36 protein-coding genes and 1 pseudogene are annotated in these 44,142 nt (G+C 50.0%); 17 read left to right on the top strand and 20 right to left on the bottom strand.

Features of this window, described 5'->3' with window-relative positions; genetic code table 11:
- From B5F34_RS14490 to B5F34_RS14475, 4 genes are all read right to left on the bottom strand, one after another.
- The coding region (locus B5F34_RS14490; RefSeq protein ID WP_087340415.1) for a DNA topoisomerase at positions 1-1,673 on the bottom strand (1,673 nt) is incomplete at its 3' end.
- A gap of 152 nt (positions 1,674-1,825) precedes the next feature.
- The gene (locus B5F34_RS14485; RefSeq protein WP_087247929.1) at positions 1,826-3,406 is read right to left on the bottom strand and encodes a DUF4099 domain-containing protein; all 1,581 of its coding nucleotides are present in this window, start codon (positions 3,404-3,406) and stop codon (positions 1,826-1,828) included.
- Positions 3,407-3,412: 6 nt separating this feature from the next.
- Positions 3,413-3,793 carry a helix-turn-helix domain-containing protein gene (locus B5F34_RS14480; protein WP_087248047.1) on the bottom strand — a complete coding sequence of 127 codons (381 nt, stop codon included), beginning with the start codon at positions 3,791-3,793 and terminating at the stop codon, positions 3,413-3,415.
- Positions 3,794-3,807: 14 nt separating this feature from the next.
- Positions 3,808-4,158 carry a helix-turn-helix domain-containing protein gene (locus B5F34_RS14475; RefSeq protein ID WP_087247927.1) on the bottom strand — a complete coding sequence of 117 codons (351 nt, stop codon included), beginning with the start codon at positions 4,156-4,158 and terminating at the stop codon, positions 3,808-3,810.
- A 304-nt stretch (positions 4,159-4,462) separates the two neighbouring features.
- On the opposite strand from B5F34_RS14475, the gene B5F34_RS14470 reads away from it, so the two are divergent.
- Positions 4,463-4,753: a helix-turn-helix domain-containing protein gene (locus B5F34_RS14470; RefSeq protein WP_087247925.1), complete on the top strand. Its 291-nt coding sequence runs from the start codon at positions 4,463-4,465 to the stop codon at positions 4,751-4,753.
- Positions 4,754-4,785: 32 nt separating this feature from the next.
- A complete protein-coding gene (locus tag B5F34_RS14465; protein WP_087340413.1) occupies positions 4,786-5,079 on the top strand; it encodes a helix-turn-helix domain-containing protein in 294 nt (97 codons plus the stop codon).
- An 89-nt stretch (positions 5,080-5,168) separates the two neighbouring features.
- Here the strand turns inward: B5F34_RS14465 and B5F34_RS14460 are convergent, their stop codons facing one another.
- Both B5F34_RS14460 and B5F34_RS14455 read right to left on the bottom strand, forming a co-directional pair.
- Positions 5,169-5,531, bottom strand: coding sequence for a hypothetical protein (locus B5F34_RS14460; protein ID WP_087247920.1), 363 nt, complete (start codon positions 5,529-5,531; stop codon positions 5,169-5,171).
- Positions 5,532-5,558: 27 nt separating this feature from the next.
- Entirely contained in the window at positions 5,559-6,794 is a 1,236-nt protein-coding gene (locus B5F34_RS14455) for a site-specific integrase (RefSeq protein ID WP_087247918.1), read from the bottom strand.
- Between the two features lie 694 nt (positions 6,795-7,488).
- On the opposite strand from B5F34_RS14455, the gene B5F34_RS14450 reads away from it, so the two are divergent.
- Genes B5F34_RS14450 through B5F34_RS14440 form a run of 3 tightly spaced genes read left to right on the top strand, consistent with a single transcriptional unit; the run spans position 7,489 to position 8,478 of the window.
- Complete coding sequence (locus B5F34_RS14450; protein WP_087340422.1) at positions 7,489-7,761, top strand: DUF3791 domain-containing protein; 273 nt, start codon at positions 7,489-7,491, stop codon at positions 7,759-7,761.
- Positions 7,758-8,279, top strand: coding sequence for a DUF3990 domain-containing protein (locus B5F34_RS14445; protein ID WP_087340412.1), 522 nt, complete (start codon positions 7,758-7,760; stop codon positions 8,277-8,279). Before B5F34_RS14450 ends, B5F34_RS14445 begins: the two co-directional genes overlap by 4 nt.
- Positions 8,269-8,478, top strand: a complete 210-nt coding sequence (locus B5F34_RS14440) for a DUF3791 domain-containing protein (protein ID WP_087340411.1) — start codon at positions 8,269-8,271, stop codon at positions 8,476-8,478. The genes B5F34_RS14445 and B5F34_RS14440 overlap by 11 nt, the downstream gene beginning before the upstream one ends.
- A gap of 159 nt (positions 8,479-8,637) precedes the next feature.
- On the opposite strand, the pseudogene B5F34_RS14435 reads toward B5F34_RS14440, so the two are convergent.
- A pseudogene (locus B5F34_RS14435) lies at positions 8,638-8,936 on the bottom strand (helix-turn-helix domain-containing protein); the annotation flags it as partial.
- A gap of 18 nt (positions 8,937-8,954) precedes the next feature.
- Between B5F34_RS14435 and B5F34_RS14430 the strand changes: the two are divergent.
- On the top strand, positions 8,955-9,956 hold the full coding sequence (locus tag B5F34_RS14430; protein WP_162609345.1) for an ATP-binding protein: 1,002 nt from the start codon (positions 8,955-8,957) through the stop codon (positions 9,954-9,956).
- Positions 9,957-10,081: 125 nt separating this feature from the next.
- On the opposite strand, the gene B5F34_RS14425 is transcribed toward B5F34_RS14430, so the two are convergent.
- Positions 10,082-10,708: a TraI domain-containing protein gene (locus B5F34_RS14425; protein ID WP_239448987.1), complete on the bottom strand. Its 627-nt coding sequence runs from the start codon at positions 10,706-10,708 to the stop codon at positions 10,082-10,084.
- 305 nt (positions 10,709-11,013) lie between these two features.
- Here B5F34_RS14425 and B5F34_RS14420 point away from each other — a divergent pair, with 305 nt between their 5' ends.
- The 5 genes from B5F34_RS14420 to B5F34_RS14400 all read left to right on the top strand — a co-directional run bounded on the left by B5F34_RS14420 (position 11,014) and on the right by B5F34_RS14400 (position 16,897).
- Positions 11,014-12,504, top strand: a complete 1,491-nt coding sequence (locus tag B5F34_RS14420) for a TolC family protein (RefSeq protein ID WP_087340406.1) — start codon at positions 11,014-11,016, stop codon at positions 12,502-12,504.
- Positions 12,505-12,911: 407 nt separating this feature from the next.
- A complete protein-coding gene (locus B5F34_RS14415; RefSeq protein WP_087340404.1) occupies positions 12,912-14,279 on the top strand; it encodes a sigma-54 dependent transcriptional regulator in 1,368 nt (455 codons plus the stop codon).
- A gap of 50 nt (positions 14,280-14,329) precedes the next feature.
- Entirely contained in the window at positions 14,330-15,673 is a 1,344-nt protein-coding gene (locus tag B5F34_RS14410) for an ATP-binding protein (protein ID WP_087340402.1), read from the top strand.
- A gap of 74 nt (positions 15,674-15,747) precedes the next feature.
- Positions 15,748-16,455 (top strand): CDP-alcohol phosphatidyltransferase family protein, encoded by a 708-nt coding sequence (locus B5F34_RS14405; RefSeq protein WP_087340400.1) that lies wholly within the window; start codon positions 15,748-15,750, stop codon positions 16,453-16,455.
- A gap of 7 nt (positions 16,456-16,462) precedes the next feature.
- A complete protein-coding gene (locus B5F34_RS14400; RefSeq protein WP_204245614.1) occupies positions 16,463-16,897 on the top strand; it encodes a GtrA family protein in 435 nt (144 codons plus the stop codon).
- Positions 16,898-16,989: 92 nt separating this feature from the next.
- Here B5F34_RS14400 and B5F34_RS14395 read toward each other — a convergent pair whose 3' ends face one another.
- The 8 genes from B5F34_RS14395 to B5F34_RS14355 form a co-directional block, all read right to left on the bottom strand.
- A complete protein-coding gene (locus tag B5F34_RS14395) occupies positions 16,990-18,564 on the bottom strand; it encodes an Rne/Rng family ribonuclease (protein ID WP_087340398.1) in 1,575 nt (524 codons plus the stop codon).
- A gap of 268 nt (positions 18,565-18,832) precedes the next feature.
- Entirely contained in the window at positions 18,833-19,126 is a 294-nt protein-coding gene (locus tag B5F34_RS14390; protein WP_255376975.1) for an HU family DNA-binding protein, read from the bottom strand.
- A 219-nt stretch (positions 19,127-19,345) separates the two neighbouring features.
- A complete protein-coding gene (locus B5F34_RS14385) occupies positions 19,346-19,789 on the bottom strand; it encodes a hypothetical protein (RefSeq protein ID WP_087340394.1) in 444 nt (147 codons plus the stop codon).
- Positions 19,790-19,858: 69 nt separating this feature from the next.
- Positions 19,859-20,962 (bottom strand): DUF6340 family protein, encoded by a 1,104-nt coding sequence (locus B5F34_RS14380; protein ID WP_087340419.1) that lies wholly within the window; start codon positions 20,960-20,962, stop codon positions 19,859-19,861.
- A 168-nt stretch (positions 20,963-21,130) separates the two neighbouring features.
- Positions 21,131-24,427, bottom strand: a complete 3,297-nt coding sequence (secA, locus tag B5F34_RS14375) for a preprotein translocase subunit SecA (protein WP_087340391.1) — start codon at positions 24,425-24,427, stop codon at positions 21,131-21,133.
- A gap of 176 nt (positions 24,428-24,603) precedes the next feature.
- On the bottom strand, positions 24,604-26,172 hold the full coding sequence (locus tag B5F34_RS14370; RefSeq protein ID WP_087340389.1) for an alkaline phosphatase family protein: 1,569 nt from the start codon (positions 26,170-26,172) through the stop codon (positions 24,604-24,606).
- The gene (locus B5F34_RS14365; RefSeq protein ID WP_239448986.1) at positions 26,169-27,395 is read right to left on the bottom strand and encodes a DUF4105 domain-containing protein; all 1,227 of its coding nucleotides are present in this window, start codon (positions 27,393-27,395) and stop codon (positions 26,169-26,171) included. Before B5F34_RS14365 ends, B5F34_RS14370 begins: the two co-directional genes overlap by 4 nt.
- Positions 27,396-27,900: 505 nt before the next feature.
- A complete protein-coding gene (locus tag B5F34_RS14355) occupies positions 27,901-28,386 on the bottom strand; it encodes an outer membrane beta-barrel protein (RefSeq protein WP_087340386.1) in 486 nt (161 codons plus the stop codon).
- Between the two features lie 105 nt (positions 28,387-28,491).
- Here B5F34_RS14355 and B5F34_RS14350 point away from each other — a divergent pair, with 105 nt between their 5' ends.
- Positions 28,492-29,997 (top strand): family 10 glycosylhydrolase, encoded by a 1,506-nt coding sequence (locus B5F34_RS14350; protein WP_087340384.1) that lies wholly within the window; start codon positions 28,492-28,494, stop codon positions 29,995-29,997.
- Here B5F34_RS14350 and B5F34_RS14345 read toward each other — a convergent pair.
- Positions 29,915-31,123 (bottom strand): hypothetical protein, encoded by a 1,209-nt coding sequence (locus B5F34_RS14345; protein WP_087340382.1) that lies wholly within the window; start codon positions 31,121-31,123, stop codon positions 29,915-29,917. The genes B5F34_RS14350 and B5F34_RS14345 overlap by 83 nt on opposite strands.
- An 89-nt stretch (positions 31,124-31,212) precedes the next feature.
- Between B5F34_RS14345 and B5F34_RS14340 the strand changes: the two genes are divergently transcribed.
- The 4 genes from B5F34_RS14340 to B5F34_RS14325 all read left to right on the top strand — a co-directional run bounded on the left by B5F34_RS14340 (position 31,213) and on the right by B5F34_RS14325 (position 38,321).
- A complete protein-coding gene (locus tag B5F34_RS14340) occupies positions 31,213-32,394 on the top strand; it encodes an AAA family ATPase (protein WP_087340380.1) in 1,182 nt (393 codons plus the stop codon).
- Between the two features lie 69 nt (positions 32,395-32,463).
- A complete protein-coding gene (gene nifJ, locus B5F34_RS14335; RefSeq protein WP_087340378.1) occupies positions 32,464-36,036 on the top strand; it encodes a pyruvate:ferredoxin (flavodoxin) oxidoreductase in 3,573 nt (1,190 codons plus the stop codon).
- Positions 36,037-36,211: 175 nt separating this feature from the next.
- On the top strand, positions 36,212-36,685 hold the full coding sequence (rlmH, locus tag B5F34_RS14330) for a 23S rRNA (pseudouridine(1915)-N(3))-methyltransferase RlmH (protein ID WP_087340376.1): 474 nt from the start codon (positions 36,212-36,214) through the stop codon (positions 36,683-36,685).
- 355 nt (positions 36,686-37,040) lie between these two features.
- Complete coding sequence (locus B5F34_RS14325) at positions 37,041-38,321, top strand: L-serine ammonia-lyase, iron-sulfur-dependent, subunit alpha (RefSeq protein ID WP_087340374.1); 1,281 nt, start codon at positions 37,041-37,043, stop codon at positions 38,319-38,321.
- 73 nt (positions 38,322-38,394) lie between these two features.
- Here B5F34_RS14325 and rfbB read toward each other — a convergent pair whose 3' ends face one another.
- From rfbB to B5F34_RS14310, 3 genes are all read right to left on the bottom strand, one after another.
- Positions 38,395-39,534: a dTDP-glucose 4,6-dehydratase gene (gene rfbB / locus B5F34_RS14320; protein ID WP_087340372.1), complete on the bottom strand. Its 1,140-nt coding sequence runs from the start codon at positions 39,532-39,534 to the stop codon at positions 38,395-38,397.
- Positions 39,535-39,579: 45 nt separating this feature from the next.
- On the bottom strand, positions 39,580-40,452 hold the full coding sequence (gene rfbA / locus B5F34_RS14315; protein WP_087340370.1) for a glucose-1-phosphate thymidylyltransferase RfbA: 873 nt from the start codon (positions 40,450-40,452) through the stop codon (positions 39,580-39,582).
- A 247-nt stretch (positions 40,453-40,699) separates the two neighbouring features.
- The gene (locus B5F34_RS14310) at positions 40,700-41,194 is read right to left on the bottom strand and encodes a metallophosphoesterase family protein (RefSeq protein WP_087340369.1); all 495 of its coding nucleotides are present in this window, start codon (positions 41,192-41,194) and stop codon (positions 40,700-40,702) included.
- A gap of 479 nt (positions 41,195-41,673) precedes the next feature.
- Here B5F34_RS14310 and B5F34_RS14305 point away from each other — a divergent pair, with 479 nt between their 5' ends.
- Positions 41,674-43,935 (top strand): inorganic phosphate transporter, encoded by a 2,262-nt coding sequence (locus B5F34_RS14305; protein ID WP_239448985.1) that lies wholly within the window; start codon positions 41,674-41,676, stop codon positions 43,933-43,935.
- Positions 43,936-44,142 lie beyond the last annotated feature (207 nt).

The following is a 44,142-nucleotide window of genomic DNA, read 5'->3' as shown; positions in this document are numbered from 1 at the left end:
GACTCCCAACGCCCGGTCATTTCCACATCGGCGATGTCCATCTCCTTCACGATGGAATACAGGGCAAGCCCTTTCTCCGTCGGCACGAGCGACTTCTTCACGCGCACCATGTATTCGCGTCGGAGCAGGGTCTCGATGATGGCGGCACGGGTGGCGGGCGTGCCGATGCCGCAGTCCTTCAACGCCTGCCGCGCTTCCTCGTCCTCCACGCCCTCGCGTCCGGCGGTCTCCATTGCCGCCAGCAGGGTGCTTTCCGTGTGCAGCGGCTTCGGACGGGTCATGCCCGAACTCATCGTGCAGCCGTTCATCGCCAGCGTGTCGCCCTCCTTCCAGTCGGGCAGTACGGTGTCCTCCCTGTCCTCGCCATAGACCGAACGCCAGCCCGCCTTGCGGACGATGCACCCTTTGGTTTCAAACGCCACGCCTTCGCACTCCGCACGGACGGTGGTCGTGTCCTTGACGCACTCCGGGGAAAATGCCTCAATCATGCGCCCCACAATCATGTCGTAGATGAACTGTTCGTTCTTGTAAAGAGCCAGCGGACGGTTCGGGGTCACCAACAGCGCGTGGTGGTCGGTCACTTTCGAGGCATCCACGCTGCGGCGGTTCAGTTCGCCCATATCTGCAATCTTCTCCGCAAAGGACGAATGACCTGCCAGACGGTCGAACAGCGCAGGCACTTCGTCAAACACGTCCTCCGGGATGTAGCGGCTCGACGTTCTCGGATAGGTGACGAGCTTCGCCTCATAGAGCTTCTGCACGAGGTCGAGCGTCTGTTCCGCCGTGAAGCCGTGCTTCGTGTTCGCTTCCTTCTGGAGCGTGGTCAGATCGTACAGCAGCGGAGGGTTCTCCACCTTTTCCTTCTTTTCGGTTTTTACGACGGTGGCGCACATTTGTGCCTTTACCTTATTATATAATGCGGCGGCTTCCTCCTTGTCTTTCCATTTCTCCACCGAGGCGAACTTTACCACTTCACTTGCGCTTACCGACGGTACGGTAAAATGAAGCTGGTGTACCGGTTCGGGCGTGAAACGCTTGTTCTCCCAGAAACGCTTGCAGACCATCGCCAGCGTGGGTGTCTGCACACGCCCTACGGAATACGTGCCCCGTCCGGCGGCGACGGTCAATGCCTGCGTGCCGTTGATGCCCACCAGCCAGTCGGCTTCGCTCCGGGCTTTGGCGGCTTGGTAGAGGTTGTCGTACTCGTGACCGTCCTTCAGTTCCTTCAGTCCCTTGCGGATGGCGGCATCGGTCAGCGAGCTTATCCACAGTCTTTGAAAGGGCAAGGTACAGCCGGTATAGGCATAGAGGTAACGGAATATCAATTCTCCTTCACGGGCGCAGTCGGTTGCCACGATAATACTGTCGCTCTCGTTCCACAGTTTGGTAATCACCTTAATCTGCTTCACCGCTGCCGCGTCCGCCTTGTAGCCTTTGTCCGTCTTCACCTGACGGGGGACAAGCCCGAACCTTTCGGGGATAACGGGCAGGCTGTCGCGCCGGAAGCCCTTGATACCGTACCCGTCGGGCATGGCAAGCTGTACCAGATGCCCCAATGCCCATGTCACGTGGTAGCCGTTTCCGGTGAAATACCCTTCTTCTTTCTTCATCGCGCCGACAATCCGTGCTATTTCACGGGCGACGCTCGGTTTTTCTGCCAATATGGTAATCATATCTTTTTCTGTCTAATTTGTTGATACTTTTGTTTCTTTTCGGGTGGAAATGAAACGGGGCACGGCCTTGTCCGTGGGATATGCGGTACAGGGCGGTGTATGCTCCCCGTTTCAATCCGTTGATTATTGTCGGATGGATTTAGTGGCGGCAATCAGGACACCTTCACACCTTTGGATTTTCTTGTCTGCCGTTTCTGCTGGGTTTCGTCCTTTGGTGCGGTCTGCCCCTGCTGCAACGGCTCTTTCACGTGCTTGGTCGCCTCGTTGGTCTTGCCCTCGTTGTTCACGGCAAGCTGCGTCCTGCTCTCGTTCGACGGGGCGACGGTCTGTGCGAGGTCGGGGTTCTGCGAGTAGGTCAGCGGACGGCCTTTCTCGAAGCTGAACTTCAGGTACTTCGTGCAGGGCTGCCCTTGGTCGTCCTTTGCGTTGGCGAGTACCACCGTCCTGCCCGCCACGTAGTCGGCGATTTGCTGTTCGTTGAACAGGTCGTCTTTCCATTTGCTTATCGGGCGGATGCTGCCGTCCTCGTTCGTCCACGAACGGTTGCGGGGTTGCCTTTCGCCGTTTTCCTGCGTCTGCCCCTGTGCATCGGGATTGTCCTGCTTCTTGCTTTGACGCTGCGACTGTTGCTGACGTCGTTGCCCCGGCACGAACTCCACATCGCGTTTTTCGGCGCTTACCTGAAGTAATGCCTGAAATTTGCGCCCGTTGGATAATGTCACTTCTTTGGGAAGGGCAAGCCCGGCACGCAGGATGTCCATTTCTTCCTTTGTCAAGCCGGTCTGTCCGATTTGATAGGGGATGCGCACCTTGTCGGCGGGCACGTCCACGATTTCATTCGTCAGGCGGTCGATGCTGATATACGACTGGCGCATTTCCCCGGTTCTCGTATCCGCCACATCCACCACCTTGCCTAAATTGCCCGTGCGCTTCAGGTTCTTCTTGTCCTCGTCCGTAAAGGTGTAGCCGTTGTGGGGGATGTCAAGACGCGGTTCGTGGCGCACGAAGTGGGGAGTGAGTTTCAGTTTGCCGTCCTCCGCTTTCTGGAACGAAAGGCGGGCTTGCAACTCGTAGCTCTCGTAGCCGAAGGTCGGCTTCACCGTCACCAGCCCCGTCTTGCCGTAATTCATCAGGGCTTTCAAATCCTTTTCTGAAAGGCTTTCCCTGTCGATGCCGCACTTGCGCAATTCCGCCCAGTCCACTTGGTCATCCGCTATCAGGTTCGGCTTCTCCTGTTTCTGCGGTTGCTGCTCATCTTGCGCTTCAGCCGTTTGAGGCTGTTGCACTTCCTGTTTCTGTTCTTCTTTTTTCTGTTCCATTTCTTCTGTCTTTTTAAGGGGTTCATTGTCGCTTTCTTGTTTTACATTCTCCGTTTCCGCCTGCTTCCGGTATTCCGAAGTGTCCACCTTGTGCGCCGCGAGCATTTCTGCGTTTGCCGCAGGGTCTTTCAGCAAATCCTTGATGACCGGCAGCACCGCATCCGCCATGTCTGCCGCCACCCGGTAGAAGCCGAAGCGTGTCGGCTCCTTGCACTGGCGGTAGAAGTTCCTGAAGAAGTTGTCCACCATGTCACCGTGGCGGTCGAAGCGCAGGAAGTCCTGCGAGTGTTCCGCCTTTGCCGGAGCCGTCTTCGGATAGCCCTTGCTGTCCAGCCCGGCTACTACGCTGATTTCGCCCGTCTTCTCGTCGCGGACGACCAGCACGTCTTTCTCGTTTTTCTTTTTCTGTTCCATTTCAGTTTAATTTTTACGGTTCGTTTTTTTGTCGTTTGATTTTCTTTTGGTATTGTCCGCCTTATCCTGAGCCCTGTCACGGAGTATTTCCCGCATGTGGGTGCTGATGAACAGTTCCACGTCCGCCCTGCGGTAATAGGTCTTGTGGCGGTGCATCCGGTAGGGCAGCAGCCCGTCGCTGCGGTAGCGTTGCAGGGTACGTTTGCTCACGTGGAGCAGCATGCACACGTCTTGGTTGTCCATCGTGTCCTCTTCCAACAAGGCGGTGCCCTGCGGCTTTTCATTCACGTCACCGCGCATGGCGGAGAGCATCTCCTCCTGACGGTCGAGGCGGCTGAACACCTGCCTCATGCAGTCCTCGAAAGTGCGTCTGTCTAAAAACTCCATAGCCGTTCCTCCTTTCATTTCCAGCCCGCCTTTCCGCCCGTGCGGAGCCGGTAGTTGTGTTTCAGTTCCTCCGGTTTCTCCGGTGAAGTCTTGACCGCATTCTCCCGGATGATGCGTTCCACTTCTTCCGGAGGGTAACGGCAGTCGCCCCGGATGATGACATACCCGATGCGCTTCTCGTCGCGCAGCCGTTGCAGCGTGCGGCGGCTGACACAGAGCAGGCGCATCACTTCGCGGCTGTCCAGAAGGCAGGCGGTATCGTTCCGCTGTCCCTCCATGCCTTGCCTCCTCACATGGGAGGCGATTTCCTCGATGCGCCCTACGATGTCCTTGTAGGCGGCGCTTTCCATCGTGATGATTTCCATTTCTCAATCGCTTTAATCGTTAATGAATCAATTTGTCGGGAGCAAAATTCGGCTATTCCAAAGGGGCGGGCACGGTACTTACCCGTAACTTACGTGAGATTTTTATGGATTTTCCACCTTGCAGGGGCTTCAACGGGCATTTTTATCATGGAAAACCGCCAAACGGACATTCCAAGCCGTCTGTTTCCCTCATGTCCTGATGTGGCACAATAAAAAGAGCCACAAGCTGCCACTGTTTCCTTGCCCGGTCGGTTCCGGCCCACGGCTGTGTAACTTTGCGGCAAACCGATAAAATTTTGAAAGAATGGAAATAGTAATCATTGAGAAGACCGCCTTCGATATGCTCCTTGCCGGAGTGAAGGCATTGGAGGACAGGGTGAGGACGCTTGCCGAAAAGGGCGGCGACCGCCGCCTTGCCGAATGGATGGACACGGAGGACGTGTGCCGTATGCTGAGCATAACCCCGAAGACCTTGCAGGCCATGCGCGACAGGCACGGCATTGCATATTCCCAAATCGGACGCAAGTTCTATTACAGGCCGGAGGATGTGGAACGGCTGTTGCCCGTTCCCGAAACGGGACAACCGTCCGTCTGACACTTGAAGTGTGCCACTAAATCCTATGTAAGATGAATGACAATGTATTGACAAAGGACTGCGGCGTACTTGCCGACGCCATGCAGTCCGTCCGGAGAAGCCTGAAAATGGCGGACAGGCTCGCCGACGGATACATCCCACCGATGGGCGGCGAGCGTTACCTCACCGACAGGGACTTGGCGCAAAGGCTGCACGTGAGCCGGCGCACCTTGCAGCAGTACCGCCACGAGGGGATATTGCCCTATTTCCTGTTCGGCGGCAAGACGCTCTACCGCGAGAGCGACATCCAGAAGGTACTGGAACGTAACTACCGCAAGGCATACTGACGCTTGCGGCAAGTAAAAAACATCGGGAGACGGATACCCTCATGCGGGTTGCCGCTCCCGATGTTCATTTCAGACCGTGCCTGTGCCGTTCAGCAGTATGCCCCATGCGGATGATGCAGGAACAAGACCGTAGGCTCTTTCTTGGAACACGCCACCGTCCGGGCGAGCCATTTGCGGAACAGTGCCGCCTGCCCCGTGTCGAACCGGAACGACAGGGCTATGACCGTTTCCATGCCGTAAATCTCCGTATAACCTTTTGCTTCCTGTAGCCGTATGCGCCGGCATGAACCGCCGTCCGCGATGCCGTCCTTTTTCAGTTTCCTTATGGCGGCTTCCACCGACACGCCGCGCACATAGAACAGGCCTGCGATTTCTCCGGTCGTCATCCACACTTCGGCATCGGGCAGGACTACCGTCTTTTCTTCTATTGTTATGATGCCTCTCGTTTCCATGCTTCTTTTCGTTTTCGGGTTCAACTTCTAAATGGCTTGGCAGATGAACTGTTCCATCGGGGCGAGTTTTTGGGAGAGCAGTTCCATGTCCCGGCTCATCTTCTCAGCCGTGATTTTCGCGTATATCTGGGTCGAACGGATGCTTGTATGCCCCATCAGTTTCGACAGCGTTTCAATGGGTACGCCGTTGGAAAGACATATCGTCGTGGCATACGAATGCCTACTTTGGTGCCAGGTCACGTTTTTGTTTATCCCGCATTGTCTGGCTACCTGTTTGATGCCGTATTTACAGATGTTATAGCATGGGACAGGCAGCAGCTTGCCGTCTTTGGAAACGCCTTTGTATTTGTCGATGATGTGCTTCGCCACGTCCAGCAGGCGGATGTTCGTTTCCACTCCCGTTTTCTGGCGGCTCGTCTTTATCCACAGATGCCCGTCGAAGGAAATTTGCAGGTTCTCTTCCGTGAGGTTCGCCATGTCACGCCAGCTCAAACCGGTGAAGCAGCAGAAGATGAAGAGGTCGCGTATCAGTTCATAGTTCTTCCTCTTGAACGTGCAGTTTATCATCTGCGTGATTTCCTCTTTCGTCAGGTAGCCGCGTTTCGTTTCCTCCTTCGTGATGTGGTAGGCATAGAACGGGTCGCGCTGCAACCAGCCGTTGTTGATGGCGGTGAAGATGATGCTCCGGAAAGGCATCATGTACGACCACACGGTGTTGGTGCAATGCCCTTTCTCCACGCGCAGGAACAGCTCGAAGTCCGTGATGAAGGCGGGCGCAAGCTCTTTCAGGGCGATGTCCTCCACCTTGTACCGGGTTTTGATGAACTCCGACAGGTGCTTGTAAACCACGCAGTATTTCCAATAGCTGCGTTGGCTCTTCATCTTGCCCACTAATTTGGCATAGTCCTCGTTGTGCTGCTGGAACACGGCAAGCAGCGTCTTGTGGTTCATGCCCATGCCGAGGTATTCGTTGCGTACCTTCTCCGCCGTGACATAAGTGTCACGGTCGAACACGTCCTGATAGGCCTTGTTCACACCCACGCGGATTTTGTCCAGCATACGGTTGCCTTCCAGAGCCACGTTGCTCCTTCCGGTCAGCCGTCCGGTTTCCACGCTCCACATCTTTTCCTCCACGTCCAGCTTGCAACTGAACTGTGCGATTTTCCCGTTCACCGTGATACGGCACATGACCGGTATCAGCCCGTTCTTCTTCGGCGCGTTGCGCTTGAGGTAAAATAAAATCTTGAATGTCGCTCTACTCATAGTTCATACTTTTTTATGGTTGCAAAATTACCTTGTGTAGAGCTGTTTGCCTGTATGTAAACCGCAGCAGACCAACGCAATCGAATCTGCCGCAAGACTTTTTCATCCCGAACCTTGCCAACTGCCTGTATAATTGCAGTTCTTGCCATGTTTTGCCGGGCTTTTCCATCCTGTTACCCGTTCCGATTTTAAGTAACGAGATGGTAACGTAATTTCGGTTCAAGTTGGCATTTTCACGGTTTCAGTTGGCACCCGTCCAAATCGCCAAAACCCCATAAATCATTAACTTTCAATCATATTTCCGTGATTTGCTCAGTATCTCACTTTTTTGTATTATCTTTTACTAAAAAAGGTAACTTTTGAATTATCAAATATCTGTTTATAAGTAAGATGCTGTGAAACATATCACAAAAACATTTATATTTCCATTTATATTTTGCGTTGAATGTTTGTCTGTGTGTTAGATTATAAGTATGTGTTTAGTTAGAGTGGTTTGCCGCTTAACAGTAGAATGCGTTCAGGACTTTTTTAAATGTTGAAGGCATTGGAATAGTATGGTTTGGTAGCGATAAAAAAAGATAACTAATAGGCAGGTATGGGAAGAATAGAATGTCGGTTAGCCGTGAGAAAAATCAAGTAAAACGAATCTGTGATATGGAGAATTTTACTATCTTTGTCGACGGAGGATCAAATGATGGAACAGTTACGCCAAATGACAGATGAGCAATCGCGCATGATATTTGTCGCTTCATGCATCGAGGCTGTTGCACGCCGGGAGAATATTCCAGCTACGGAGATGTATAGGCGTATGTCTCGGGTGGGAATGATACACCATTATATTCTCCCTTATTATGATGTGTTGCATACGCAAAGTCGGCAATATGTGACAGATACGTTGCTGGAAACTTTGCATAACTGGGAGGCGGCGGGGATGTCTATGGTGGATGAGGAAGGAGGTGAGAGATGATGCAAGTGTATCATGGTGCAGCTTGTGAGGTTCAAAAGCCCATTGTTGGATATGAACGGTCGGATTTGGATTTTGGACAAGGGTTTTATGTAACTGTTTTGCGTGAACAGGCTGAGCAATGGGCTAGGACTGTTGCCATGCGTGTGCCACGGGCAGATGCTATACTTAACATCTATGAATTAGATATAGATTATGTATATAATCATTTCCATTGTCTGATTTTCAAGGCTTACGACCGGGCATGGTTAGATTTTATTGTGCAGAGTCGTTCGGGAGAGAGGCCGTGGGTGGAATATGATTTCATAGAAGGAGGAGTGGCTAATGACCGAGTCATTGATACGGTTGAGGGTTATATGGCGGGTATGATGTCTGCCGATTTTGCTATAGCCCAATTGGCACAGCATCAGCCTAATCATCAGATGTGTTTGCTCAATCAACGATTGGTGGATAGATGTCTTCATTTTAAAGAGAGTTTTATCGTACAGTTGAAGAAGAAAGGAGGTCGTTATGTTGAATGACCTTCTCTTGTGGAACAAGATAGGACGTATTATTGTGTTATTGGCAGAACGAATCGGTGTTTCTTCAGAGCGAGCTTTGGATATATTTTATTCGTCGCGGACTTGTGAACGACTGCATGATCCTAGTACAGCTCTTTATTTGATGGGAGACCGCTACATCGTGGAGGATGTGATACGGGAGTTGCAGGAAAGAACTTAAAAATAATTACCTTAAGTAAATGTGTAAAATGAAATGATACTAAACACAGAGACACAGAGTTATTCCCCTCTTTCGTGTGCGGCGAAGCCGCGAACTCCGTGTCCTCCTCTCATCATTTTCCGACAGACAGTTACGGAACTTGTGTCTCTGTGTTTGGAATCACTTCTTGACGATCCATTTTCCGTTTCTTTTCCCGTTTTCCCGTTCCAGCAAACCATGTTCTATCAAAGAGGGGGTCATTCGCTTAACGGTTCGGAGAGATTTGCCGATATGTGCTGCAATCTCAGTTTGAGTAGCTTCGGGATTGTCTTTGAGTGTTCTTGAAATACGCTGTCGTCGAATGTGAATCCAAATGTATGAAGGTATTTCATGGTGAACACGGCAGTGGTACGTGTGTTCCCTTCTCCAAAAGGATGGATTTGCCCAATGTCTGAAACAAACTTACATATATGCTTCAATGTAAGCCTTCGTCCAACTTGGATATAGGTTTGTTTCAAAGTGATTATCTGCCGAAAGCCATTTCTCCGGAGATTTTGAAAAATGACAAAAGGGATGTTGTTCAACAACTGGCCTCGCTAAGGTTGTTTGACAGGAATTACAACTGTCCTACCAATGCCGGGATGCTGTTATTGGGACATAATCCACAATCGTATATTTTCGGGGCCTATATCCAATATGTGCGTTTTGACGGCTTGAACAGGGCTGCCAAGGTCGTAAAAGAGAACCGCTTTTCCGACAACTTGATACAAATGCTGAAGGAACTGGATTCTTTCGTGAAATATACCATCGAGAACAAACGTCCGGTCCTTGTGTCGGCCTTACGTGAAGAAGAGAAGATAAACTATCCGTATGTGGCTATACGTGAGCTACTTATGAACTCAGTTATGCACCGTTCATACGAGGGTAGTAATGCCCCGACAAAGTTTTATGAGTATTCAGACCGCATCGAAATAGACAACCCTGGAAACCTGTACGGCAAAGCCCGCATAGAAAATTTCCCCAATGAGAACGATTACCGTAATCCTGTAGTGGCCGAAGCCATGAAAACATTGGGATATGTCAACAAGTTCGGGCGTGGCATCAATATGGTGCAAGATGTACTGATCGAAAACGGCAACACTTCCGCGCAATTTGTCTTGGACGATATAACTACGTTCAAGGTCGTTGTACGCAATGCTGAGTATGTGGCTAAAAAAGAAGATTCTAAAGGTGATGTCAGTGGTGATGTCAGTGGTGATGTCAGTGGCGGAATTAAAGCCCAAATAGCAGTTGCTAATGCTCGTAGGGATGCTATTATCAATTTGGTTAAACAGAATAAAGACTATTCTGTTTCAAAAATAGCAGAATTATTGAAAGTCTCTCCTCGTACCATTTCGCGTGACATAGATAAACTGAAGGCAGAGAAGAGACTCCAACGCATAGGAGATGAAAATACAGGATATTGGAAAGTTTCGGATGATACAAATAGTAAAAAATGAAGTGTAGGTTCAGAAATCCATTTTATTCTATATCTCGCTTGACTTTATAAAATTGTTTATTCGATTTATAAAGCGATCAAAAGCGTTTCGTATAGCGGATTGAGGTTCCGGATAGTCCTTCAACATTAAAGCTCGTCCATTTCCTCCCCACTGCGTTCCATGATAGAGGCGGCCAGCTTGTCGCCCACCTGCACAATGGAAACCAGCGGATAGAGTTTCTGGGCAGTGTCGAAACTGCGTTGGTCCTCAAAACTATTCATGTTGATGCCCCAGGCACCCATGTGCCAGCGGATGGCCAGCATTTCGTCATCGGTCATTTCCAGTCCGTTGCATAGCAGCAGGATGACGGATTTCTCGCCGTGGCCCATGGGAAAGTTCTTGTAGGACACTTTATATCCTTCGCAGTCTTCCCACTGTCCCAGCACGTTCTTGCGCTTTTTCACCGAGCGGATGTAGATGTCGCTCTTGCAGACATCGTGCAGCAAGCTGGCGATGATAACACTGTCGCGCTGCACCTCCTTTTCCAGTCCCGGCTCCAGGGCTTTCATGCCTTCCCATACCATGAGGGCGGCTTTACACGTGTTGACGGAGTGGATGAGCAGGCCGCCTTCGATGTTCAGGTGATGGTTGGCCGAAGCGGGGGCGGTGAAGAACCCCATCTCTTCCAGACCTTCCAACACATCTTCTACGCCGTCGCGCCCGGTGGAGCGCAACAATTCCGTAAATTCTTTTTTGACTTGGTTGATGTCCATATTGATTTCTTAATTGTCTATTTCTGCTTTTCAATGCGCCAAGGTACGAATAAATTCTTAAACCGCCAAAAGGATAGAGCGGAGTGAGTCCGTACATTGTCCGTTTGCGGACACTTGGATTGTCCGTTTTCGAACACCAAACCTCTTCAGAGGCCTTGTGGAGCACTTGGCACGGTCTTTGCCTTGCAATGAGTACGGGACCGAGGAAGTGCAGAGCGGTTCGGTTCCGGTGCGGCAGAAAAAACTCCGCGTCTTTGCGTCTCTGTGTTTGGCATACGTTTAAGAAATAAAATATGGATAGAAATATGAGGAAAATCTTATTATTGGTTGTGTGTCTGTTGATGCCGGCGGCATTGGTCGCTCAGGAAGACAACGATTCGACGGGCTATGAGCGTGACATTACCCTTTCTGAAGCCATAGCCTTGGCCAGGGTACAGTCTGTGGATGCTGCCGTGGCACTGAACGAGTTGAAGACGGCCTATTGGGAATACCGCACTTTCCGTGCCAACCTTTTGCCGGAGGTCAATTTCACGGGGCAGTTGCCTAACTACAACAAGTCGTACAGTTCGTATCAGAATTCAGACGGTTCCTATACCTTTGTGCGCAACAATACGCTGGGGCTTTCCGGGGAACTTTCCATTGACCAGAACATCTGGCTGACCGGCGGGAAACTTTCACTTACCTCGTCGCTCGATTATGTCAGTCAGTTGGGCAGAGGAAGTTACCACCAGTTTATGTCGGTACCCGTTAGCCTCGAACTGACGCAGCCCATCTTCGGAGTGAACACGCTGAAGTGGGACCGCCGCATAGAACCTGTGCGTTATGCGGAGGCCAAGGCGAAGTTTATCAGCGCTACCGAAGAGGTGACGATGACCACCATCACTTATTTCTTCAACTTGTTGCTTGCCAAGGAGAACCTGGCTACGGCACGGCAGAACAAGGAGAATGCCGACCGTCTTTACCAGGTGGCTCTGGCCAAGCGGGAGCGGGGACAAATCTCCAAAAACGACCTGCTGCAACTGAAACTGAATGCTTTGCAGGGACAGGCCGATGTGACGGCAGCCGAGAGTAACCTCAACGCGCAGATGTTCCAGCTACGTTCTTTCCTGGGGGTATCGGAACAGGAAAACCTGAATCCGGTGCTGCCGGAGAAAGTCCCTGAGGTGGATATACATTATGATGATGTGTTGGGTAAGGCTTTGGAGCGGAATTCGTTTGCGCAGAACATCCGACGGAGACAGTTGGAGGCTGACTATCAGGTGGCGACCGCTAAGGGGAATATGCGAAGCATCAATCTGTTTGCCAGTGTCGGATTTACTGGGCAGAATAAGGATTTACGGCCGTCATACCAGAACTTGCTGGACAATCAGATTGTGCAGGTGGGATTCACCATTCCTCTGCTGGACTGGGGCAAGAGGCGCGGACAGGTGCAGGTGGCCAAGAGTAACCGCGAACTGGAGATGTCGCGCATCAAACAAGAACAGATGAACTTCAACCAGAATATTTTCCTGCTGGTAGCCAATTTCAACAACCAGGCCCAACAGTTGGGCATCGCCGAAGAAGCGGATAAGATTGCCGAACAGCGCTACAATACCAGCGTGCAGACTTTCATGATTGGCCGTATCAGTACCCTTGACTTGAATGATGCGCAGAATTCAAAGGATGAGGCGCGGCAGAAGCATATTTCCGAACTGTATTATTATTGGTATTATTTCTATCAGATCAGAAGCCTGACGCTTTGGGACTTCGAGCAGAACAGGGAGTTGGAAGCTGATTTTGAGGCTGTGGTGAGATGAACGGAGAGGATGCAATGGAGCGATCATATTCTTGCCGGATGAGTAAATGTGCAAAATTAAGTGATACTAAACACAGAGAAACAGAGGCGCAGAGTTTTTATTTTTTTGTTAAACATATCTCCATGGAGGCGCAGGGTTATTCCCCTCTTTCGTGTGCGGCGAAGCCGTGAACTCCGTGTCCTCCTCTCATCATTTTTTCCCGACAGAAAGTTACGGTACTTTGTGTCTCTGTGTCTCTGCGTTTGATGTAAATTAAATCTAATGGATTACTTAAGTGGTGATGTGGATAACTTTATGTATTTTTGTAGTCAGATTGGTCCTGCCTTGTGCTTTGCAGGCAGAATCCTTGTCGATTGATAAAAAGTTGAGTCTGTGTAAAACTTGGATAGCTTATTGATTAATGGCTTATGATATTGATTGTAGATGATGATAATGCTGTGCGTTCCTCGCTTCTGTTTATGTTGAAACGGGCGGGCTATCAGGCCAAGGCAGTGCCCGGTCCGCGCGATGCCATGCAGGAAGTGAGGACCGAAGCTCCCGACCTTATCTTGATGGATATGAATTTTTCTCTTTCCACCAGTGGTGAAGAAGGGCTTACCTTGCTCAAGCAAGTGAAGATTTTTTGCCCGAAGGTGCCTGTCATCCTGATGACTGCCTGGGGAAGCATTCAGCTTGCCGTGCAGGGAATGCAGGCGGGAGCCTTTGACTTTGTGACCAAGCCTTGGAACAATGCTGCTTTGCTGCAACGCATAGAAACAGCCTTGCAACTCAATGTTCCTGTCGGGCAGACTGTCGGAGACCGCTCTTTTGACCGCAGCCGCATCATCGGTAAGTCCAGGGGGCTGATGGAGGTGCTCGATACAGTGGCACGCATTGCTCCCACCAATGCTTCTGTGCTGGTGACCGGCGAGAGCGGTACGGGTAAGGAACTCATAGCGGAGGCCGTTCATCGGAATAGTCGCCGGGCAACCCAGCCTTTTGTAAAGGTGAATCTCGGAGGTATCTCGCAGAGCCTGTTTGAAAGCGAGATGTTCGGTCACCGGAAGGGGGCTTTTACGGATGCTGTGGCCGATCGTGTCGGTCGTTTTGAATTAGCAGACAAGGGTACCATCTTTCTGGATGAGATCGGAGACCTGGATTTGTCGTGTCAGGTGAAACTCCTGCGTGTGTTGCAGGACCAGACCTTCGAGGTCTTGGGCGACAGCCGTCCGCGGAAGGTGGATGTGCGTGTCGTTTCGGCAACGAATGCCGATTTGCGCAAGATGGTGCAGGAACATACTTTCCGGGAAGACCTGTTTTACCGCATCAACCTGATTACCATTCATTTGCCTGCCTTGCGCGAGCGGAAGGAGGACATTGCCCTGCTGGCCAGACACTTTGCCGACCGCCAGGCAGAAGCCAACGGACTGCCCCGGACTGAGTTTGCTGCCGATGCCCTGCAATTTCTGGAGCGGCTGCCTTACCCGGGAAATATCCGTGAATTGAAAAACCTGGTGGAACGCACCATCCTGGTCTGTGGGAAAAAAGTCTTGGAAGCAGCAGACTTCGAGGCACAATGCCAGTATCTGGGCGAGCAAAAGAAGAAGACGGATGCGCTGCCTTGGGCTGGCCTGACCTTGGACGAGATTGAACGCCGTACCATTCTGCAGACGCTCGACTTGCACAAAGGCAATCTCAGCCAGGTGGCACAAGCTTTGGGCATCAGCAGGGCGGCGCTTTATCGGAGGCTGGAAAAATATGGGATAGCATTGGGAAACATCAATGGGGCATCATAGAATGGACCGGTGGCGAATGACTGCCGGCGGAATTTAAATCTGTCTGAACCGTGCGCATTAAGTTTTTGTTTTTTATTCTGGTCATTGTATTGGTGGGCTTGGGAGTCTATATCGGTTACTTCTTTCACCAGATGCCCCCTATTTACGGATTTGTGGCCGAAGGAGCCATCTTTTTCCTTCTGGTTTATCTTTCTGTTTTCTATCAGCGGATAGTGAAGCCGCTGAACACCATCGGCAATGGCATGGAACTGTTGCGCGAACAGGATTTCAGTAGCCGTCTGGCTCCCGTGGGGCAGTATGAAGCAGACCGTTTGGTGAACATCTTTAACCGGATGATGGACCAGTTGAAAAACGAGCGTCTCCGCATGCGTGAGCAGAACTATTTCCTGGACCTGCTTATCCAGGCCTCTCCGATGGGAGTCATTATCCTGACGTTGAACGAGGAAATCAATCAGATGAATCCGATGGCGGTAAAGATGCTGGATATAGGTCCTGTGCCTGTGGCAGGGAAAAAAATAGAGCAACTGGATTCTCCGCTGGCTGCCGAACTGGCGCAATTGCCCAATGAAGAAACGCGCGTGGTTCGTCTGAACGATGCCAATGTGTATAAGTGTACACGCTCTTATTTTATCGACTGTGGTTTCAAGCATCCCTTTTTCTTGATTGAGCGGATGACGGACGAGGTGAGGCGGGTAGAGAAAAAAGCCTACGAGAAAGTTATCCGGATGATTGCCCACGAGGTGAACAACACAACGGCGGGCATCACTTCTACGCTCGACACGGTGGAGCAGACGCTGGCTGCTGAGGAGGGGATGGAGGATATTTGCGAGGTGATGCGTGTCTGCATGGAGCGCTGTTATTCGATGAGCCGCTTCATCACCCGCTTTGCCGATGTGGTGAAAATTCCCGAACCCACCCTGTTGCCTGTATCGCTGAACGGGATGGCGGCTTCGTGCAAGCGTTTTATGGAAGGCATGTGCAACGATGCGGGCATTGCCTTGCAGCTGGAGTGCGACCCTGCGGTGGGAGAGGTGAAGATGGACGCATCACTTTTTGAGCAGGCACTGGTGAATATCATTAAAAATGCAGCCGAGAGCTTGATGTATGCAGCCGAAGGGCAGGGAAGGGGTGGACATATCCTGGTACGTACCCAGGCGCCTGCCGTTGTGGAAGTGGCCGATGATGGCCCGGGTATCAGTAAGGAGGTAGAATCCAAATTGTTTACCCCTTTCTTCTCCACTAAACCCGACGGACAGGGTATCGGGCTGGTTTTCATTCGCGAAGTGCTTAGCAAACACGGATGTTCTTTTTCTTTGCGAACCTGTGATGACGGATGGACGCGCTTCCGGATTGTTTTCCCGAAAACTAATTTGTTAAACAGTCGCAAAAAATAGAGAAAATTCCCATCAGTTCGGGAAAGATGATGTACTTTTGCAAAATAATTTAGAAAATAGAAAAAGAAGAAAAGATGGGAAAAGAAATGTCCTCTCGGATACAGACCTCTATTCTAAATAAGGCAGAGAAGAAGGCATTGGTATGGTTGGCCGAAAGGCAGCCTCGCTGGGTTACTTCAGATTTCCTGACTTATGTGGGAGTAATGGGGGCTGTAGTTTGTGCTATAGGATGCCTGTTGTCTAATGTAGATAAAAATTTCTTGTGGATTTCCTCTTTGGGATTGGTTATCAATTGGTATGGTGATAGTCTGGACGGCACACTGGCACGTGTGAGGAATGCCCAAAGACCGGTTTACGGTTTCTTCATAGACCATACGTTGGATGCCATTACCATTTGCATCATGTGTGTGGGCTTCGGGCTTTCTCCGGCTTTCAGGCTGGACGTTACTTTGCTGGTACTTGCCGGTTATCTGGTTCTTTCCATCTATACATATATTTGTACGATACTGAAGGATGAATTCCGTTTGACTTACAGCAGTTTCGGGCCTACAGAATTCCGTCTGGTAGTTATTATTCTCAATACGGTTTATATGTATACGCCGGGGACGGATACCCGTTATCTGGTTTTGGGATGCGATTTCGGAGTATTCGATTTCATCGGGTTGGCTATTGCCGCTTTTCTTTTCCTTATACATTTTTGTCAGTTCGTCAAAGACCGCAAGGTTTTGTCTTTGCGTGACCCCTTAAAACCATTTAACTCGAAGGCGGATGATAAGGCGTAAGAATGTGATGAGACTGTTGAAAACATACTTGGAGTTTTTGGCAACGCGTCTGTTTGGTACCGGTATTGATACGCTGGTGCTTTGGATTTGTTCTGATTTCCTGTTCAGCACTTATTGGACGATATATGTACTTTCTCCCATCATTTCATTTGAGTTTGCCGTATTGAGCAACTTTCTATGGTCTTATTGCTGGATTTGGAAAAGCCGTATCGGGCAGCGGAGCACGCGTGATTTCTGCTACCGTTTTGTCATCTTCAATCTTTCTTCGGGAGTGGGATTCCTGGTGAAGATGCTTTTCCTGTTGCTTTTCGAGAAGATTTTCGGATGGGATGTTATTTATTGTAACTTTGCCGCCCTGATTATTTCCGGTCTTTTCAATTATTTCCTGGCCGATGCCATAGTGTTCCGGAAGAAGCGGGCTGTTGTGACCGAAACCGAATAAGAGGTTGTCTATGGAAAACAGCGGGCCTGTTTGAACTGTATAATAAAAAAGAGGGTAATGTTGTCATTAACATACCCTCTTTTCTTTTAGTTTCATTTGATTTCGATTTCTTCCTTCATGTCTATTTCTTCGCCATGCTGGTCGTAGAAGACATATTGCAGAAATGCGAGTTTCTGGTTAGGAATGATCTTGATGCCCAATCCGTATTTCATCTGCCACTTGCGTTTCAGCGACATAATGCCCTGGTTGACATAGGCAGCGATGTAGGGATGGATGTGGAGTGAGAATTTCTTTATCTTCAGTTTGTTTACCAGGTAGTCTATTTTACTCTCCAGCGTGTCGGTGAAGAGGATAGATGGCTTGATAGTGCCTTTGCCAAAACAGGTTGGACACGTTTCCTCGGTATTGACATCCATGGCCGGACGCACGCGCTGGCGCGTAATCTGCATCAGTCCGAATTTGCTGAGCGGCAGGATGTTGTGTCGGGCTCTGTCTTTTTGCATGTTTTGGCACATGCGTTCGTAAAGTTTCTGTCGGTTTTCGGCCAGGTTCATGTCGATGAAATCCACCACGATGATACCTCCCATATCTCTGAGTCGCAACTGTCTTGCCAGTTCATCGGCAGCTCCCAGATTCACCTCCAGCGCGTTGGCCTCCTGCCCGTTGGCATTCTTGGTGCGGTTACCGCTGTTCACGTCTACTACGTGAAGCGCCTCAGTATGCTCAATAATCAGGTAGGCTCCGCTTTTATAGGAAACGGTTTTGCCGAATGACGACTTGATTTGTTTGGTAATGCCGAAATTGTCGAAGATGGGAAGTTTTCCCTTGTAGAGCTTCACGATGTCTGCCCGTTCGGGGGCAATGAGGGAGACGTAATCCTTGATTTCGTGGAAGACGGCTTCGTTGTTAACGTGAATGCTTTCGAAAGAAGGGTTGAATAAGTCGCGCAACAAGCCGACAGCGCGACTGGTTTCTTCGTAGATGAGCGTCGGAAACTTGGTCGCTTTTTGTATTTTCACGACTGCATCTTCCCAGTGCTTCACTAAGACTTTAAGCTCTCCGTCGAGTTCGGCTACGCGTTTGCCTTCGGCTACAGTGCGTACGATGACACCGAAGTTTTTGGGCTTTATGCTCATCAGCAACTGTTTCAGGCGTGCCCGTTCTTCACCCGACTTAATTTTTTGTGATACGGAAACCTTGTCGTTGAAAGGGATGAGAACCAGGTATCTGCCTGCAAAAGACAGTTCGGAGGTCAGTCGGGGCCCTTTGGTAGAGATGGGTTCCTTGACAATCTGCACCACTACTTCCTGGCCTACCTTCAGGGTATTTGCTACAGTCCCGTCTTTTTCCAGGTCGGGCAGAATAGTGGCTTTGGTGATGGAATTCAGTTTCTTCCTGTCGCTTAAAGTCTGCTTTACGTATTTTTCTAAAGAGTTGAATTGAGGACCTAAATCCTGGTAGTGAAGAAAAGCGTCTTTCTCATAACCCACGTCCACGAAGCAGGCATTCAGGCCGGGCATCAGCTTCTTGATGCGTCCCAAATACATATTGCCCACCGAGAAGGAAATGTTACGTCCTTCGCTTTGCAGTTCCACCAGGCTCTTGTCTTCCAACAAGGCGATGGTAACTTCTTTGGGCTGTACATCTACAACGAGTTCGTTTGTCACAATAATAATCGCTTTTTTATTGTTAAATCCAATTTATAGCCGCTCTTTTCAAGCGGCTCCACATCTTAAACAAAGAACAAACCCGCGAGACATGTGCTTCACAAGTTTGTTCTTTGTTTTGTCTTCCAGACTAAAAAATTTACTTTTTGCTTTTGTGTCTGTTCTTTCTTAGTCTTTTTTTACGCTTGTGCGTTGACATTTTATGTCTTTTTTTCTTCTTACCGCTTGGCATAGTTCTTGAAATTTTACTGGTTAATACTCATGTTTATTATTTTTTCACTGAAAGAGTGAAAGTTTTGGCAGGCTTAAAGGCCGGGATGTTATGTTCCGGAATGATGATAGTTGTATTCTTGGAAATATTACGAGCCGTTTTCTGTGCTCTTTTCTTTACGATAAAACTACCAAATCCGCGGAGATATACGTTCTCATCTTTTGCTAAAGATGATTTCACGGCTTCCATGAATGCTTCAACGGTAGCCAGTACTGTGACCTTGTCAATCCCGGTGTTCTTTGTAATTTCGTTTACAATATCAGCTTTAGTCATTTTCTTTAAAAAAAATATTGTTACTAATGTTTCCCTAATTTTTTGGACTGCAAATATATAGCTTTTCTGCGGCTCTAAGAAATATATTTCAGACTATTTTTTCGGGATGTGTGTATTTTAAACTTTATTAGTCTGAAAATTAGATATTTCCTTTCTGAAAAGAAACGGCTTGAAATTCTTCATTTTGAGATAATGTAATGGAATACAAAGTTTTCTGCTCGTCGGGACGATTCCGGTTTATTTCTCCAGCAGTTCTTTCAGAAAAGCGTCCAGTTCTTCATCCAGACCTTTCAGTAATTCATCGTTTAGCAACAATGTGTCGTCATCCATCAGGAGCAGTTCGGCAATAGATTCTTTATCATCGTCTACTAAAACGAACGAATAGGGCTTCATCAGAGTCAGTTTGTCGAAGTCGCCGGCTGTCTTCATCGTGTTCAGCACAGAGGTGAGCACACGTTCTGCGCCGTCGTAGAAATCTTCCTCGCTGTAGTTTGTCCATTCCTCTATGGTTGTATTGGCCAGTTCGGTATCTTCATCATCAAAAATGGTCAGTTCTCCCGACGTGGCGTTGGCCTGCAGGTGAATGTCCGTCACAATAGTTTGTTCGCAACCGTGGTATTTGGCAATGGTTTTACCGATGGTAGATTCTATCAGTGCTAATGATGCTTGGCTGAGTTTCATAATGGGTATCTGCTTATTATTGGTTGGCCCAAAGTTATAAAAGAAAATGATAACTTAGACCATATAGGGTTAAAAATCGTCTTTAAAACGTTGCATTTGTAGATTCAGGCGGGCAATGCTTTGGTCGCGTTCCGTCAGTTCGTTTACGTAGAGGGTAGTGAACACATAGTTGGGGATGTTGCTGCCATCCAAGCCCTGTGGTGTTTTTTCTTCCACCCTGTCAATGTCGTAGGCTATGTGTTGTGCCTTGGCTGCCCACCGGGCGGCAGTGTGTATGCTGTCTTGCATTTCGTAGCCTAAAGCAATGTTGTACGCGGCATACATTTTCCGTTTGCCTTTCTTTGTTTCGTAGACCTGCTTCCACAAACGGATGGCGTCTTCCCAATTCTGCTCACGCACATAGACGGCAGCGTCGCGCATTTCTACAGATCCGCCAGTAAAAAGATAGCGGGGAGCGGTCTTCCAATGTGGAAGCAGATATTGTACGGGGGAGGAACCGGCAAATTCGGAAGCCGTTTCTATCAGATCCTCTTTGGCGATGAGGCGGGAACGTACTTCTGCTTCACTAATTCCTGCTTCTTCCCAAAAGATGCTGTCGGGGCTGCTGATGGTAGTTATGGGACCTGGATGGTTGGGGAGGTAGATGCGGAGGGTCGGGTAGACAGTAACATCGACTGTGCCGTAATAAGCCTGTATGTCGGGCAGGAAACTCAGTTTGTTGACAGAACGTAGTTGTACGTTTTCCACAGCGATAAGGAAATCGGCCCCTAAACTGCGCGTCAGTTCGTTTACTTCTGTGGTTGATAAAGTCGCCTCACGAGGCTGCCTGTCTTTGGTGCGCAAAGCCGAATCACAAATGATGACCTGGTCGAAATAGTTTCTGTCGGCCAGGGTTTCTGCCAGTGCCTGGGCTGTGAGTGATGCGTTGCCTGTATAATAATTGGTCTGGCGGGCTATTTCGCTTTCGCTTTTCTCTTCTTTTTCTTTCAATAATGCCTGTGAGGCGTTTTCCGGGGAATCAGGCATGTTGTTGACCACGGCCACCCGTTTCAAAGAAGCCGGGAAGCTGACTTCGGCCGGCAGCATATAGTCTATGGAAAGTTGTTCAACGCTTTGGCAGGCGTTCATAATCAGCATAATGGCTATTAGCGAGCTGTAGAGTTCTTTTTTCATTATCATCTGCATTTAGTTGCGGGAATTGTTCTGTTTCCAGTGGGCTGTGACCGTATGGAAGCATCTTTTCCAGTTGATAGGACAAATGTACGCTTTTGTGCGGATAAACAAAACCCCGAACCGTTAAAAAAACGTTCGGGGTTGATTGATTTTGTGCCAGACAGAGAGTTACAGATTCTTTCCGTGGCAATTTTTATACTTTTTCCCGCTTCCGCAAGGGCAAGGATCATTGCGTCCTACGGTTTTCTGTACACGGAGAGGTTCGCGCTTGGGCTTTTCGCGAGTATCCTGTGCGGCTGCAGCCTGCTGGTTGGGGTCGCTTAGGTCTTGTTTCTGTTCGCGATACTGGCTCATGTCCTGACGTTGTTCGGGAGCTGCCTGTCGTACTTCCTGAGGTTCGCGTACCGGAATTTGTCCACGCATCAGGATAGAAACGGTCTGGTTATTGATTTTGTCCACCATGGCGTCGAACAGGTTGACAGACTCCAACTTATAGATAAGCAGCGGGTCTTTCTGTTCGTAGCTGGCGTTTTGTACCGAGTGGCGCAGGTCGTCCAGTTCGCGCAGGTTCTCTTTCCAGGCTTCGTCGATAACATGCAGAAGGATGGCCTTTTCAAACGATTTGACAATCTCCTTGCCTTCCGTTTCATAGGCGGTCTTCAGGTTGCAGGAAATATTGTAGATGCGCTTGCCGTCGGTGATGGGGATGAGAATGTTCTGATACATGAATCCCTGGTTTTCATACACCTGTTTGATGACGGGGTAGGCAATCTGAGCCATGCGTTCTGTTTTACGCTTGAAGAGTTCCATAGCTGCATTGAACGTCTTTTCGGCTAATGCTTCTTTCTTCTCTTCGCGGAACTCCTGTTCGGTGAAAGGAGGTTCCATGGCAAGTGTCTGCAGAATGTCCATTTTGCAGTTTTCGTAGTCGGGAGCATTTACAGCATTGGCACAGCGGTCCCAAATCATGTTTACGATGTCCATACCGATTCGTTCACCCATCAGAGCATGGCGGCGTTTGGTGTACACCACGGTACGTTGCTTGTTCATGACGTCATCGTATTCCAGCAAACGTTTACGGATACCGAAGTTATTCTCTTCCACTTTCTTCTGTGCGCGTTCAATGGATTTTGAAATCATGTTGTGCTCAATCATTTCTCCTTCCTTGAAACCCAGCTTGTCCATCACGCTGGCAATGCGTTCGGAAGAGAACAAGCGCATCAAGTCATCTTCCAGTGATACGAAGAAAACAGATGAACCGGGGTCACCCTGACGTCCTGCACGTCCACGCAACTGGCGGTCTACTCGGCGTGATTCGTGTCGTTCCGTACCTATGATGGCCAAACCTCCGGCAGCTTTTACTTCGGGGCTCAGCTTGATATCCGTACCACGGCCCGCCATGTTGGTGGCAATGGTCACCGTGCTGCTCTGTCCGGCCAAAGCCACGATTTCAGCTTCTTTCTGGTGCAATTTGGCGTTCAATACATTGTGCGGGATTTTGCGCATATCCAGCATCTTGCTCAGCATTTCAGAGATTTCTACCGACGTGGTACCCACCAGTACCGGACGGCCGGCAGCAATCATCTTTTCTATCTCTTCGATGACGGCTTTGTATTTTTCGCGCTTCGTTTTGTAGACACGGTCGTTCATGTCGATACGTGCAATCGGGCGGTTGGTGGGGATAACCACTACATCTAATTTATAGATGTCCCAGAATTCGCCGGCTTCCGTTTCGGCCGTACCCGTCATACCGGACAATTTGTGATACATACGGAAATAGTTCTGCAGTGTGATGGTGGCGAAGGTCTGCGTAGCAGCTTCCACCTTTACACCTTCCTTGGCTTCGATAGCCTGGTGCAGACCGTCGGAGTAACGGCGTCCTTCCATGATACGGCCCGTCTGCTCGTCTACAATCTTTACTTGCCCGTCGATAACTACGTATTCGTCATCTTTCTCGAACATCGTGTAAGCTTTCAGCAACTGGTTGATGGTGTGAACGCGTTCTGACTTGATGGCATAATTGGTGAGCAGTTTGTCTTTCTTGGCCAAGCGTTCTTCATCCGTCAAGTCTGTTTCATTTTCCAAGGCCGAGAGTTGGGAAGTAATGTCCGGCAAAACGAAGAATTCAGGGTCGGAGGTCTTGCCACTGATAAGGTCCACTCCCTTGTCGGTCAGGTCTACGCTATTCAGTTTTTCGTCGATGACGAAGTACAGCGGGTCTGTCACTTCGTGCATACGGCGGTTGTTCTGCTCCATATAGATCTCTTCGGTCTTGAGCATACCGGCCTTGATGCCCTGTTCGCTCAAGAACTTGATGAGGGCCTTGTTTTTAGGCAAGCACTTGTGGCTGCGGTAGAGAGCCAGGAAGCCTTCTTCCTGTTGCTTCTTGTCATCCGAAGCGATGAGGCGTTTGGCATCTGCCAGGTATTGTGTAGCCAGTTTCTTCTGGGCTTCCACCAGACGTTCTACCAGCGGCTTCAACTGTTCGAACAACTGGTCGTCGCCTTTAGGCACGGGCCCGGAGATAATCAGCGGTGTACGGGCATCGTCAATCAGCACTGAGTCCACCTCATCCACAATAGCATAATTGTGTTGACGTTGTACGAGGTCTTTGGGGCTGATAGCCATGTTATCACGCAGATAATCGAAGCCGAACTCATTGTTCGTACCGAAAGTGATGTCTGCTAAATAGGCTTTGCGGCGGGCATCGGAGTTAGGCTGATATTTGTCGATGCAGTCCACGCTCAGGCCATGGAACATATAGAGCGGTCCCATCCATTCCGAGTCACGTTTGGACAGATAGTCGTTCACCGTCACTACATGTACACCATTGCCAGTGAGGGCGTTGAGGAATACCGGCAAAGTCGCTACCAATGTTTTACCTTCACCCGTGGCCATTTCGGCAATCTTACCTTTGTGCAATACTACACCGCCGAACAATTGTACGTCGTAGTGCACCATGTTCCAGGTGATTTCGTTGCCACCGGCTTTCCAATGGTTCACGTAGATGGCTTTGTCATCTTCAATGCGTACAAAATCTTTGGTAGCAGCCAGTTGACGGTCGAAATCGGTGGCGGTTACCACAATTTCTTCATTTTCGGTGAAGCGCCGTGCCGTATCCTTTACGATGGCAAAGGCGGTAGGCAACACTTCATCCAGCGCTTTTTCATAGATATCCAGTATCTCTTTCTCAATCTTGTCTATTTGGTTGAAGAGCTCTTCGCGGTCTTCCAGTTCAGTGCTTTCCACCTTTGCTTTGAGCTCATCCACTTTGGCCCGTTGTTCGGCAGCCGAATTGCGGATATATTCTTTCAGTTCCTGTGTCTTGGCGCGCAGGGCATCGTTATCCAGCTTTTGAATTTCCGGATAGGCGGCTTTTACTTTATTTACCCACGGCTGAATTTCTTTCATGTCTCGCGTGGACTTGTTGCCGAAAATCGAGCTTAAAAAATCGTTGAATCCCATTCTTTTTTATTCTGTTTTTATTATTATTCTACTTGTTGGGTGCACCATTTGGAATGGCGCGGCAAAGTTACTTAATTCCTTACAGATAACCCGCATCTGCGGGAATAAAATCTGATGAAAATACAGTACGTGTTTGATTTACCTTCGGGGTAGTGATATTTTCCCGGAAGTTTTCTTTAAAGGTCGAGGGATGCCTCTGTACTGGCATTGGGGGCACGGATGCGCAAGGCACCGGCCACAGTGGGGGCTATGCGTGCAGCGCTGACAGGGATGCGGACCGTTTCCGGACGTATGCCGGGATTCAGCAGGATGAAAGGAGAGGGAACAGCAGCCGTGCGCATGGTGTAATGTTCCGAACCGTCTTCGTGCATCACGGTCCAGCCGGGAAGCACCTCGATGAGCAGGTCGCCCGAGCGCAGGCGGTGATAGCTGTTGCGGATGCGGTCGGCCTTGGGCGACCACGAGCCCAACAGCAGGCGATGAGCCGAATAGACTTCATTCACACCGCTGAACTGCATGAGGAATTCTGCTGCTTTCTCCTGAATTTCTGTCAGGTCCAGTTGCTTGTCTTCAATGAGTTTATGGTTGAGATATATTTGTTGGTTGTAATAGGCTTCCACGTATTGTCCTTCGCCGTATGTAGCCATCAGAAACATGTTCAGTAACGTAGCACACCGGTTCAGGTAAAATTCGCCTCCCGGTATGCGGTAGAGGTCGGTATCGGCCATTTGGGGTTCTGTGCAGCCCGTCGATGTCAGGCAGAACAGCACGTTGCGTAAGCCCACCTTATGGTCGAGCAATTCCAACAAATGGGCCAGGCTGCGGTCTGTGCGTACATAGGTATCTTGTATTTCTGTCTCTTGGCTCAGGGTGGGGTAGGGATGGAAAATTCCCGTGTAGTAGGTCAGCGACAGGAGGTCGGGGACACTGTCGCGGCCCATCTCGCTCTTGTCCAACAATTCCTCTACCAACCGGTTCACCTCATCATTGATGAACGGGGTAGCAGCCAGTCGGCTGTACTTGTTGACTCCATCGCCTCTCAGGCCATATTTGAATGTCTCTCTGGATTTGCCCGGCAGGCAAGTGTACCGTCCTGCAGGATAAAGGGGCGTCCATGTGGTATTTTTCAGTTGCTTGTCGGGTGCATGGGTTTCGTTATAGCCTTCCATCCACCACGGCAAGTTCTCGTAGTAGGTGGTGCTGCACCACTTCCCCGTTTGCGGATTGAGCCAGAAAGCTCCGTTGCCTGCATGGCCTGCGCCGAAGATGGCAGCTTCGCGGGTAGGAGCAATCGCGTAGACAATGCTGCGGTTGCTGGTAGCCACTCTCAGTTCGTCTGCCAAAGTCGATACCAGCAGTTTGGAGGGCGAACTGCTCTCGTTGGTGTAGTTGCCCATGAAAGCCGGGTCGTCTACACAATTTACAGGACGTAAGGTCTTCGCATCCATCCAATTGTCTCCGATGATTCCGTGCACCGATGGCGTGCTGCCCGTATAGAGGGTAGCGATGGCCGAGGCGCGGTCGGCTCCGGCAAAAGGCATATCAGCCTGGCGGTAGACTTTCCCTTCGTGCAACAGACGACGGAATCCGCCTTCGCCATACAGCGACTCGAAGCTTTCCAGATAGTCTGTGCGCAATTGGTCTACCGTCAGCATCACCACCAATCGGGGGAGGACGGGCAACGGTTGGGCATGAAGCCCGCCGATGGTCAGTGCCAATATGGATGTTATCAGTCCTTTTTTCATTTCTTTTTCTTTGCGAGGGCGTAGTTACCCATGCTCCGCATCCACAAACATAGTGCCAAAGGTACTACCTCTGGCGGGATTTTTTGAGGGATGACAGCCCAAAACGCCATAAATAAAGTTAAAACGAGCAGATTCAGCATTAAATAACGGCTTCTGTGCCCCTTTCGTACCTCGTAAACCAACCAGGGCAGGCAGAACAGATGTAAGGGATGGAATACAAAGAGCAGATAATTAGGGCTCATGCACGGATGTTGTGAGAAGAACACCAGGAAGGTAAGGATACATCCGGCGATACCCATCGTGCCGAAGAGCAAGACATCCCAGCCCCAGAGGGATTTTCTTTTTCGGATGCCCCAGAGGGTAAGTACCAATGTCATGCTGAACAAAAGCCAGGCATACTTCATTGGAGTGAGGCCTTCTTGCCGAGGACTTTCCTGCAGCATGGCTTTTACCAGTCTTCCTTCAGCTGTCACCAAGGGGCGGGCCTGTCCGGCAGAGTCTACTATCTGTGAGCGTGAGAAATCAGCTTGCAGGAGGAAAGGGACGAATTCCATCATTCGCCGGCTGATGGGTTTGTCGGCTTCACTGCCCAGACACAGGTTCATGGCCAGGCGCGACCACGGGTGCCCTTTGCTATAGCGGTCTATCTGGTCGCGGAAGGTGGTATCCGTATCGGTGTCCGACATGTCGGCTCCATAGTCTACGCGTTCTTCCACGGCTTCCTCTATTTTGTCTCGCGGACGGGTGGAACAGTTGTCGTAGAAGAAGTTGTAACGGTAAATACGGTTTTGGGGGAGGTAGTTTGTTTCCAGCAGGTTGACGAGCCGTTGCTTTTCTGTCGGGGTCAGGTTGAGCACCTGTTGCCACACGTCGCGTCCGTGGAAGTAATAGGCCTGGCAGAAGTAGTCCGTAGGTTCTTTGTCCAGCCGGTAGTCTGTCTCTCCCAATGCAAAGCGCAATACAAAGCCGTCGGAGCTGAAGTCGAATACACCATAATTATATACTACGTCTGTCTGCGTCGTGAAGTTTTCATACCGGATGGCCGTATGTCCGAACAGGCTGTATATCTCCTGTCCCGCCGCGCATGTCAGCAGACTGATGCGCACGGAGTCGCGACTTATGTCGCGCGTCGGTGCCGCCTTCCCGGCAAAGGGCAAGAGCAGCAGGGCTATGAGAGCGGTAATAAAAACTTGGCTTACTTTCATGGCCGCAAAGGTAGACATTTTTTTCGGATTTGATGCTTGTCGGCGATTTTCTATGCTTTCTTTTCTTGGGAGGCTGAAACAGAAGCAGGCTGTTGTCTGTCGGGAAGTGGCTGTGCGTTTTCAACATGCTGGATTTGATGGATTTGCCTGTCAAGTAGAAGTGGTCTTTTATTCAGAACACAGAACCGCTGCATCGCGAAGTCTTGTCTGCATTCCCTTTCCGGTGGGAGAAGCTGGGGTAGGTGGAGGTCCTGAGGCTCCTTTTGCTGTCTTCTCATGCATGGGGCATTCTGCCCTCTTCCGGTTGCATAACAGAAAAACGGGCTGCGGCAGTTCTGTGTTCAATGAAGTCATTTTGGGGCATAGGCTTCACAGGTATATTTCTTATACCTTGGAAGCCTGTTTCTTATACCTTGGAAATTTGCTTCTCATACCTTGGAAGTTTCTTTCCCCTATATAGCAGCATCAGCTGTTTATTTTATGATACAAAAGGGGAAAAGCAGTGAAGGCATGAGATAAACTATCAAAAGTAAAGTCCGAATCCTAATTTGAGTCCGATTTTCGAACGGTCACCATTGATGTTCCAGTATACGGCTGGTTCCAGGGTTACAGTTTTCGAGAGAAAGAATGCGTAACCTGCCTCCATGCCGAAAGAAAACTTCGTGTCGCTATGGTTACCCCAGTCCAAACGGTCGACATTGACATTGGCGCCCAGATAAATGCCTACCTGGCTGAAATAGTAGCGTCCACCCACACCCAGGTAATAAACATCGGTATCTCCTCCGTTTTCATTCCAGCCCAAGCCACCTCGGATGAGCAGAGCCAGGTTGTCGGCCACAAAAGCCCCACCGTTTACATCCAATCCGAATGAAGCCTTGTCCAATCCGGTATCGTATGACAATCCTGCTCCCGTAAGCGAAGGATTGACTACCCATTTCCCTTTCTCGAACTGAGCCTGAGCCGATACCACACTGGCCAACAGGCAAATCAATAACACTAACTTCTTCATAATGCTTTTCTTTTAAAGATAATGGACGCAAAAGTAACACTTTCCCTCCTATCTGCGCAAGATTGTCCAACCTTTTGTGTAACTTCGCCGCCAAAATGACAAGTTATGAGCAAAAAAACGAATATCCTACTGGGTTTTCTAAGCTTGATGCTTTTGTTGCCTTTGACTGTGAAAGCCCAGCCCAAATATGAAGTGCGTGCGGCGTGGGTGACCACTGCATACGGCTTGGACTGGCCTCGCACACGTGCCACCTCCCCCGCCACCATGAAACGCCAGCAACAGGAACTCATCGAAATATTGGACAAGTTGAAAGCTGCCCATTTCAATACCGTGCTTTTTCAGGCACGCACCCGGGGCGATGTGCTTTATCGCTCAGACATCGAACCGATGAATTCCGTGCTTACCGGAAAAAAGTACGGTGACCCAGGCTATGACCCTTTGGCTTTCGCCGTCGAAGAGTGCCACAAGCGCGGTATGGAGTGTCATGCCTGGATGGTGACGCTGCCTTTGGGAAACCGCAAACATGTGAATTACCTGGGGGCACGCTCCGTCACCAAGACACACCGCAACATTTGTGTGCCTTACGGACGGCAATGGTATCTCAACGCTGGAAACCCTGAAACCAAAGAATATCTGATGAGCCTGGTGCGTGAGGTGGTGACACGCTACGACGTAGATGGCGTGCACTTCGACTTTTTGCGCTATCCCGAACATGCCCGCCGATTCCCCGACAGCTATGACTACAACAAGCGGAGCAGGGGACGGAGCCTGGAACAGTGGCGGCGGGATAATCTGACGGAAATTCTCCGATATATCTATGGGAAAGTAAAAGAACTGAAGCCGTGGGTAAAAGTCAGCACCAGCCCCGTGGGTAAATACAGGGATACAAGCCGCTATCCCTCCCGCGGTTGGAACGCCTATCATGCCGTCTACCAAGATGTGCAGGGCTGGCTCGGAGAAGGTATTCAGGACCAAATCTATCCGATGATGTATTTCCGGGGCAATCACTTTTATCCCTTTGCCCTCGACTGGCAGGAACAGAGCAACGGACGGCATATCGTCCCAGGGCTGGGCATTTACTTCCTGCACCCGAGCGAAGGAAACTGGAGCCTTGATGAAATAGAACGACAGCTTCGCTTCGTCCGTACCGAACAGATGGCCGGAGAAGCACATTATCGGGTAGCTTTCCTCATGGACAATACGCAAGGGCTCTATGATTTGCTGAAGGAAGAATTTTATACCTGTCCCGCCCTGCAACCCGCCATGCCTTGGCTGGACAATCAGGCTCCTTCTGCCCCTTCGGCATTGCAGGTAAATCGTCGGGATGATGGAACCACCTCCCTGGTCTGGAAGGCGGCTGCGGACAATGACCCCTCCAATGCGCCCACTTACGTGGTTTATGCTTCCGACTCTCTGCCGGTGGACATCCGTAACCCTCATTACATCGTGGCTACGGGAATACGCGATACCTGTTTTGTTTACGCTCCTATTCTGCCTTGGGAAGGTTTCAAACACTTTGCTGTAACGGCTATTGACCGTTATGGGAACGAAAGCAATCCTTGTCAGGAGGGGCAACCCGCACAAAAGCCCGGTAATGTGCGGAAGGAGTGACTGGCACCAAGGGTAGATAGCCTTCCGATATGCGTCCGGAACATACGACCAACGGAGACAGCGCCATGTCGCGTTCGTGGCATGCGCGCAAGTCGTCGGCGGACGGATGGTATTCCACCGAAAAAGAACCGCAGGCGCCGGGAGCGAGCAGGCGTCTGGTCAAGTTGCTTGCCACTAACCCCATATTCATGCGCAGGTTTACTTCAACACACGGGTGAATGGCGTAAGCATCTTCTGTATGGCACACCATCATGTCAATGCCTAAATAGCCAACATAACCGGCAAAAGTTTTCTGCAACATCAGTTTGGCTTCCCAGCACACCTGATGCAGCCATTCACAAGGCACGTGTGCGGACAGGTATTTTTCTGCTTCCTTGTCTGCAAACAGTAAATTGCCTGTGTAGGCTCCTCTTGCAGTCGTCTTGAAACAAGAATATCCTTCAAAAGAAACTTCTCCCTGCTCATTCATGTAAAACTCAAGAGCAAAGTCCGACACCTTATTATATATAGGGGAAGCCACTACGCATCCTTGTGTGCGCAGCACCCGCGTACACCAGTTCTGAACAGTTTGCGTGCAACTACCATCCAGGCACCAGAACAAACCTTTCCCACTTCCCGACCAAGGCATTTTCAGCACCACTTGCTTGCGGGTTTCCACATACGTGCGGCACTCTTCTATATTATACAGGTTTCTGCTTTCGCCCACACAAAAAGACAAATGCCGGAATGCCTTCAGGGCTTCTTCCATCCGTTCACGCGAAGCCAGTATCCGCCATGAGTCCAGCTTTTCTGTAGTGGGCAATGCCTTTTCTGATACACCATTGCGTAGTAGGCGATTGCGCAACGCAGCATTCCATCCCCAGGGAATCATACTCTCTAATTCGATTTCTCCCAGTTCTGGTTCGGTCACCAAGTGAGCGTCCATCCCCCAAAGGTCAGACATACGCTCCAGAAACACATCATTATAGGCCGATGCAGCCAATACACCGCTGCCGGGCAAGGCATACCAAGCCGGGAGCAATGCTAAGTCACAGGCCATCTGACGGGCAGAGGCAGGAGGTATGTAGTTGACTCTTCCGTCGGCCAAGGCCAAATCGGCATCAGGATTGAAAAGATATAGATTCATGGTGCAAACTTACACATTATTTTTGCTAACTCTACTTTGCAATTAGATAAAAAAGACATATCTTTGCCCCCTGATATAAGAAGAAAGGCATGGAATCATTTTACCGCACACACGCTTATCTGGTGGAGCATACCAACGCTCCCGTGCGCCGCGATCTCATGGATGAGATTGACTGGAGCGACCGCCTCATAGGCATCAAGGGAACGCGTGGTGTGGGTAAGACGACTTTCCTGCTTCAGTATGCCAAGGAAAAGTTCGGGACAGACGACCGTTCATGTCTTTTTATCAACATGAACAACTTCTATTTCTCAGGGCACGGCATCGTGGAGTTTGCTGCTGAATTCCAGAATCGGGGAGGAAAAGTGTTGCTCATCGACCAGGTGTTCAAACATCCCGGATGGAGCCGGGAACTCCGTCAGTGCTATGACCGGTTTCCCAACCTGAAAATTGTATTTACCGGTTCGTCGGTAATGCGCCTCAAGGAGGAGAACCCGGAGTTGGGCGATGTGGTGAAGAGTTACAACCTGCGTGGCTTCTCTTTCCGCGAATTCCTTAATTTGCAGACGGGCATGAAATTTCATTCCTTTACGCTGGAAGAGATTCTTGCAAAGCACGAACAGATTGCGCGCGGGGTACTGGCTAAGGTGCGGCCGCTGGATTACTTCCAGGATTATCTGCACCACGGCTTCTATCCGTTCTTCTTGGAGAAACGGAACTTTTCGGAGAATCTGCTCAAAACCATGAACATGATGGTGGAGGTAGACATACTGCTCATTAAGCAAATAGAATTGAAGTATCTCTCGAAGATAAAGAAACTGTTTTACCTGCTGGCTGTAGACGGTCCTCAGGCTCCAAACATCAGCCAGCTGGCATGTGATATACAGACTTCGCGTGCTACAGTGATGAATTATATCAAATATCTGGCCGATGCACGCCTTATTAACATGGTTTACCCCAACGGGGAAGAGTTTCCTAAGAAACCGGGAGTCATTATGATGCATAACCCCAATCTGATGTACTCCATTTACCCCATTAAGGTAGAACAGTTGGATATATTGAACACGTTCTTCGTGAACACGCTTTGGAAAGACCACCGGGTCAATCAGGGAAATAAGAATTATTCATTCCTGGTAGATGGAAGTATGCCCTTTAAGATATGTACGGAGGGATTGCGTATCAAAAACAATCCAGACGTTACCTACGCTGTACACCGCGCGGAGGTGGGAAGGGGAAACCAGATTCCGTTGTGGTTGTTCGGGTTTCTTTATTAAATGAAGAGAAAAGACGAAATAGAGAATTAACCAACATATATGTTCATTACTTATAATTCGTGATTAGTTATGACTAAACAGAAAAAATTCATCACTTGTGATGGTAACGAAGCTGCAGCGCATATCTCGTATATGTTCTCAGAAGTTGCGGCTATCTATCCCATCACTCCGTCGTCTACGATGGCTGAGCACGTAGACGAATGGGCGGCCGCCGGTCGCAAGAATATCTTCGGCGAGACGGTGCTCGTACAGGAAATGCAGTCGGAAGCCGGTGCTGCCGGTGCCGTACATGGCTCTTTGCAAGCCGGTGCATTGACTACGACCTACACAGCCTCTCAAGGCTTGCTGCTGATGATTCCGAACATGTACAAGATAGCCGGTGAAAACCTGCCTTGCGTGTTCCACGTATCAGCCCGTACACTGGCTAGCCACGCCCTCTGTATCTTTGGCGATCATCAAGATGTTATGTCTTGCCGCCAAACCGGATTTGCCATGCTGTGCGAAGGCTCCGTACAAGAGGTTATGGATCTGGCTGGCGTGGCTCACTTGGCTACGCTGAAAGCCCGCGTGCCGTTCATCAACTTCTTCGATGGTTTCCGCACTTCACACGAAATCCAGAAAATTGAAAAGCTGGACAACGAAGATCTGGCTCCGCTTATCGACCAGGAGGCCTTGGCTGAATTCCGTCAGCGTGCCATGAACCCGATGAATCCCGTAGCTCGCGGTATGGCCGAGAATCCCGACCACTTCTTCCAGCACCGTGAAGCTTGTAACCCGTTCTATGAGCAAGTGCCCGCCATTGTAGAAGATTATATGAAGAAAATCAGCGAAATCACCGGACGGCAATACGGCCTCTTCGATTACTACGGAGATCCCGAAGCTGACCGTGTTATTATCGCTATGGGTTCGGTTACAGAGGCTATCCGCGAGGTAATTGACCATCTCCGCGCCAAGGGTGAGAAAGTGGGTCTCGTAGCCGTTCACCTCTACCGTCCGTTCTCTGCCAAGCATTTCCTGGCTGCTGTGCCTAAGACTGCCAAGCGTATTGCTGTGCTCGACCGCACGAAAGAACCCGGCTCCAACGGCGAACCTCTCTATATGGATGTCAAAGACTGCTTCTATGGCGCAGAAGACGCTCCTCTCATCGTGGGTGGACGTTATGGCTTGGGTTCGAAAGACACCACGCCGGCGCAAATCCTGGCTGTATATGACAACCTGAAGATGAACACACCGAAGAACCACTTCACGATAGGTATTGTCGATGATGTTACGTTCACCTCTCTGCCTCAGGAAGAAGAAATTGCCATGGGCGGCGAAGGTATGTTCGAAGCTAAGTTCTATGGTTTGGGTGCCGATGGTACGGTAGGTGCTAACAAGAACTCTGTGAAGATTATCGGTGATAATACAGACAAGCATTGTCAGGCTTACTTCTCTTACGACTCCAAGAAGTCCGGTGGCTTCACTTGCTCGCACTTGCGTTTCGGCGACACGCCTATCCGTTCTACTTACTTGGTAAATACGCCTAACTTTGTAGCTTGCCATGTTCAGGCTTACCTCCACATGTACGATGTAACCCGTGGCTTGCGCAAAAATGGTACTTTCCTGCTGAACACTATTTGGGAAGGCGACGAACTGGCCAAGAACCTGCCGAACAAGGTTAAGCGCTATTTTGCACAGAACAACATCAGCGTTTACTACATCAATGCAACGCAAATTGCACAGGAAATCGGCTTGGGTAACCGCACCAACACTATCCTGCAATCGGCATTCTTCCGCATCACCGAGGTAATTCCCGTAGACTTGGCTGTAGAGCAGATGAAGAAGTTCATTGTGAAGTCATACGGAAAGAAGGGTGAAGATGTGGTGAACAAGAACTATGCTGCCGTTGACCGCGGTGGTGAATACAAGCAACTGACCATCGACCCGGCATGGGCTAACCTGCCTGATGATGAGAAGGCTGCAAACAATGACCCGGCTTTCATCAACGAAGTAGTTCGTCCTATCAATGCACAGGACGGCGACTTGCTGCCGGTATCGGCTTTCAAAGGCATCGAAGATGGTACGTGGCATCAGGGTACTGCCAAGTACGAAAAACGTGGTGTGGCTGCTTTCGTCCCCGTTTGGAATCCTGAAAACTGTATCCAGTGTAATAAGTGTGCTTATGTCTGCCCGCACGCTGCCATCCGTCCGTTCGTTCTCGATGCTGAAGAGCAAAAGGGTGCTAACTTCCCGATGCTGAAGGCTGTAGGAAAGGCATTCGATGGTATGACCTTCCGTATGCAGGTAGACGTATTGGACTGCCTGGGTTGCGGAAACTGCGTGGATGTATGTCCGGGTAACCCGAAGAAGGGCGGCAAGGCTCTCTCAATGGTTCACCTCGAAAGCCAGATGGCAGAGGCTGACAATTGGACATACTGCACGGAACAAGTGAAGAGCAAACAACACCTGGTAGATATCAAGGCCAACGTGAAGAACAGCCAGTTCGCTACTCCGTTGTTCGAGTTCTCCGGCGCATGCTCCGGTTGCGGCGAAACTCCGTATGTGAAGCTCATCAGCCAGCTGTTCGGCGACCGTGAAATGGTGGCTAACGCTACGGGCTGCTCGTCTATCTATTCCGGCTCTGTGCCTTCCACACCTTATACAAAGAACGAGAAGGGGCATGGTCCCGCTTGGGCAAATTCCTTGTTCGAGGACTTCTGCGAGTTCGGTCTGGGTATGGAACTGGCCAACGAGAAGCTGCGTGAGCGTATTGCCAAGCTGATGCAAGAAGGCATCGCAAGCGAAGCTACTCCTGCCGAATACAAAGCCATCTTCCAGGAATGGCTGGACAACGCACTGGATGCCGATAAGACGAAAGACATCTACGAGCGCATCGTGCCCATGCTGGAAGCTGCCAAGGATAAGTGTCCTATTTGCGCAGGTATCTACGATTTGAAGCAGTACATTGTAAAACGCAGCCAGTGGATTATCGGTGGCGACGGTGCTTCTTACGATATTGGTTACGGTGGTTTGGACCATGTTATCGCCAGCGGCAAGGATGTCAACATCCTCGTGCTCGATACAGAGGTTTACTCCAACACCGGCGGTCAGTCTTCCAAAGCTACTCCGCTGGGAGCCATTGCCAAGTTTGCTGCCAGTGGCAAGCGTGTACGCAAGAAAGACCTGGGTCTGATGGCTACGACTTATGGTTATGTTTATGTAGCACAGATTGCTATGGGTGCCGACCAGGCACAGACCCTGAAAGCTCTGCGCGAAGCCGAGGCTTATCCCGGTCCGTCGCTCATCATCGCCTATGCTCCGTGTATCAACCACGGTCTGAAGGCTGGTATGGGTAAGAGCCAGGCTGAGGAAGAAAAGGCTGTGAAGTGTGGCTATTGGCATCTGTGGCGCTACAACCCCGCTCTGGAAGCTGAAGGCAAGAACCCGTTCACATTGGATAGCAAGGAACCGGAATGGGAAGGCTTCAAGGACTTCCTGAAAGGTGAAGTGCGCTATGCTTCTGTGATGAAGCAATATCCGCAGGAAGCCGAAGAACTCTTCCAGGCTGCCGAAGACAACGCTAAGTGGCGTTACGCCAGCTACAAGCGTATGGCCGCTGAAAGCTGGGGCGTATGTCCGCCGGATACGATGCTGAAGAAGTAAACTTCCTATTAGCATAAGTTTGAAAAGCTCCTTCCCTTCTTTGAAGGGTGGGAGCTTTTTTTAGCTAGTTCAAACTGATAGTCCGCTTGTAAAACAGAGTCGGTGAAAAGGCTATACAGAAAAATATTCACTACCTTTGCCATCGATATTTGATATACAAGAAAAAAGAAAACGAATGAAAACCCTCCTGCTTGTAGTGGGTCGTACAACGGACCCTCATTTCACGATACTCATCAATGACTATATGCAACGTACGCAACGTTATCTTACTTTTGACCTTGAGGTCATTCCTGAGTTGAAAAATACGCGTAATCTCTCCACTGACTTGCAGAAAGAACGTGAAGCCGACCTCATCTTACGCGCCTTGCAGCCGGGTGACTTTGTGGTGTTGCTCGATGAAGGCGGGCGAGAAATGCGCTCATTGGAATTTGCCGAATGGATGCGTCATAAAATGAATACGGTACCCCGGCGCCTCGTGTTTGTAATCGGGGGACCTTACGGGTTTGCCCCGCGTATCTATGAAGCAGCCCGCGAAAAACTTTCTCTATCGCGTATGACTTTCTCTCATCAGATGGTGCGCCTCATCTTTGTCGAACAGCTTTATCGCGCCATGAGCATTTTGGCCGGTAGTCCTTATCACCACGAATAATGTTGTCATGAAGTCTGTTGCCGGCATATCGCTATAGACAAAAGATTCTGAAGTGATTTAGACCTTTTCCTTTGTGATGTGAGTAATCGCATTTTGTTGGTAATCAGTATTTTGTTTCTAATATATAACAAACTTGCTGCTTATTGCCTGGAAGTAGACTGCTTATTGCTTGGAAGTTCTTTGTGAAGAGCTTGTCAGAGAAGTTGCCCTATGTGCAGTGCATCAGTTTTGTGCGTAAATAGTTTAGACCACTTCTTCTTCATTTTTCTTCTGCTTACCATACCGGCTTTAACTTATTTTTGTTAGCTTTGCATTCATATTCATGAAATACCCACATGTCAATCTAAAAAAAGAGATGGAACAACTCGAAAGACAACAAATCATAGCGCTTGTGAAGCGCGAAGTAGTGCCTGCTATCGGCTGTACCGAACCCATGGCCGTAGCTCTCTGTGTGGCTCGTGCCACTGAAATATTAGGGCATCGCCCCGAAAAGGTGACTGCTCTGCTCAGTGCCAATATTCTGAAGAATGCCATGGGGGTGGGCATACCCGGAACAGGCATGATAGGACTCCCTATTGCTATTGCGCTGGGGGCTCTCATCGGACGGTCGGAATATCAGCTTGAAGTATTAAAAGACTGTACACCACAGGCAGTAAACGAGGGCAAACAGTTTATTGATGAGAAGCGTATCCATATTGCGTTGAAAGATGGCATTGAAGAAAAACTTTACATCGAAGTTATTTGTCAGGCAGGTACAGAGCAGGCTACTGCGGTCATTGCAGGCGGACACACCGACTTCCGTTATCTGGCGAGAAACGGTGAAGTCTTATTGGACAAACAGTCTGTTTCTGCGGCCGAGGAAGAAGAAACCGCCCCAGAGTTGAACCTGCATAAGGTCTATGAGTTTGCCACCACGGCTCCTTTGGACGAAATACGCTTCATACTTGAAACGGCCCGCATCAACAAGGCTGCTGCCGAACAATCTTTTCAGGGCGACTACGGACATGGGCTGGGTAAGATGCTGCGTGGCAACTACGAACATCGTATCATGGGCGACAGTGTCTTCTCACATATTCTTTCTTATACTTCCGGTGCTTGCGATGCCCGTATGGCTGGTGCCATGATACCGGTAATGAGCAATTCGGGCAGCGGTAATCAAGGGATTTCGGCTACTATTCCTGTCGTTGTGTTTGCCGAAGAAAACGGTAAAACGGAGGAAGAGCTTATCCGTGCGCTCATGTTAAGCCACTTGACAGTCATCTATATTAAACAAAGTTTAGGCAGACTCTCTGCCCTATGCGGTTGTGTAGTAGCAGCAACCGGTTCCAGCTGTGGCATTACCTGGCTAATGGGCGGGGATTACCGGCAGATAACGTATGCAGTACAAAATATGATAGCCAACCTGACCGGCATGATATGTGACGGTGCCAAACCCAGTTGCGCGCTGAAAGTCACCACTGGCGTATCTACTGCCGTGCTTTCTGCTATCATGGCTATGGAGAACCGAACTGTTACTTCCGTGGAGGGGATTATTGATGAGGACGTGGACCGGAGCATCCGAAACCTCACTCAAATAGGTACTCGTGGCATGAATGAGACCGATAGGGTCGTGTTGGATATTATGACGAAAAAATAGAGACTGGAAACAGATAAAAACCAAAGAGAGAGGCGAATATCCGTCCCTCCCTTTGGTTTTTATACACTCCTCTTTATCGGTTGCCGTACATGCGGTCGTAGTACTTCTGATACTCGCCGCTGGTCACCTCTTCCACCCAATCCTGGTGGTTGAGATACCACTCAATGGTCTTGACAATACCTACTTCGAAGGTCGTTTCAGGCACCCAGCCCAGTTCGTTGTGAATCTTGGTAGGATCGATGGCATAGCGTTGGTCGTGTCCCAGACGGTCCTTTACAAAGGTGATTAGGCTATCGTTTATCCACGAGATGTCAATGTCTCCGTCAGGAGTAATTACTTGTTTCTTCAGTACCTTGCGATATTCAGGATGCGACTCCATGAGCCGGTGGATGGTGGCGATGGTGAGGCGTACAATTTCCAGGTTGGTCTTTTCGTTATGGCCACCCACGTTGTAGACTTCGCCGGCGCGTCCTTGTGAAATAACAAGGTCGATAGCTTTGCAATGGTCTTCGACATAGAGCCAGTCGCGCACGTTACTGCCATCACCGTATACAGGCAGTGACTTTCCTTCAAGAATGTTCTTGATGATAAGCGGTATGAGTTTTTCGGGGAAGTGATAGGGCCCGTAGTTGTTCGAGCAGCGGGTGATGCTGACAGGCATGTGGTAGGTGTCCCGGTAAGCCATAACGAAGAGGTCGGCGCTGGTCTTTGAAGCGCTGTACGGGCTGTGAGGGCAGAGGGGAGTATGCTCGGTGAAGTATCCTTCGGCTCCAAGTGAGCCGTATACCTCATCGGTGCTGACCTGGTGAAAGCGTACACCGTTACGCCAAAGCGGATAGCCTGTTTCGTCATGACCCGTTACCCAGCTGCGTCGGGCGGCATCGAGCAAGTTTTGCGTGCCGAGGATGTTGGTTTGCAGGAAGAGCTGCGGGTTTTCAATGCTGCGGTCCACATGGCTTTCGGCGGCGAAGTTCACCACATAGTCAAATTTATAGCGGGCGAAGAGTTCATCGGCAAGGGAACGATCGCCGATGTCACCTCGCACGAAGATGCAACGGTCGTTGTCAATGTCATCGGCTATGGTACCCAGGTTGCCTGCATAAGTCAGTGCATCGAGCACTACAATACGGATGTTGTCGTATCTCTTCAGGAGATATTTGATGAAGTTGGCGCCGATGAATCCTGCGGCACCCGTTACGAGATAGGTCTTCATAATGATCAATGGTTAATGGTTAATGGGGCAATGATTTATGGAGTATTACTTTCGTGTATCTGCCAATTCCATGAGGTAGTGTCCATACTCTGTCTTGCCGAGCTGTTCGCCCAAGCGGTGCAGTTGTGGAGAGTCTATCCAACCTTTGCGCCAGGCAATTTCTTCAATACACGATACGCGGAAGCCCTGACGGTTCTGTATGGTAGCCACGAAGTTGGAAGCCTCGAGCAGGCTGTCGCAATTGCCCGTGTCAAGCCAGGCAAAGCCTCGGCCGAAGAGTTCTACTTTGAGAGTTCCTTCATTAAGGTAAAGGCGGTTGAGGTCGGTTATCTCGTATTCGCCCCGGGCCGAAGGTTTCAATGCCAGTGCCTTTTCAGTGACGGTATGGTCATAGAAGTAGAGTCCGGGCACGGCATAATTGCTCTTGGGGTGTTGGGGCTTCTCTTCGATGGAGATGACGCGTCCCGTATGGTCGAATTCTACCACGCCGTAAGCGCGGGGGTCTTTGACGTAGTAGCCGAAGATGCAGGCTCCTTGCTTTACGGAAGAGGCGCGGCGCAGCATGGAAGAGAATCCCTGCCCGTAGAAGAGGTTATCGCCCAAGATGAGGCAGCCAGGACCTCCGTCGAGGAAGTCGGCACCCAGCACAAAAGCCTGTGCCAGACCGTTGGGATGTTCTTGCACCTTGTATTGGAACTTCATGCCCAGTTCTTCGCCTGTGCCCAACAGTTCGCGGAACATGGGCAGGTCGCGCGGGGTGGAGATGATGAGCACTTCGCGGATACCGGCCAGCATGAGTGTGGAAAGGGGATAATAAATCATGGGCTTGTCGTAGACAGGCATTATCTGTTTGGAGATAGCCTTGCTCAGAGGGTAGAGGCGGGTGGCGCTTCCGCCTGCCAGAATAATTCCTTTCATATCTTCATTCTTTTTTAATAGGGTAATGAGTTACTCTTGTTCAAATTAGAATAAAATAAGAAGGAGGACGATGCCCCACGGCTCTCGCGATTATTCACGGGTGCAAAGATGCGGAAAAATCGGGACATGTCCAAACTTTCAGCCCGAAACCTTCACTCGTCCTGCTCCCTGAGGGGGAAGCTTTCGGGGAAAAGATATTTGCGCTGTGCTACTGGCCTTTGTGTTCGGGCGATGTGTGCCGTGCGTTTCATTGCTCTGCCAGTTCAATGACTTCAAGGTCGCCGAATTGGCCGTTGTCCACTACGAAGCGCACGAGGGTACGCTTGGTGTGCCATCCCTGCACGCCTGCCGCACCGGGATTGATGTGGAGCATGTGGAGCGTGCGGTCGTATTGCACTTTGAGGATGTGCGAGTGTCCGCTGACAAATAGGCGGGGTGGGCGGGTCAGGAGAGAGCCGCGTATGGAGGGGTCATAGTGTCCGGGGTATCCGCCAATGTGTTTCATCACTACTTCGGCACCCTCTATGGTGAAGCGTAGTGTCTGGGGGTAGAGGCGTCGCAGTTCGGCCCCGTCGATGTTACCGTAGACGGCACGAAGGGGGCGGAAGGCTGCCAGGCGGAGGGCCAGTTCGGCAGAGCCGATGTCGCCTGCGTGCCAGATTTCGTCGCAAGGCTCGAAATACTTCAGGTAGCGGTCGTCCCAGTAGCCATGCGTGTCGGAGAGAAGTCCTATCTTCTTCATAAATTGAGCATTAAGAGTTTAGCATCCATAATTAAAGGGAGCCCGGTTTGGCGGCGCTTCCTAACCTGAGACAAAGATAAGGTTTATATCGGGAATGAAGAGAAGTGATTGAAACTTTTTTCGTAACACGGATGTCTTGAGTAAAAGGGACATTCCTATTCTGGTAAGCGCTTCGTAGAAAACGGCCAAGCGCTAAGCAGCCAGCTTCCAGGCGCTAAGCAGTATACTTCTTATATATAAGGTGCATGGTATTGATTATCAATGTAATAACGAATCGGCTGTGCGCTGGTCGGAGAGTCTAAATTATTTCAGCATTCAAGTCGGAGCAGAGGGGGAGTACATCCCCGGTCTTTCTTCGCTTCCCTTTCTTCTGTAACATGTTTGTAATACGTATGACAAGCGTATGTAACACGGAATGCCGTCCTTTGCACCCGAAAGCTGAAGTGAGTAGAATCACACATTATTTTATAATACATTTTATGGAAACAATTTACTTGTGCATCGTCATTTTCCTCGGCATTCTGGCCGTTTTCGACCTCATGGTAGGTGTTAGCAACGATGCAGTGAACTTTCTCAATTCGTCCGTCGGCTCCAAGGCGGCTTCGTTTCGAACCATGCTCATCATTGCCTGTATCGGTGTATTTGTGGGCGCCTCGCTGAGCAACGGTATGATGGACATTGCACGCCACGGCATTTACCAGCCGCAGTACTTCTTCTTCGATGAACTGATGTGCATCCTTCTGGCTGTGATGCTGACGGACGTAGTGCTGCTCGATGTGTTCAACACCATGGGTCTTCCTACGAGTACCACCGTGTCGATGGTGTTTGAGTTGCTGGGAGGTACCTTCGCCCTGGCTATGGTCAAGACGTTGGGTTCTGACGACTACACGATGGGTCAGCTTATCAATACGGATAAGGCACTGACGGTTATCATGGCCATCTTCGTGAGTGTGGCTATTGCCTTCTTCTTCGGTATGGTGGTGCAGTGGTTGGCCCGTATCATCTTCACCTTCAATTACAAGAAGCACCTGAAGTACAGCATAGCCCTTTTTGGAGGTGTCGCTGCTACAAGTATTATCTACTTCATGCTCATCAAAGGCCTGAAGGATAGTTCGTTTATGACTGCCGATGTGAATAACTGGATTCACGCTCACACGGGCTACATTGTGCTGGGCTGTTTCGTGTTCTTCACCATCCTGATGCAGGTGTTGCATTGGTGCAAGATAAACGTGTTCAAGATTGTAGTAATGATGGGTACTTTCGCTCTGGCCCTGGCCTTTGCTGGTAATGACCTTGTAAACTTCATTGGTGTACCCTTGGCTGGTTATGATGCCTACCTGGACTATATGGCCAACGGACAGGCGGCAGGTCCCGACGGCTGGCTGATGACTTCGCTGCTGGGCTCGGCCAAGACGCCGTGGTACTTCCTTATTCTGGCAGGTGCAGTGATGGTCTATGCCCTGTGCACCTCAAAGAAAGCACACAATGTTATTAAAACCGAGGTGTCGTTGGCCCGTCAAGACGAGGGCGAAGAAGGTTTCGGTTCTACTCCTATTGCTCGCCGTATCGTGCGTTTCAGCCTTAACTTGGCCAATACACTCAACCGCATTACTCCCGAACGTACCAAGGCTTGGATTTCCACCCGCTTCCGTAAAGAAGAGTTGACGCTGGAAGAGGGGGCCGCATTCGACCTTGTGCGCGCTTCGGTCAACCTCGTGCTTTCCGGTCTGCTTATCGCGCTGGGCACTTCGCTCAAGCTGCCTCTTTCCACCACCTACGTTACGTTCATGGTATCTATGGGTACTTCGCTTACCGACCGAGCCTGGGGACGTGACTCTGCAGTGTTCCGCATCACGGGTGTGCTTAGTGTCATCGGTGGCTGGTTTATCACGGCAGGTGCGGCATTCACTATCTGTTTCTTCGTTACGTTGATTATACACTATGGCGGCAGCATTGCCATCGTGGCTCTCATTGCCGTGGCTGTTTACTCGCTTATCCATAGCCAGATGATGTTCAAGAAGCGCAAACAGAAGGAAAAGATACTGGATACTGTGAAGCAGATTATGCAGAGCGAAGACAACGAAGAAGTACTGACTCTGCTGCGCCAGCACACTCGCGAAGAGCTGACCAAGGTGCTGAGCTTTACGCAAGAGAATTACGAACGTACTGTTACTTCTTTCTTGCACGAAAACCTGCGCGGTCTGCGCCGCTCTATGGGTTCGGTGAAGTTTGAAAAGCAGCTTATCAAGCAGATGAAGCGTACGGGAACCTTGGCCATGTCACGTCTGGATAACAAGACTGTGCTGGATAAGGGGCTGTATTACTTCCAGGGCAATGACTTCGCCAGCGAACTGGTGTACAGTATCGGTCGCTTGTGTGAACCCTGCCTGGAGCATATCGACAACAACTTCAAGCCTCTGGATGCTATTCAGAAAGGTGAGTTTGGCGATGTGAGCGAAGACATCACGAGTCTGCTCCAGACAAGTCGTCAGACAGTAGAAGACAACAACTACGAACATCTGGGTGACATTGTACGTAAGGCAAACGACCTGAACGGACAGCTGTCACACCTGAAGCGCGAAGAACTGCAACGTATACAGGGACAAAGCGGCAGTATCAAGGTAAGCATGGTATATCTGACCATGATTCAGGAGGCACAGAACGTAGTAACCTATACCACTAATTTGCTGAAGGTAAGTCGCAAATTCCAAGCAGAAGACAACAACGAAATGCCGCGCTGAGACAGCACGGCTCCACGCAGATTCTATATCACTCAGCTTATTGTGTGTTTTGAGCGCCGGTCTCAGTCGTTGAGACCGGCGCTTTCTCTCTGTATGCTCGGCATGAGTATTAGCTAACGGGTGCAAGTCCCGAATGAGCCCTAATAGCGGGAATCATACAGCCCATGGCAAGGGTGTCCATCGCGAGTTGGAATCTGAAAGAAGCCG

The sequence above is a fragment of the Mediterranea sp. An20 genome, from assembly GCF_002160055.1.
Taxonomy (GTDB): Bacteria; Bacteroidota; Bacteroidia; order Bacteroidales; family Bacteroidaceae; genus Bacteroides; species Bacteroides avicola.
The sequence above is the reverse complement of the archived record's forward strand: the minus strand, read 5'-3'. Positions and strand labels throughout refer to the sequence as shown.

What these genes read in the sequence shown, in the direction of transcription:
- B5F34_RS14485 (WP_087247929.1), bottom strand. Translation starts at nt 3,406, where the DNA reads ATGGAACAGAAAAAGAAAAACGAGAAAGACGTGCTGGTCGTCCGCGAC.
- B5F34_RS14480 (WP_087248047.1), bottom strand. Translation starts at nt 3,793, where the DNA reads ATGGAGTTTTTAGACAGACGCACTTTCGAGGACTGCATGAGGCAGGTG.
- B5F34_RS14475 (WP_087247927.1), bottom strand. Translation starts at nt 4,158, where the DNA reads ATGGAAATCATCACGATGGAAAGCGCCGCCTACAAGGACATCGTAGGG.
- B5F34_RS14470 (WP_087247925.1), top strand. Translation starts at nt 4,463, where the DNA reads ATGGAAATAGTAATCATTGAGAAGACCGCCTTCGATATGCTCCTTGCC.
- B5F34_RS14465 (WP_087340413.1), top strand. Translation starts at nt 4,786, where the DNA reads ATGAATGACAATGTATTGACAAAGGACTGCGGCGTACTTGCCGACGCC.
- B5F34_RS14460 (WP_087247920.1), bottom strand. Translation starts at nt 5,531, where the DNA reads ATGGAAACGAGAGGCATCATAACAATAGAAGAAAAGACGGTAGTCCTG.
- B5F34_RS14455 (WP_087247918.1), bottom strand. Translation starts at nt 6,794, where the DNA reads ATGAGTAGAGCGACATTCAAGATTTTATTTTACCTCAAGCGCAACGCG.
- B5F34_RS14450 (WP_087340422.1), top strand. Translation starts at nt 7,489, where the DNA reads ATGGAACAGTTACGCCAAATGACAGATGAGCAATCGCGCATGATATTT.
- B5F34_RS14445 (WP_087340412.1), top strand. Translation starts at nt 7,758, where the DNA reads ATGATGCAAGTGTATCATGGTGCAGCTTGTGAGGTTCAAAAGCCCATT.
- B5F34_RS14440 (WP_087340411.1), top strand. Translation starts at nt 8,269, where the DNA reads ATGTTGAATGACCTTCTCTTGTGGAACAAGATAGGACGTATTATTGTG.
- B5F34_RS14425 (WP_239448987.1), bottom strand. Translation starts at nt 10,708, where the DNA reads ATGGACATCAACCAAGTCAAAAAAGAATTTACGGAATTGTTGCGCTCC.
- B5F34_RS14420 (WP_087340406.1), top strand. Translation starts at nt 11,014, where the DNA reads ATGAGGAAAATCTTATTATTGGTTGTGTGTCTGTTGATGCCGGCGGCA.
- B5F34_RS14415 (WP_087340404.1), top strand. Translation starts at nt 12,912, where the DNA reads ATGATATTGATTGTAGATGATGATAATGCTGTGCGTTCCTCGCTTCTG.
- B5F34_RS14405 (WP_087340400.1), top strand. Translation starts at nt 15,748, where the DNA reads ATGGGAAAAGAAATGTCCTCTCGGATACAGACCTCTATTCTAAATAAG.
- B5F34_RS14400 (WP_204245614.1), top strand. Translation starts at nt 16,463, where the DNA reads ATGAGACTGTTGAAAACATACTTGGAGTTTTTGGCAACGCGTCTGTTT.
- B5F34_RS14385 (WP_087340394.1), bottom strand. Translation starts at nt 19,789, where the DNA reads ATGAAACTCAGCCAAGCATCATTAGCACTGATAGAATCTACCATCGGT.
- B5F34_RS14380 (WP_087340419.1), bottom strand. Translation starts at nt 20,962, where the DNA reads ATGAAAAAAGAACTCTACAGCTCGCTAATAGCCATTATGCTGATTATG.
- secA (WP_087340391.1), bottom strand. Translation starts at nt 24,427, where the DNA reads ATGGGATTCAACGATTTTTTAAGCTCGATTTTCGGCAACAAGTCCACG.
- B5F34_RS14370 (WP_087340389.1), bottom strand. Translation starts at nt 26,172, where the DNA reads ATGAAAAAAGGACTGATAACATCCATATTGGCACTGACCATCGGCGGG.
- B5F34_RS14365 (WP_239448986.1), bottom strand. Translation starts at nt 27,395, where the DNA reads ATGTCTACCTTTGCGGCCATGAAAGTAAGCCAAGTTTTTATTACCGCT.
- B5F34_RS14355 (WP_087340386.1), bottom strand. Translation starts at nt 28,386, where the DNA reads ATGAAGAAGTTAGTGTTATTGATTTGCCTGTTGGCCAGTGTGGTATCG.
- B5F34_RS14350 (WP_087340384.1), top strand. Translation starts at nt 28,492, where the DNA reads ATGAGCAAAAAAACGAATATCCTACTGGGTTTTCTAAGCTTGATGCTT.
- B5F34_RS14345 (WP_087340382.1), bottom strand. Translation starts at nt 31,123, where the DNA reads ATGAATCTATATCTTTTCAATCCTGATGCCGATTTGGCCTTGGCCGAC.
- B5F34_RS14340 (WP_087340380.1), top strand. Translation starts at nt 31,213, where the DNA reads ATGGAATCATTTTACCGCACACACGCTTATCTGGTGGAGCATACCAAC.
- nifJ (WP_087340378.1), top strand. Translation starts at nt 32,464, where the DNA reads ATGACTAAACAGAAAAAATTCATCACTTGTGATGGTAACGAAGCTGCA.
- rlmH (WP_087340376.1), top strand. Translation starts at nt 36,212, where the DNA reads ATGAAAACCCTCCTGCTTGTAGTGGGTCGTACAACGGACCCTCATTTC.
- B5F34_RS14325 (WP_087340374.1), top strand. Translation starts at nt 37,041, where the DNA reads ATGGAACAACTCGAAAGACAACAAATCATAGCGCTTGTGAAGCGCGAA.
- rfbB (WP_087340372.1), bottom strand. Translation starts at nt 39,534, where the DNA reads ATGAAGACCTATCTCGTAACGGGTGCCGCAGGATTCATCGGCGCCAAC.
- rfbA (WP_087340370.1), bottom strand. Translation starts at nt 40,452, where the DNA reads ATGAAAGGAATTATTCTGGCAGGCGGAAGCGCCACCCGCCTCTACCCT.
- B5F34_RS14310 (WP_087340369.1), bottom strand. Translation starts at nt 41,194, where the DNA reads ATGAAGAAGATAGGACTTCTCTCCGACACGCATGGCTACTGGGACGAC.
- B5F34_RS14305 (WP_239448985.1), top strand. Translation starts at nt 41,674, where the DNA reads ATGGAAACAATTTACTTGTGCATCGTCATTTTCCTCGGCATTCTGGCC.